Raw genomic sequence first — 57,440 nt, 5'->3', positions numbered from 1 at the left:
TCATCGAGGCTCATCAAGGGGAGCCGTCCGCGGGCGGCGGCTCCCCGAGCCACTCCCGCAGCTCCGAGGTGAGCGACCGCTGGAAGGCCGTCAGCAGGGCCTGGACCACCAGGGGCTGCATGTGCGCCGACAGCGACCGCACCGCCTGCGCGTCACGCTCCGGCACCTCCTCACGCAGCAGCCGCGACAGCTCGTGGGCGGCGGCGCGCGCATGATCGAGCAGGACGCTCCTGGCCGCGAGGATCGCCTCCTGCGACAGCGGTACGTCGAGCAGGCGGACGCCCAGCCTCAACAGCCCGAGGTCGACCCCGTACGCGTCCTGCTCACCCCGTACGACGCCCATCGCGACGAGCCGCTCCACGTCCTCCTCGCCGAGCGTCCGCCCAGCCTTTCGCGCGAGCTCCTCCCGGCTCACCGTCTCCACGGCGTCCGGCGCCCAGGAGGCGACCACGGCCCGGTGCACGGCGAGGTCGTGGGCGTCGAGACCGGGCGGCAGCCGGTCCAGGTAGCGCTCGATCGCCGCCAGCGTCAGGCCCTGCTGTTGCAGCTCCTCGATCAGCGCGAGACGCGCGAGATGCCCGGGGCCGTAGTGGCCCACCCGACGCGGACCGATGACGGGCGGGGGCAGGAGCCCCTTGGCGCTGTAGAAGCGCACCGTCCGCACCGTGATCCCCGCCCGGGCGGCCAGTTCGTCGACCGTGAGGTCCGGCTCCTCGGTCTCGATCGTCATGTGCAGCAGTATCGCTGTGCCACCGGTGCTGTGAAACCCGCGCGCTCCGCAGCAGGGCTGTCCCAGGCACCGGACCAGGAGCTGTCCCAGCTCACCCGAACCACTAAGGAGCGGGCCCGGCCCACTGTCAGTGGCACCATCTACGGTGGCGTCATGGAGATCACATATGTCCGCGGCGACGCCACCGCCCCGTCGGTGAAGGGCGTCAAGGTGATCGCCCATGTCTGCAACGACATCGGGGGATGGGGGAAGGGCTTCGTACTGGCGCTGTCACGCCGCTGGCCGGAGCCGGAGGCGGCCTACCGCGCCTGGCACCGCCAGCGCGCCGCCAACGACTTCGGCCTGGGCGCGCTCCAACTCGTCCAGGTCGAGCCGTACATATGGGTCGCCAACATGATCGGCCAGCGCGGCGTGCGCACGGGCAGCAAGGGCGTCCCGGTGCGCTACGACGCCATCGACACCGCCCTGGCCCGCCTGGCCGGCCGCGCGACAGAACTCGACGCGTCGGTGCACATGCCCCGCATAGGCTGCGGGTTGGCCGGGGGGAAGTGGTCCCGGGTCGAACCGCTCGTCTCCGGGCGGCTGGTGCAGCGGGGCGTCGCGGTGACGGTGTACGACCACGGGGAGGGGTAGTGCGGATGGGCGCCGACAAGGAGGGCGAGGACAGGGACATCGACGTCCTGGTCCTGGGCGGGGCAGGGGTGGACACCATCGTCCACGTACCGGAGCTGCCGCTCCCGTACGCCGACAGCTACATGATCGACAGCGGGATCCGCACCCGCGCCGGACAGACCGGCGACTTCGTCGCGCTGGGCCTCGCCGCCCTCGGCCTGCGCACCCACCACCTCGACTTCCTGGGCGACGATCCGGAGGGCGACCTGGTCCGCGCCCTGCACGACAAGCACGGCATCGCCCTGACCGCGGTCCCGCAGCCGGCCGGCACCAAGCGCGCGGTCAACCTGGTGAGCCCGGACGGGCGGCGGCTGTCGCTGTACGACACCAGCCGCGGGCGACCGGAGGACCGCTTCCCGCAGGACACCCTGCGGGCGCTGGCCACGGCGAGCCGGTACGTGCATGTGGCGATCACCTCCGGCTGCGCCGACGCGCTGCCGCTCCTGCGCGCGGCGGGCGCCCGCATCTCCACCGACCTGCACAACTGGGACGGCGAGAACCCGTACCACGAGGCCTTCGCCTTCGCCGCGGACATCGTCTTCCTCTCGGCCGCCGCGCTCACCGACCCCGCTGCCACGATGCGACGGATCGCCGCGCGGGGCCGTGCCGAGACGGTGGTCGTCACCGCCGGCGCCGAGGGCGCGCACCTGCTGTCCGAGGGCGAGCTGACCCATATACCGGCCGTCGTCCCTCCCGCGCCGGTGGTCGACTCCAACGGCGCGGGAGACGCCTTCGCGTCCGCGTTCCTCTATGGCCGCATCAGCGGCGAACCGCCCCTGAGATGCGCCCGGTTCGGTGTGACGGCCGGCGCGTACGCGTGCACCGTCCCGGCCACCGGAAGTGCCGCCGTCTCGCGTGACGAGCTCCTGGCGGCGGTGCCCCGGTAGCGCGGGCCGGTGGGCGCGCCGCGCGCTCAGTTCTCGTGCACGGAGTTCGTCGCCGCGATCTTCTTCCAGGACTTCGGCCGCACGGGCGTGGCCGACGACTTCGCGATCGAGGCGGTCCGCGCCGCGGGCGCCGCCGGCTTCGTCGGCTGCAGGAGCCAGGTGTCCAGCAGCGCGCCCAGCCGCTTGCCGGAGACCTGCTCGGCGTACGCCTGGAAGTCGGCGATCGTCGCGTTGCCGTACGCGTACTTCTGCGGCCAGCCCTTCAGGATCGCGAAGAACGCGTCGTCGCCGACCTCGTTGCGCAGCGCCTGCACGGCCACCGCGCCCCGGTCGTAGACGGCGATGTCGAACTGGTTCGCCGCGCCCGGGTCGCCGGGCTTCACCGTCCAGAACGCGTCGTCGGCCGGGTGCGAGGCGTACACGTAGTCCGCGAGATCCTGCGCCGTGCCCTCGCCCTCGTGCTCGGACCACAGCCACTGCGCGTACCGGGCGAAGCCCTCGTTGAGCCAGATGTCCTTCCAGCCCTTGAGGGACACCGAGTCCCCGTACCACTGGTGCGCCAACTCGTGCACCACCACGGAGGTGTTGGAGCCGTTCGCGAACTGCTTGGGGCTGTAGTAGACGCGGCTCTGCGTCTCCAGCGCGAACGAGGTGGTGGTGTTGGGGACGTACCCGCCGGCCGTGCTGAACGGGTACGGCCCGAAGTAGCCGCTCAGCCAGTCGACGATCTCGCCGGTGCGCTCCACGCTCGCCCGTGCCGCCCCGTCGTTGTCCCCGAGGTTCTTGCTGTAGGCGTTGATCACCGGCACGCCGCCCTCGGACGTGCTCGTCGTGACGTCGAACCTCCCCAGCGCCAGCGTGGCCAGATAGGTCGCCTGCGGCTTGTTCTGGCGCCAGTTGTAGCGGGTCCAGCCGAGGCGTGAAGTAGTCGACTGGAGCGTGCCGTTGGAGATGGCCTGGGTGCCGTCCGGCACGGCCACCGACACGTCGTAGGTCGCCTTGTCGAGCGGATGGTCGTTGCTCGGGAACCACCACCACGCCGACTCGGGCTCGTCCGCCGCGACCGCGCCGTCGGGCGTGCGGTGCCAGGTGGAGAAGCCGTACGCGCTCTTCGTCGACGGCACCCCGCGGTAGCGGACGACGACCGTGGCCGACGTGCCCTTGGCCAGCGGCTGCTTCGGCGTGACCACCAACTCGTGCTCGCCGGAGGTGGCGAAGGCGGCCGCGGCGCCGTTGACCCGGACCTCCTGGACGTCCAGCAGGAAGTCCAGGTCGAAGCTCGAAAGGTCCTGCGTGGTCTTTGCGAGGATCGTCGCCGTGCCCTGCAGCTCGTCCGTCGCCGGCTGGTACGTCAGCCGCAGGTCGTAGTGCGAGACGTCGTATCCGCCGTTGCCGTAGGCCGGGTAGTACGGGTCGCCGATGCCCGACGGGCCGGGGGAGTAACCCGCGGCGGACGCCGGGATCGCCAGCAGTACGGACGCGGCAGCGAGTGCGCCCGGCGCGATGAGTCTGCGGTGCACGAAAGCTCCAAGTCGTGGGGGTACGAAGGCTGTTCGCAGCCTATTCAGTCCCTGTGCCCAGAAGGTGTCCACCGCCACCCCTGTCACACGATCGCCATTCGGCCGTCATCAGCGCCCGCCTGCACCGGCGTGTTTCGGCCATCGGTGACCCACCGTCGGGGCCTGTCCCTCTCCCATCTGCCCTCTTCTGCACAGGAGTTGACCGGGGTACCGTCCGGCGCATGTCGACACGCATGCGCTTCACGATCTGGAGACCGCTCGTCACTGCCGCCATCACCCTTCTGGTGGCCGCCTTCCTCACCCCGGCCACCGCCCAGGGCGATCCGCGCGCGAGCAGGCCCGTCTACTCCTACGAGCACGCCATCCGCGAGGCCGTCTGGGTCGACACCGGACTCGACGGCGACGGCGACGGAAGGACGGACCGCGTCGCCGTCGACATCGTCCGCCCCCGCGAACTCGCCGCACAGGGGCGCAAGGTGCCGGTCATCATGGACGCCAGCCCCTACTACTCCTGCTGCGGCCGCGGCAACGAGAGCCAGCTCAAGACGTACGACACGGCCGGCAACGTCGTCCAGATGCCGCTGTTCTACGACAACTACTTCGTGCCGCGCGGCTACGCGTTCGTCGGCGTCGACCTCGCCGGCACCAACCGCTCCGACGGCTGCGTGGATGTCGGCGGGCGCTCCGACATCCAGTCCGCGAAGGCCGTCGTCGACTGGCTGAACGGGCGGGCCAAGGCCTACACCACCCGCACCGGCGCCACGACCGCCAAGGCGGGCTGGACCAACGGCAGAACCGGCATGATCGGCAAGAGCTGGGACGGCACCATAGCCAACGGCGTCGCCGCCACCGGCGTGCGAGGCCTCAAGACCATCGTCCCGATCAGCGCCATATCCTCCTGGTACGACTACTACTTCGCCCAGGGCGCCCCGCTCTACGACTCGGGCCCCGACTGGCTCTCGAACTACGTCGACAGCCCCGACGCCCGGGCCAAGTGCGCCGCGGTCCAGAAGAAGATCGTCGACGGGGCTCCGCGCACCGGCGACTGGACGCCGCTGTGGACCGAACGCGACTACGTCAAGGACGCGCGCAAGGTGAAGGCGAGCGTCTTCCTCGTCCATGGCATGCAGGACCTCAACGTCCGCACCAAGCACTTCGGTCAGTGGTGGGACGCCCTCGCGAAGAACGGCGTCGAGCGCAAGATCTGGCTCTCGCAGACCGGCCATGTCGACCCGTTCGACTTCCGCCGCTCCGCCTGGGTGGACACCCTTCACCGCTGGTTTGACCACGAACTCCTCGGCTACGACAACGGCGTCGACCGTGAGCCCATGGCCGACATCGAGCGCCACCCCGACCAGTGGGTCACCTCCGTCGTCTGGCCGCCGCGCGGCACCCGGACCGCGACCCTGCACCCGGCCACCGCGGCCCGGCCCGGCGTCGGCACGCTCGGTCTGCGCAAGGGCGCGGGCACCGCGGCCTTCACCGACGACCCACAGCTGAGCGAGACCGACTGGGCCGCACGGATCGACACCCCGACCCCCGACAAGGCCGGCTTCAGCACCGGTCCCCTCACCCGCGACCTGCGGCTGTCCGGCTCCTCGAAGGTCACCGTCACGGCCACGCCGACGACCGCGACCGCCCACCTCACGGCCGTCCTCGTCGACCTCGGCCCCGACACGATCCGTGACTACGCGGCGAGCGGCGAGGGCATCACCACCCTCACCGACCGCACCTGCTGGGGTGTGAGCACGGCGGGCGACAGCGCCTGCTTCAAGGAGACCGGGGCGAACACGGCCGACGTCGACCATACGGTCGTCAGCCGCGGCTGGGCCGACCTCGGCACCTTCGCGAACCCTGGCAAGGGCGTCCCGCTCACCCCGGGCAAGGCCTACACGATCACCCTCGACCTGGCCGCCACCGACCATGTCGTCCCGGCCGGTCACCGACTGGCGCTGATCGTCGCGGGCACCGACAGGGACCTCATCGACCCGCCCGCCGACCCCCCGACCCTCACCCTGGACCTGTCCCGCACCTCGGCGCGGGTCCCGTTCGTAGGAGGCGCCGACGCCTTCGCCCGAGCCACGTCCGCGGCGGCGGCTACGGCGGTCACGCCCGGCGCCGGTGTCCTGGACGGCGTAAGGACCCCGCGCAACGCCCAGCGGATCCCGTAGGCCCGGAGACCGGTCAGGAGGAGGCGGCCGAGAGCACCAGTTCGGCCGCCTCCTGCGCGCATCCCCACGCCACGGTCACACCCGCCCCGCCGTGCCCGTAGTGGTGCACCACCGGCCGCCCGTCCGGCAGCGCCGCCCGCTCCAGCCGTACCGCGTCCCGAACCGGCCGCAGCCCCACCCGGTGCCCGAGGATCCGCGCCCCGGCGACCTCCGGCCGAAGCGCCGCGCAGCGCCGGACGATCGCCTCGGCCACCTTCGGGTCCGGCTCCAGCGACCACGCGTCGTCCTCGGCCGTGCCGCCCAGCAGCAGCCGCCCGGGCTGCGGGAAGAGGTAGGTCGGCGAGCCGTCCGGGGCCGTGGCGACGAGCCAGGTGTCGACGCCGGGGTTCTCCACGACGACGAGCTGCCCCCGCACCGGCCGCACCGACGGATCCGCGGCCAGCTCCCGGGCGGCCAGCCCCGCGCAGTTGACCACGACGGGCGCCTCGGCCTGCGCCAGGTCGGTCACCGTGCGCTCCTCGACCCTGCCGCCCGCCCGCAGCAGCCGCTCCCGCAGCCACGGCAGATACATCGACATGTCGATCAGCGGCAGTCGCACCCGCACGCCCGGCCCGGCCCCGTACTCGCGTGCCGTGGTCCGGCGCAGCCCGGTCAGCCGACCGGCCGCCCAGGCCTCGACACGGGCCGGCTCCTGCTCCCCCATCACGCCGTCGACCAGGCGCACGCCGGTCTCCTCGGGCCGCTCGGCGAGGCTCTCGTAGATTTCCAGGGAACGCAGCGCCCAGGCCCGCGCCGACACCTTCGGTTCGATGTGGTACGGCCACCACAGCGCACCGGCGACGGCGGAGGTGGTCCGCTCGACCGGGTCGCGCGTCCAGACCCGCACCCGCAGCCCGCGCTCGGCGAGTACGACGGCCGTCGACAGCCCGATGACCCCGCCGCCGACCACGATCGCATCGCCGTTCACCCGAGTGTCCATGCCCGGACGGTAACCGACCGTGCCGACCGTCGGCGAGATCGCCGGAGAAGGGGTGCGACGGCGTCCGCGGACGACCACTAGGATCTACGACCTGATGACTGCCACTCTCGTCGCCAAGAACCTCGCCGCCGGGCACGGCGACCGCTCCCTCTTCTCCGGGCTCGACCTCGTCGTCGCCCCCGGGGACGTGATCGGGCTGGTCGGCGCCAACGGCGCGGGCAAGTCCACCCTGCTGAGGCTGCTCGCCGGGCTCACCGCGCCCGACCAGGGCGAGCTCAGGCTCTCCCCGCCGACCGCGACCGTCGGCCATCTGCCCCAGGAACCGGAGCGCCGCGCCGGTGAGAGCGTGCGGGAGTTCCTCGCCCGCCGCACCGGCGTCGCCGAGGCACAGCGCACGATGGACGAGGCCACCCAGGCCCTGGTCGACGGCGCGCCCGGCGCCGACGACGCCTATGCCACGAGCCTGGAGCGCTGGCTCGACCTGGGCGGTGCCGACCTCGACGAGCGCGCCGAGGAGGTCGCCGACTCGCTGGGCCTGGGCGTCGGCCTCGACCAGCTGATGACGTCCCTGTCCGGCGGGCAGGCCGCCCGCGCGGGCCTCGCCTCCCTCCTCCTCTCGCGCTACGACGTCTTCCTCCTCGACGAGCCGACGAACGACCTCGACCTCGACGGCCTGGAGCGCCTCGAACGCTTCGTGACCGGCCTGCGTGCCGGAACCGTCGTCGTCAGCCACGACCGCGAGTTCCTCACCCGCACGGTCACCAAGGTCCTCGAACTCGATCTCGCCCAGCAGCAGATCAACCTCTACGGCGGCGGCTACGACGCCTACCTGGAGGAACGGGACGTGGCCCGCCGGCACGCCCGCGAGGACTACGAGGAGTACGCCGACAAGAAGGCCGCGCTCCACGACCGCGCGCAGACCCAGCGCTCCTGGATGGACAAGGGCGTGAAGAACGCGCGCCGCAAGGCGGGCAACGACAACGACAAGATCGGCCGCAAGTTCCGCAGCGAGGCCAGCGAGAAGCAGGCCGCGAAGGCCCGGCAGACCCAGCGCATGATCGAACGCCTGGACGTCGTCGAGGAGCCGCGCAAGGAGTGGGAGCTGCGCATGGAGATCGCGGCCGCACCGCGCTCCGGCGCGGTGGTCGCCACCCTGCGCGAGGCCGAGGTGCGGCACGGCGACTTCCGCCTCGGGCCGGTGTCCCTGCAGATCGACTGGGCCGACCGGGTCGCGGTGACCGGCGCCAACGGCGCGGGCAAGTCGACGCTGCTGGGCGCGCTCCTCGGCCGCGTCCCGCTGGACGCGGGCCACGCGGCTCTCGGTTCGGGCGTCCTGGTCGGCGAGGTCGACCAGGCGCGGCAGCTGTTCCACGGCTCCGAGCCGCTGCTCGACACGTTCCGCGCGGCCGTTCCCGACACCGAACCGGTCGAGGTGCGCACCCTGCTGGCCAAGTTCGGCCTGAAGTCGGACCACGTGATGCGGGCGGCGGGCACTCTGTCACCCGGGGAGCGCACCCGCGCCGCCCTCGCGCTGCTCCAGGGCCGGGGCGTCAACCTCCTCGTCCTCGACGAGCCGACGAACCACCTCGACCTCCCGGCCATCGAGCAGCTGGAGTCGGCCCTCGACGCCTACGAGGGCACGTTGCTCCTGGTCACCCACGACCGGCGCATGCTGGACGCGGTCCATGTGACGCGTCGGCTGGAGGTGGCGGACGGCAAGGTGACGGAGCGATAGCCGCTGCCCGAGCCCGCCCGCTTCCCATGCCGTCGGCAACCGCTCCTCACCGGCCGTCCCGCGGGGTGGGGAGCGGAGGATTGAACGGGGACGGTGCGGCCAGGGCCCAGCGCAGGGCCGTCGCCCGGCGGATCTCGACCACGCGCTCGATGTCGAACTCGACGAGCTTCAACGCGCCGGGCAGCGCAGCGCTGCGCTGCGGATCCCAGTCGAGCCGGGCCCGGCCGGTCAGCTGGAGCGTGTGGCCCTGCTCCCAGTCCAGGAAGAGCAGCCCGCAGGACGGGTTGAGATGAAGGTTCCCCAACGTCATGTAGAAGGAGTTCCCGACGTAGTCCGGCCAGGAGAGCCGGCGGGCACCGTGGACGGTCACGAAGCCCGGCTCGCCACCGCGATGCGAGGCGTCGGCCCCGTGATCGGGGGAGTGGCTGGCGATGAAGAAGGTGTCCGCCTGTGAGATCCACCGCCGCTGACGCTCGGTGAGATCCGCGCGGACCTCGGCCATGGGCTGTCCGGGGTCCGCGGCGTCCTCCAGAGGGACCCGCTGCTGAATGTACTTGGGGCAGTTGCCGAGGACCTGCTCGGCGCGGACGTGGAGAGCACCCTCTCGCCGTTGCGCCACGCCGTTCAGCCTGATGCGGCGCACGGTGCGCGGTTCGATCGCGAGCATCCCGACGGCGCGCTCGGTGTCGAAGGCGTGCTCGAGGGGGTCGCCGGTCACCGGCACGGCGGCGACCCTGAGGTGGTGTCGGTCGACGGTGTCGGCGAAGCCGATGCCTCCTGTGACGGCGGAGGCCCACACGGCGCCCTCGGCGTCGGCCGCGCCGAGCAGGAGCAGCCGTTGCTGCCTCAGGAAGTGGGCGAACGGGGGCTGGATCACATCGTCGAACATGGGTGAGCCCCACCCCGAGTGGCCCTCGCCCGCCCTCCTCTGTACGGCCTGTTCACCCTGGTGCTGGAGCGGCTTGGTCACGCTGGCCTCCTTGTGTTCCGCGGTTCTCCCCGACCTCGACCCCGCCCGCTGCCCGCTGCCCTCGGTCCCGGCCGGTGATCGAGACGCTAGTGAGGGCGCGAGGCCTCTGGTTGTCGAATCGCGCACCGCGCATGGAGGGGACGCGTCCAGTTCGTCGAGCGACCCGGCGGCTCGGTGCGGCCGCGGTGTGCCGCATCGGCGCAGACGGGGCCGGGTGCGGACTGTACTCGTGGGGTCACAGAGGGCCATGTGGTTGATCGAGAAACTACTGGGCGCTGTAGAAAACCAGCAACAGGGTATGTTCCAATGGCTCGCGGCGGGACGGATGCAGGGGTGACACCAGCCCATCGGGGTGCGGCGGCCGCAACGGCGCGGCTGTGGTGAGGCGACGAAGCACCCCCCTGATTCCTGCTCGACAGACGGGGGTTAGTCGATGGCACATGTCGGTGTTCGGAGTTCGGCTCGGACCGTTGTCCATCTCGATGCGGACATGCAGTCCCATGGCTGCGTACAAATTGTTCGCGGACATGACGAAGAGCCTCGAGGGACCAGGGCGACGAAACGGTTCGGTGAAGTGCGGGCGCATTTCGTGGAGGGCGGCCCGCGGGAAATGATCCGACCCAGCAGACTGCTTGAACCGGGTCTGGACGGGTATTTGAGCGTATGTCGCCCGCTGGCCGGCGAGGTGCTGGTGTTCCAGGACGGACGACATGCGTCGGCCCGTGGGGCGCAGCTCGTCTGCTACGACAGTTCACGGCCTTACAAGATCATCATGCCGGAGCGGTTCCGTATGGTGATCCTGGTGCTTCCGCATCGTCTGATGGGGCTCACCGCCAAGGACACCGGGACGCTCACGGCGAGGGCATGGCACGGATCGCACGGCCTTGGGGCGCTGATGTCCGACCTGCTCGTCGGCCTTGAACAGCACGGCGAGCAGGTCGACACGGGGATCGAACTCCTGGGCGGCAGCGTGGCGGGCCTGGCCGCCGCACTGTTCGCCGAGCAGTTGCGCTCGATGGCCGAGGAGACCAGCGTGGCCAGACCGACCCTGATGCTGAGCATCCAGGCGTTCATCCGCGAGCGGCTGGCCGACCCCGAGCTCAGCCCGTCGACGGTGGCCCAGCGGCACAACGTCTCGCTCCGCTATCTGCAGAAGATATTCCACGAGCACAAAACCAGTCCCGCGCGCTGGATCCGGGACGAAAGGCTCGCTCGGTGCCGGTCCGAGCTGGCCGATCCCAGGTTCGATCACCTCTCCATCGCGGTGATCGGCGAACGCTCCGGGTTTTACGGGGCTTCCCACTTCAGCCGCCTCTTCCGGGACCGGTACGGCGTCACGCCCCGGGAATTCAGGAAAATGCGCGAGGCGGCTCTCAGCAATTGACGCACGGTGCGCGTGTTCCATGGTCCGGACCGTTGACAACAGTCATGGAAAGGTAATGCGTTGACCAGTTTTGAGTTTCCCGGAGAGTACTACGAGATCATGCGCAGGGGCTTTCGGGACCTCGCCGCCGAAACGGAGTTCCTCGCCTCCCTCGCACCGGCTGGCGCCCGCGTGCTCGATCTCGGCTGCGGAACGGGCACCAACCTTCGCGAGCTCGGTGCACGAGGCTTCTCGTGCCTGGGAGTGGACCAGAGTGCACGTTTCATCGAGTATGCGCGCAACGCCGGCGGCGAGGGCGTCGAGTACGTGCACGACAGGGCCGAGGCCTTCGCCTGCGAGGACCGGTTCGATCTCGTCTACAGCCTCTTCATGACGCTGAACTACCTGCCGCGAGCCGAGCTGCGGCCGGTTCTTCGGAAACTGCGGGACCTGCTGCGGCCCGGCGGCCATGTCGTCCTGGAATTCGGTCACCTGCTGAACTTCGTGGAGAGCTACCAGCAGCACACGGTGGCCCACCACCGCGGTGACGGGGTGCTCATCACCCGGCTCGCCCGCCAGTCGATCAACCCGCACGCGGCGAGCTGGCGGAACGAGGAGACGCTTCTCGTCCGTGAACCGGACGGCCGGGTGGCCATGTACGACAACTTCTTCGACCAGGCCGTCCTCACCGGGCCGGAGGTGCGAGAGCTGTTGGCCGACGTCGGACTGACGATAACCGCCGAGTACGGCGGTTTCCGGAAGGAGCAGGCGCCCGGCCATGGACGCGGCCCGCTGGTGATCGTGGCGACCGCGGCGGGGGAGAGCTCCAAATGACGACCCCCGACATCTCGTTCCTCGACGGCGGCCCCGCCGTCGAGCCGAACGTGGCCCACCTCGGTGAGGCGCTCGTCCGCGCGGCGCACGACGGAGGCGCCGAGGAACGCATCCGGTTCATCCGGCCGGACGGCAGCGAAACCGCAAGCACGTACCGGCATCTGCTGGACCGGGCCGCACGCATGCTCGCCGGCATCCGCGCCGCGGGCGTCCTCCCCGGCGAAACGATCATTCTCCAGGTGGGTGACGACCCGGAACTGCTGGCCGCCTTCTGGGCGTGTGTCCTGGGCGGGTTCGTCCCCATGCCCGTCAACGCCGGCGCCACCGCCGACCAGCGCGCGGCCGCTCCCGAGCTGCTGCGGCGGGTCTGGCACGGCTACGGCAGGCCGAGGGTGATCACCGGCGCCGGTCAGGAGCTGTCACCCGAGGTCACCGCCGATCCCGGCTGGGGCGGCGCATGGCTGGGAACCACGCCCGAACTGCTCTCGCACACACCGGATGTGACGTGGCATCAGGCCGATCCGGACGACCCGGCCGTGCGGCTGCTCACCTCGGGCAGCACCGGTGTGCCCAAGGCGGTGGTGCTCAGCCATCGCAACGTGCTGAGCCGGACGGCGGGCACCGTCCGGGTGAACGGGCTGAGCAGCCGGACCCGCACCTTCAACTGGATGCCCCTGGACCATGTGGGCGGTCTGGTCATGTTCCACGCCCGTGACGTCTACCTGGGCTGCCACCAGGTGCACGCCCGCTTCGCGTGGGTGCTCGACGATCCGCTGCGCTGGATCGCCGCGATGGACCGGCACCGTTCGGACACCACCTGGGCGCCCAACTTCGCCTTCGGGCTCATCAACGACCAGGCGGACCGGCTCAAGAAGCAGTCCTGGGACCTGGGTTGCCTGCGCTACATCATGAACGGCGGCGAAGCCGTCCGCAGCGCAGTGGTCCGCCGGTTCCTGGAACTGCTCGCCCCCTTCGGGCTTCCGTCGGACGCCATGTACCCGGGCTGGGGCATGTCGGAGACCTCCGCCGGAGTGGCCGACTGCGAGTTCTCCGTCGCCAACGCGGGGGACGAGCGCTATGTGCCCGTGGGGCGGCCGCAACCGGGCACCCGTCTGCGGGTGGTCGACGAGCGCAACGAGCTCGTCCCCGTCGGCGTCACCGGCAGACTCCAGGTCACCGGCGCCTCCGTGACCGCGGGTTACTACCGCAACGCCGAGCAGAACCGGCAGTCGTTCACCGCCGACGGCTGGTTCAAGTCCGGTGATCTCGCCTACATCCAGAACGGAATCCTCACGGTGACCGGCCGGGCGGACGACGTCATCCAGCTCGACGACGTCACGTACCACGGCCACGAGATCGAAGCCCGGGTGGAGGAGCTCGACGTCGTCGTGCCGTCGTACACCGTGGCCTGCCTGGTGAGCGGGCAGGACGCGGAGCGCGAAGAACTCGCGGTCTTCTTCCACCCGCGCGACGGCGTGGACGTCTGCGAGGCGGAACGTCTGGTCCGCGGCCGGGTGGCGGACGCGTTCGACGTCGACCTGGCACATGTCGTGGCGGTCACCAAGGAGGACGTCCCCAAGACCGGCATCGGCAAGCTGCGCAGGGCCCAGCTGCGGGAGCGGTTCGAGGCCTCAAGGGGTGCGGACCGGGCCGACGCCCTGGCACAGCGCTCCTGACCGGTCCCTGAAAAGGGGCGACATGCAGGCGGTGGCGCCAGGGGAGGTCCCCCTGGCGCCACCGGCCTGTTTCCGGGGCCGGTTCAGCGCCCGCCCCACCGACCGGGTTGGGCCACGGCGGGGACGGTCGCCGGGAGCTTGCGGCCCAGGAACTCCCTGACCAGCTCGGCCGTCTCCGCGCAGTGCGTCTCCAGGGGAAACGCCGGAAGCCGACCATCACACGATCGAGCTAAAACAACCTCAAGCACGCTCGTCGACGAGCAGTGCCAACCCCTCGCTGTGAGCCTGCCCCTGCCCCTGCCCCTGCCCCTGCCCTGCCGTGCCGTGTCTGCCGTGCGCTGTCGGCGGTCGTGCGCCGGCGCCCCTCGTACACGTCGTACAGGTGCCGTCCGTCCGTTCAGACTCCGGTGTGGCGGGTCCGCGCGTAATGCCGGGCCGCCTTGGCGCGGTTGCCGCACAGCGCCATGGAGCACCAGCGGCGGCCGCCGTTGCGGGAGGTGTCGAAGAAGTACCGGATGCAGTCCGGCTGATCGCACAGGCGGATCCGGTCCGCAGCCGTGGTGAGCAGACGCAGGTAGTCGCGGGCCGCGGTCCACGCCGCGCCCCAGGCCGGATCCTCGAACTCGGTCGCCTCGCCGGGCCCTTCGGCGGTCAGGGTGGGCCTGATACGGCCGTGCGCCAGGACGTCGTCGACCTGCCGGGCAGCGTCCGCGGAGCCCGGCGCGGTGACGGCGGCCGACAGCGCCTCGCGGGCGAGGAGAACCGCCCTCAGTGACGCGGTGTCAGCGGGGAAGCGGTCGGCCAGGCCATGGCCGGCCAGCCAGACGTGCAGGCCGCTGGGCGAGTCGAGCAGGTCTTCGTCGTGACCGTGCTCCTTCCAGCGGGTGTTCAGCAGGTCGAGAGCCAGGGGCTCGCCGACGAACGGACGCGGGTCGGTCTCGGTCATCGCACCATCCTCCATCCGAACCGTTCTAACCCCTCAAGCATACGTGACTGGTTGCAAGGTGAGATTCCTAACCTGTAAAGTCCGTTTCGTTGGTTAGCCGGATCGGCGTGTGCGGACGTACCAAATCGCGTGCGCGTTCACACGAGAAGCGAGAGGCCACCGTCCCTAGCGTGAGGACGGCGCGAGATCGGCCGACGGCCCCTCGACGCGCCCCGACGTCAGACGAGCACGCAGGCACAGGAGGGTTTCCATGACTGTTACCGAGACTCCGAGTCCGGCCATGGGCGGCGAACAGGCCCCTGTCTCCGCACAGGAGATCCTGGCGCGGGCGCGGGCCGCGGCCCCGCTGCTGCGCGAGCGCTCCGAGGAAATTGCACGCACCCGGCGCCTTCCGGAGGACGTCGTCCGGCTGGTGCGCGACACGGGCGTCTTCCGCATCGGAATGCCGAAGGAATGGGGCGGCCCGGAACTCACCTTCGCGCAGCAGAGCGAAGTGATCGAGGCGCTCTCCTACGGTGACTCCGCCGCCGGCTGGTGCGCCATGATCGGCATGGACACCTGGATCTACGCGGGCTACCTGGACGACCTGGTGCTCAAGGAGATGCTCGCCAACCCGGACGCGATCACCGCCGGTCTGATCTTCCCGGTCGGTCGTGCCGACCGGGTTCCCGGTGGCTACCGGGTCAACGGCCGCTGGCCGTTCGGCAGCGGTGTCACCCACGCCGACTGGGTCGTCGGCGGCTGTGTCGTCCACTCCGACGGCGAGCCGGAGCCGGGTCCGGACGGTGCGCCGGTGAACTGGCGGTTGATGCTGGCCCGTCGCGAGGAATTCGAGACGGTGGACACCTGGCACACCCACGGTCTGGCCGGCAGCGGCAGCATGGACTACCGGGCCACCGACCTGTTCGTCCCCGAAGAGCGCTCGTTCGACTTCACGAATCCGCGCGGATCCGGGCCGCTGTCCGCCCCCGACGCCTTCCTGGGCAATGTGCCCGGGGTGCCGCTGGGCGTCGCCCGCGCGGCACTGGACCATGTACGCGAGCTGGCGGCCGACCGCGTCGAACGGGCCACGGGCACCCCCTGGTCGGACAGCTACCGCGTGCAGACGGCCATCGGCCAGGCCGAGATGGAACTCTCCGCGGCCCGCTACGCGGTCTACGGCACGCTGAACGAGCTGTGGAGCCGGCTGGAGGAGGGTGTGCAGCCGACGCGCGACCAGCAGGTCTCCTCGGCGCTGGCCCGCGTCAACGCGTTCCGCACGGCCCGCTCGATCGTCTCGCGGCTCTCCGACCTCGTCGGAACGGCCTCCATCTACCAGAGCTCTCCACTGGACCGCTGGCTGCGCGACCTCCACACCATGTGCCAGCACATTCTCGCCCAGGAGCAGATCGTGCAGTCGGCAGGAGCCCATCTCCTCGGCGGCACCCCGCAGGCGCCCTTCCCTCTCGGGCTCAAGGGATAACCCGGACACGGTGACGGCGGTCGGTGCAGCGGGGCGAACGTCCCGCTCACCGGCCGCACCGCCGGCATCGGACGCAAAATGACCGGCAATTGACTAGATGAGGACAGTTCATGGCAACTTCCAGCGAAGTAGAAGTCGACGCAGTAGGTACAGGCGGAGGGAAACCGGACGGAACCAGGCCCTGGGGATTCCGCGAGTGGGGCCTGCTCGTCAGCGTCTGTGCGGCATTCTTCCTGGACGCCCTCGACAACATCATGGTCGGCATAGCGGTTCCGCCAATCCAGTCCGACCTCGGCATGAGCACCCAGTCCGTGCAGTGGGTCGTGAGTTCCTACGTCCTGGGATTCGGCGGTTTCCTGCTGCTCGGCGGACGCATGGCGGACATGCTGGGCCGGCGCCGCATGTTCCTGATGGGCGTCGCCGTCTTCGCCGTCGGATCGCTCGTCGGCGGGGTGACCAATGACGGTCTCGTCGTGATCGTCGCCCGGTTCATCATGGGCATCGGGGCCGCGTTCACCGCCCCGGCCAGCCTGTCCATCATCATCACCAACTTCGCCGAAGGCCCGCAGCGCAACCGCGCGGTCGGCATCTACACCGCCTGCGGTGCGGTCGGCTACTCCACCGGCGTCATCGTCGGCGGCGCGCTCACCGAGATCAGCTGGCGCTGGACCTTCCTGCTCCCGGTGGTCGTGGCGCTCATCGCGTTCGGCGGCGCGCTCGCACTGGTGCCGCGCGACCCCCGCACCGAGCGGAGCGGGAGCACGTTCGACGTCACCGGCGCCGTCACCGTCACCGCGGCGATGCTGCTCCTCGTCTACAGCATCGTCGAGGCGCCCGACGCGGGCTGGGCCTCCCCGCGCACGCTGGGAACGTTCGCCGCCTCGGTGGTCCTCCTCGCCGTCTTCGTGGCCGTCGAACGCCGGGCCGCCCAGCCCCTGCTGCGTCTGGGCCTGCTGCGCAACCGTGCCCTGGTGGGGGCCAGCCTGGTCGCCGCGGCGATCCTCGGCACCTACATGAGTTTCCAGTTCATCGGCGGCCTCTACCTGCAGACCCTGCGCGACTGGTCGCCGATGCAGATGGCCCTGGCCTTCCTGCCCATCGGTCTGCTCATCATGACCATCGCCCCCCGGGCCGGGAAGCTGATCTCGCGGTTCGGCGTCCAGTGGATGATCTTTGCGGGCTTCGTCGCCTACACCGCTTCGTACCTGCTCTTCCTGCGGATCGACGAGACGTCCTCGTACCTGTGGGTGATCCTGCCGAGCATCCTGCTCATCGGCGTGGCGTTCCCCTTCTCCTTCCCCGCCGCGAACGTCCAGGCGACCACGGGCGTCGACGACTCCGAGCAGGGGCTGGCGGCCGGTGTGCTGCAGACGGGCTACCAGGTGGGCGCGGCGATCGTCCTCGCCATCGTGACCGCCACGATGTCGGTCGAGGAAGGCGCGAAGGACACGACCGCGACACTGGACGGCTACCACTCCGGCCTCTACGTCGTCACCGCCATCTCCGTCCTCACCACGCTCCTCACGCTCGGCGCGGCGCTGCGTGCCTCGGCGCGACGCCGGCCGGAAAGCGCGGCGGCGATCCAGTAGGCGCACGCCGCCCGCCGTCGGACGGGCCGGAGTTCCGCCCCACCCCTTCGCGAAGAACGGGGTGGAATTCCGGCCTTCCTCGCGGAACCGAAAACCCTCAGCAGGCAGTGATCGAATCCGGCAGAGTTCACTTTCCCGGGCGGATGGGACCGCCCCGGTGAGACCTGGAGATGACCGATGGACCGTAGTGGGCTGTGCCCCTTCGTAATGGACGCCGGCGGGCGCGACATCCATGGTGAGATCGCCCGGATACGCAGCCTGGGACGCGCGGTGCAGGTGGAACTCCCGGGCGGGGTGGTGGCCTGGTCGGTCACGGACTACGACCTGGTCCGCAGTCTTCTCCTGGATCCGCGCGTCTCCAAGGACGCCTACCAGCACTGGCCTTCCTGGATCAACGGCGAGATACGCCAGGACTGGCCCCTGGCCATCTGGGTGTCCGTCCAGAACATGGTGACGGCCTACGGCGCCGACCACACCCGTCTGCGCAAGCCGGTGGCCACGGCCTTCACACAACGCCGGGTCGCCGCACTGCGCCCGCGTATCCAGCAGATCACCGACGAACTCCTCGACGCCCTGGCCGCCGAGCCGCCGGGCCGACCGCTGGACCTGCGCGAGAAGTTCGCGCATCCGCTGCCCAACCAGGTGATGTGCGAGCTCTTCGGCATTCCTGACGCATACCGCTCCGAACTGCACGGGATCATCAAAGGCTTCTTCCGTACGTCTGCGTCCGCACAGGAGGCGCAGGCCAACGGCCATGCCCTGTACGCCACGCTGTCGGACGTCCTCGCGTATAAGCGCGAGAACCCGGGGGACGACCTCACCTGCGACCTGATCGCCGTGCGGGACGAGGACGGCGCGAGTCTCACGGAGAAGGAACTGGCGGACAACCTCATCCTGCTGTTCACGGCCGGATACGAGACCACCGTCAATCTGCTCGACCACGCCGTCCACGCCCTGCTGCGCCACCCCGAACAGCTCCGCCTCGTACAGCAGGGGGACGCCGGCTGGGACGACGTCATCGAGGAGACGCTGCGCTACGAAGCCCCCGGCGCCCACTCGATCCTGCGCTACGCCGTCGAGGACCTGGACCTCGGCGACGTGGTGATCCCCAAGGGCGACGCGATCATGATCTCCTATGCCGGGGCGGGCCGGGACCCCGCACGGCACGGCGACACCGCGGACCGCTTCGACATCACCAGGCCCGGCCGCCGCGACCACGTCTCCTTCGGTCACGGCGTCCACTACTGCCTGGGCGCGCCGCTGGCCCGGCTGGAGGTGTCGATCGCCCTGCGCTCGCTGTTCGAGCGTTTTCCGGCGCTGGTTCTCGCCCGACCCGGCACGCCGGCCGAGGCGCAGGAGTCATTCATCTCCAACGGCCACCGGGAACTGCTGGTCCTCCTGGACCGCGAGACCGCTGCCGTCTGACGCCTCAGCCGGCCGGCCGCGCGGCCGGCTGAGGCCCGGACCGGGCGGCCATGGCGGCCCGATACCAGGCGGCGTACGACGCGAAGCGCTCCGGGAAACCCGGACCCGGGTCGGCGTCGACCAGCTTCCACAGGGCCGAGCTCTCGTACCAGTGGTCGACCGCGAGCAGCGACAGCCGCCGCGCCCTGGCGGGGTCGTTCCGGGCGCCGAGCAGGTCGAGCGCCCCGCCGTGGGAGACGTTCCCCTGCGGGAGCGGCAGGCGCAACGCTGCGGCCACCGTGCCGACCACGTCCCGGACCCGCACCGGGTCGGGGTGGTTCGCGTGCAGGACCCGGCCGGCCGGCAGGGCGCTCAGCCGGGCCAGGCGGGCGACGGCGTCGGCCAGATCGTCGACGGCGATCATCGAGACCCGGGCGCGGCCCTCGTCCACCCAGTGCGGGACGCGGTGCAGCATCGCCACGAGCGACGGCACCACCCAGGTGTCGCCCTCGCCGTAGACCATGTGCGGCCGCAGGACGAGGCCGCCGGCAGCGAGCACGCTCTCCTCCGCGGCGAGCCGCGTGATGCTGGTGGGGGACACCGGGGCGGGCCGCAGCAGCGACTCCGTCTCGCCCCGGTGGGGCCCGTCGCCGTAGACCGCGGCCGTGCTGAGGTGGATGATCCGCCGGACGCCGGCCCGGGCCGCTTCAAAGAGCAGCGCCCGCGTGCCTTCGACGTTGACGGCACGGCAGCGTTCCATGTCTGCGCCGACCTGTGCGGCGAGATGGACGAGCGTGTCCACTCCGTCGCAGACGCCTCGCAGCGAGCTCGCGTCGCAGAGGTCGCCGTGGACGGTCTGCGCCGCCGCCGCGCCGGCCGGCACCGTGACCTCCCGGTCATGGACCAGCAGCCGCACGAGGGCGCCGGGCGCGGCGCCCTCGGCGGTGAGGAGCCGGCGGACCACGTGAGCGCCGATGAATCCCGCTCCTCCGGTGATCAGTACGGTCGACCGGGTCATGCCGACTGCGTTCCCGCGTCGGTCAGCGAGGCGGTGAAGACGGGGTGGCCGTCCTGACGTCCGGTGACCCGGACCGACCGGCCGCCGGGAACCATGGTGGGGACGGTGTGCGCCTCGATCCAGCAGGGGGTGGCGAATTCCGCGTAACGGTGGAAGTCGATGGTGAACGACGCGGGATAGAAGGGCTCCGGCGTAAGGAGAGCCGTGGCGGCCTGGTGCGCGGCCTCCACCAGGAGCATGCCGGGATAGTGGTCGGCCGCCCGGCCGAACAGCGTGACGTTCCCGGTGTCGCCCCGCAGTTGCCAGCGCCCCGGTTCGCGGGTGGGCGCCAGCGCGACGTGCACGGGCTCCGTCCGGCCGACCAGAGCCGGCGCGACGGGTATCACCGGCGCCGCCGCCTCGGCCGGGGAGAACGCACCCCGGAGCCGCCGGTAGGCCTGCGGGGTGGAGATGCTGAGCCGGCCGCCGCCCGTGGCCACCGTGCGGGCGCCGTGCCGGACGGTCATCCGGCAGTCGGTGGCCGTCAGCCGCCGGCCACGACGCCGTATGTCGCAGCAGACGACGTCCAACCGCAACTCGCTCGCCGTGTCCGTCACGTCGAGGTGGTCGGGGTGGGACCGGTAATGGAGGTCTCTCATGAGGAAGTGGTGGTCCAGCGGGACGGCGAACTCCGTGTGGCACAGGAGGATCGCGGCCTGCCGCAGCGTCTCGACGATCAGCACCGGGGCGTGCTTGCCCTGTAAGGGGACGAAGAACTCGTGGGCGTGCGGCCAGTTCGCCGTCACCGAGAAGCGCTCGCCGTCCAGGCGCTGCCAGTCGGTCAGCAGAACGTCCTCGACGCGGGGTCTGTGCACCAGCTCCTTGGGCAACGTGCCGACTCCGCCCACCGCGTCGACGACCTGCCGACCGCAGGCCACAGGTGTCCAGCTCATGGCTCCCCCTCATGACACGAGCATGGAGAGGCCTGTCCCCCCTCGGGGAAAGATACGTCCTTAGCGGTATGGTTTCAATCAAGTTTGAGTCAGTAGAGGATGGTGCTCGTGGCCCAGCAGGAACGTGCGATCAGGACTCGGGAGCTGATCCTCGAGGCGGCGGGGGCGGTCTTCGCCGAGCGGGGATACGACGGCGCGACCATCTCCGACGTCTACTCACGGGCCGGGCTCACCAAGGGGGCGTTCTACTTCCACTTCTCCTCGAAGGAGGATCTGGCCGAGGCGATCCTCGAGGTCCAGGTGGACCGGGGGACCTATCCCATCGTCCGGCGTCCGCTGAAGCTTCAGGAGTTGGTGGACGCCGGGTTCGTCTTCGCGCACCGCCTCATGCACGACCGGATGCTCCAGGGCAGTGTCAGCCTGTCGTTGGAACGGGGAGCGCATCAACTGGACCGCCGGCGACCGTTCCTGGCCTGGATCGAGCACAATCTGGCAGGTCTGACCGAGGCGAGCGAGCAGGGAGAGCTGTACCGGAGCGTCGACCTGAACGAGACCGCCGAACTGCTCGTCGCCTCCTTCTCCGGGATCCAGCTGCTGTCCCATGTGCTCTCCGACCGCAGGGACATGGCGCAGCGGCTGTCCGTGCTCCTGATGCAGCTGCTGCCGACCGTCGCCGTCCCCGCCGTGCTCGCGCGACTGGACCTGAGCGCCGATCGCGGCGCCCGGGTACTGGCCGAGGTGGAGGCCCTGGCCGCGGCCGCCGCAGAGGCCGCCGACGGTGACGGTGACGGCAGCTCCGACTCCGACTCCGACTCCGACTCCGGTTCAGACACCGGCACCGGTACCGGCACCGAGTAGAGGGACCGACCCGCCGGGGCGCGAGCCCCAGCGCCGGTCAGAACGTGCAAGGCGGTATTTTCCTCCCGAGGCGCTCCCCGCTGCCCGCCGTGCGGCAGCCGCGAGCCTGCTCGAGGTGACAGCCGGCGGACCTCCGCCGGCTCTTTTGCGTATCGGCGACGGCCCGTCGGGGCAGGCGTGTACGGGCTAATTCCTGTGCGCGCCCCCGCAAAACCGTGACCCGGCCTCTCGGTAACGTCTCCGGCATCGAACCGGTGCGTATCTGAAATTCCCCGGAGAGGACCAGTCATGGGTGACCTGTCAGCAGCGAATCATCCGCCGGTTGCCGTGACGGACGATCTGCGTTCCGTCATGCGCAATTTCGCCTCCGGTGTGTGCGTGGTGAGTACTTTCTCCGACGCGGAATCGACTCGACGGCACAATGCTCTGACGGTCAACTCGCTGACCTCCGTGTCATTGACCCCGCCCCTGGTTTCGCTGAGCATTCGCCGTGATTCCACGTTTTTGGACGACCTGATGGAATCCCGGGTCTGGGCGCTCTCCATCCTCGACGGCGGCGCCGAAGACCTGGCCCGGATCTTCGCCCGCCCCGCGGAGGACCGGATGAAGGCCCTCGGCAGCCTGCCCGCCGAGCCGGGTCGGCAGACCGGTGCCCTGCTCCTCGACTCCGCGGCCTGGATGGAGTGCCGGTACCGGGACCACCTGGTGGCCGGCGACCACCTGCTGATCGTCGGAGAGGTCGTCGGAGCCGGCGTGAATGACTCCCGGTCCTCACTCATATTCCTGCACGGGGAATTTCACCGTATGGACCGGAACGCGATATGAGCGGACCGGAAGAGCTGCGGATGAGAGAGCATATGTCTGGAATATCGATCGGTGTGGTCGGAGGTGGTGCGTCTGCGGTCTGCCTCATCGACGCACTGGCCCAGGCACAGGGCGGACCGGGCAGCATCACGGTGTTCGAGCCGTCGCCGAATTTGTGGCGAGGCCGCGCCTATCAGGTCGACGTCGAGACCATAAAAGTGAATGCGCCGCCCGACGACATGTCCGTACGCGTGGGCGACCTCGGTCACTTCGAACGCTGGCTGGAGATTCGCGAGCGAATTGTCGAGGACTTCGACAGCGTCGACCCCTATTCCGGGGCACGCTTCGCACCGCGGACCGTCTACGGCGAATATCTGGAGCAGTCCGCCTACACGGCCCTGGGAGAGCTGCGCCGACAGGGCTGGCGGGTCGATCTCGTCGGCGCCGCGGTCACCGGGGCCCGGCGCACCGCCGACCAGGTGCTGCTGAGCACGAGCAACGGCCACGCCGGCGCCTTCGACTACGTCGTACTGTGCGTGGGCGGTGACAGCCCCAAGGACGCCTATGGACTCACCGGTGCACCGGGGTTCATCGCGGACCCGTACCCGGTGTCGCACCGCCTGCGGGACATCGGCCCGCGGGAGGACGTGGCCGTCATCGGCAGCGGCCTCACGGCCGTCGACATCGTCCTCGCCCTCGCCGCTCAGGGCCATCAGGGCCGGATCAGCCTGTTGTCCCGGCGAGGACTGCTGCCCGGGGTCCGGCAGCGCCCGGCCGCCTTCGAGCCGCGCCATCTCACGAAGGAGCGGATGCGGTCCCTCGCCGGGCGACGGAGTGAGCTGTCCCTCGCGGAGTTCGCGGACCTCGTGAAAGCCGAACTGCGCGACGCCGGCGCGGATCTCGACGCGGTGTACGCCGAGATCATGAACGCCGACCGGGAAGCGCCGGTGGACCGCCTGCGACGTCAGTTCGCCGCGGTGGGCTCCCCGGACCTGGGCCTGCGCATCCTGCAGCGCGCGGTACCCGACATCGGCCCCGACGTGTGGCCGCTGCTCAGGGAACAGGACAGGGCCGAACTCCTTGACTCCCACTACCGGACCGTCATGAGCCTGTGCTGCCCCATGCCGCCGAGCAGCGCGTCCCTGATGCTGCAACTCGTCGACGCCGGCCAACTGGACGTCCGTTGCGGCCTGCAGAAGGTCGCCGCCCGCCCCGGCGGCGGCTTCGAGACGATCACCACGGACGGGACGGCCCTGGCGGCGGACAAGGTGATCAACGCGGTCAACGCTTCCGAGGGCCGGATCCCCACCGGCGCGCTGCCGCTGGTGACCACCCTGACGCGCAGTCAGGCGGCCGTCCGCCACCCCCACGGCGGGTTGAACCTGGCCCGGGCGACCAGCCGCCTCATCGCGGACGGCACCCAGGACCCGCGCCTGTACGGACTCGGCAACATCGGCTCCGGCGCGCTCTTCTTCACGTTCGGAGTCCCGTCGCTGGTGGACCGCGGTGAGGACATCGTCGCCGCCATCCTGCGGCACGCGGGCGCCGCGAACGCTGCCCGGCCGGCGGACGTCCTGCTGCCCGCCTAGCGCATCCCCTACCGACGATCCCCCCCGTTCCCGGTCAACGCCGGCCCAGAGAGAGGGAGTCACCATGACCACGATGACCAGCCCGACCGAGACGACCACCACGACCGAGACGACCGACACGACCACCGGGACCCGTGCCGCATACCTCGCGGACACCGCGACCGGTCTGCCGATTCCCGGTGAGCCGGTCTTCGACACCCCGGAGGAGACCAGGCGGCACCGGAAGCAGCGCCTGGCCGCGGCCCTCCGGCTGTTCGGCAAGTACGGCTTCGGAGAAGGGATTTCGGGTCACATCTCCGTCCGGGACCCGGAGTATCCCGACCAGTTCTGGGTCAATCCCTTCGGCGTCTCCTTCAAGCAGGTCCGCGTCGCCGATCTGATCTGCGTGGACGCCGAAGGCCGTGTCGTCCACGGAAAGCACCGCGTCAACCCGAGCGCCTTCGTCATCCACTCCCAGATCCACGAACTCCACCCCGGGGCGACCGCGGCCGCTCACGGCCACACGGCGCACTCCCGCGCGCTCGGAGCGCTCGGCCGACTGCTGGAGCCCATCGACCAGGAATCGGCCGCCTTCTACGGGCGGCAGACCCTCTACGAAGCCTACGAAGGACCCTCCGTCTCCCTGGAGCAGGGCCGCGACATCGCGGAGCAGCTCGGGGACAACCGGGCCATTCTGCTGCGCCACCACGGCCTGATCACCGTGGGCGGCTCGCTGGACGAGGCCGTGCACTGGTTCTTCACCTACGACAGCTGCGCCCAGGTCCAGTTGCTCGCCCTCGCGGCCGGCACCCCGAAGACATTCACCCATGAACAGGCCACGGCGGCGGGCGACGGATTCGGCGACGCCCAGCTCGGCTGGTTCAGCTTCCAGCTGCTCTGGGACGAGATCGTCGCCGAGCAGCCCGATCTGCTCGACGAGTGAACGTCCGGCCGACGCCCCGGCGGATCTCGTGCCCCAGGTGGAACAGATGAAGGACACCCCATGATCTCTCCGCAGAACCCCCCGGTGCAGTCCTGGCGAGGCCTGCCCGCCGCGCAGCAGCCGACCTGGCCCGATGAGCACGCCCTCGGCGCGGTGCTCTGCGACCTCGCGGCCGCACCGCCCCTCGTCTTCGCGGGCGAATGCGACCAACTGCGCACCCGGCTGGCCTCGGTGGCACGCGGGGAGGCCTTTCTCCTCCAGGGCGGTGACTGCGCCGAATCCTTCGACGCCGTCTCCGCCGACCAGGTCCGGGACAAGATCAAGACGCTGCTGCAGATGGCGGCGGTGCTCACCTACGCCTCATCCGTGCCGGTGGTCAAGGTGGGCCGCATCGCCGGCCAGTACTCCAAGCCGCGCTCGCAGCCCACGGAGCGGCGTGAGGGGATCGAGCTCCCCGCCTACCGCGGCGACGCGGTCAACAGCCCGGAGTTCACCCCCGAGGGCCGCACCCCCGACCCCGAGCGCCTCAAGCGCATGTACCACGCCTCCGCCGCCACCCTGAACATCGTCCGGGCCTTCACCACCGGCGGCTACGCCGACCTGCGGCAGGTGCACGACTGGAACCAGGACTTCGTCGCCGGCTCTCCCGTCGGCGAGCGGTACGAGCGCCTCGCACGGGAGATCGACAAGGCACTGGCGTTCCTCAAGGCCTGCGCGGCGGAGCCGAGCGAGTTCCGCTTCACCGAGTTCTTCTCCAGCCACGAGGCGCTGCTCCTCGACTACGAGTCGGCGCTCACCCGGCAGGACTCCCGTACCGGGCAGTGGTACGACGTGTCCGCCCATCTGATCTGGATCGGGGAACGCACCCGGCAACTCGACGGTGCCCACGTCGAGTTCGCCTCACGGGTCCGCAACCCCATCGCCGTGAAGCTGGGGCCGACCGTCGGCGCGGACGAGGCGCTGGCGCTCATCGACCGGCTGGACCCGGACCGGGAACCGGGCCGGTTGTCCTTCATCACCCGGATGGGAGCGGGCCAGGTCCGTGACGTCCTTCCCGGGCTGGTGGAGAAGGTCACGGCGTCCGGCGCCCAGGTCGCCTGGATCTGCGATCCGATGCACGGCAACACGTTCACCGCCCCCAGCGGCCACAAGACACGTCGGTTCGACGACGTCCTCGACGAGGTGAAGGGCTTCTTCGAAGTCCACCGCGAACTGGGCACCCACCCGGGCGGCATCCATGTCGAGCTGACCGGCGAGGACGTCACCGAATGCGTGGGCGGCGGCGCCGAGATACGCCTGGACGACCTCGCGCAGCGCTACGAGTCCGCCTGCGATCCGCGGCTCAACCGCTACCAGTCGCTGGACCTGGCCTTCCAGGTCGCCGAGTTGTACCACCATCGCCGAGCGCCGCGAGGAGAGTGAGATGACAGTGCGCGCAGTACGGGGCGCGGTCCAGCTCGAACGGGATGACAGGGACCATCTGGTGGACAGCACCAAGAGCCTGTTGAAGGAGATGCTCGACGCCAACGGACTTCAGCAGCGGGATCTCGTCAGCGTGATCTTCACGGCGACGCCCGATCTGCACAGCCAGTTTCCCGCGGTGGCCGCACGGGAGTCGGGCATCACCGACACCCCGCTCCTGTGCGCCCAGGAGATCGACGTCGCCGGAGCACTGCCGCGCGTCGTACGTGTCCTGCTGCACGCCGAGACCGACCGGCAGAAGTGCGACCTGCGCCATGTCTACCTGGGCGGCGCCGCAGCCCTGCGCAGCGATCTCGCCGGCACCGCCGAGGAGGCCCGGTGATCCGTACGGCAGCGGTCGTGGGCACCGGCCTGATCGGCACCTCGGTGGCCCTCGCGCTCACCGGCAGAGGAGTGCACGTCCATCTGCTCGACGCGGACGAGTCGGCGGCCCGCACCGCCGCCGCGCTCGGCGCGGGCACCGTCGGCCCGCCCACCGCACCGGCGGACATCGCCGTGCTGGCCGTGCCGCCCGGCAGCGTCGGCGAGGTGCTGGCCAAGCAGCAGTCGAACGGGCTGGCCCGCAGCTACACCGACGTGGCCAGCGTCAAGACCGGGCCGGAGCGGGATGTGTTCGCCCTGGCCGACCCGTCCTGCTACATCGGCGGACACCCCATGGCGGGACGCGAGCTGTCCGGTCCGCTCGCCGCTTCCGCCACGCTGTTCGAGGGACGCTCCTGGGTGCTCACCCCCACCCCGGACACCGCCACGGAAACCCTGAACAGGGCGCTGGAAGTGGCGTCGCTGTGCGCGGCGGTTCCGGTGGTCATGCAGAGCGCCGCCCACGACCGGGCGGTCGCCCTGGTGTCCCACACCCCCCACCTCGTCGCCTCGTTGATGGCGGCGCGTCTGGAGCACATGCCGGAGGACGCCTCGCAACTCGCCGGCCAGGGCGTACGCGACGTCACCCGCATCGCCGGGGGCGACCCGCGCCTGTGGGGCGACATCCTGGACGCGAACGCCGCGGCCGTCGCCGATGTGCTGCAGGAACTCGCCGTGGACCTCACCGTGGCGGTGTCGGCGCTGCGGGGCCTGGCCACCGACGACGCCGACGAACGGGCGGAAGGCCTGATGCTCGTCGCCGACCTGCTGGGGCGTGGCAGGAAGGGCCGTGAGCGGGTGCCGGGCAAGCACGGGGAGAAGCCGTCCCACTGCACGCCCGTGCACGTACTCATCGGTGACCAGGCCGGTGAGCTGGCCCGCCTGTTGGCGACCGTGGCGGAGCTGGGCGTCAACGTCGAGGAGGTGTCGATCGACCACTCGCCAGGCGAGCGCAGCGGGCTGGTCGAACTCCTGGTGGAACCGGCCTCGGCCGTCCGGATGGCCCGCCGCCTCACGGACTACGGATGGACGGTCCAGCGGCCCCCCGGCCACCCCGGCCCCCCGGCCGTTCCCACAGCCGAACCGGCCCCGCGCACCGGCCCGCTGCCGGCCGGCCCGGCCGGTGGCCGTTCCCGGGCTCCTGCCCGCAGCTGACGAGCCGACCACCGACGACGAAGGAGAAAGCCGTGGGCGCATCGCGCCGGACGACCGCGGGCGAGCCGCACGCCGCCGGGGACACGCACGCCCCGTTGGCCGCGCGGATCCTCGGGTCGAAGAGTCTCACCAACCGGGCGTTGCTGCCGGCCGCCGCCGCGAGCGGCACGAGCGTGCTGCGGGCGCCGCTCGTCAGCGACGACACCCTCGCCTTCAGGGAGGCCCCGCGCACGCTGGGCGTCGAGGTGCGGGTCGCCCCGGCCGACGCGCGCTGCCGGCACGGATCGCCTGCCACCGCCCACGACTTCGAGGAGCAGTGAGACAGGTGTCGAGCAGGTTGCGGTGGTTGACCGCGGGCGAGTCGCACGGCCCCGCACTCGTGGCGACGTTGGAGGGCCTTCCGGCCGGGGTGCCGGTCACCACGGACATGGTGGCCGACCACCTGGCGCGACGGCGGCTGGGCTACGGGCGTGGCGCGCGGATGAGGTTCGAGCGCGACGAGGTCACCTTCCTCGGCGGTGTCCGGCACGGTCTGACGCTGGGTTCCCCGGTGGCGGTCATGGTGGGCAACACCGAGTGGCCGAAGTGGGAGCAGGTGATGGCGGCCGACCCGGTGGATACGGAGGTGCTGGCGGGGCTCGCCCGCAACGCGCCGCTGACCCGCCCGCGGCCCGGCCACGCGGACCTCGCCGGGATGCAGAAGTACGGCTTCACCGAGGCCCGGCCCGTCCTGGAACGCGCCTCGGCCCGCGAGACGGCCGCCCGGGTCGCGCTCGGCGCGGTGGCCCGGTCGTATCTGAAGGAGACGGCCGGCATCGGGATCGTCTCCCATGTGGTCGAGCTGGCCTCGGCGAAAGCCCCGTACGGGGTGTATCCGACCCCGGCGGACACGCAACGGTTGGATGCGGATCCGGTGCGGTGTCTGGATCCGGACGCGTCGAAGGCGATGGTCGCGGAGATCGACCAGGCGCACAGGGACGGTGACACGCTCGGTGGTGTGGTCGAGGTGCTGGTGTACGGGGTGCCGGTGGGGCTGGGCTCGCATGTCCACTGGGACAGGCGCCTCGACGCCCGGCTGGCCGCCGCTCTCATGGGCGTCCAGGCGATCAAGGGCGTCGAGGTCGGCGACGGGTTCGGGTTGGCGCGGATGCCGGGTTCGAAGGCGCACGACGAGATCGTCGCCGGCGAAGCGGGGATCGGACGGGCCTCGGGTCGCTCCGGCGGTACCGAGGGCGGGTTGTCGACGGGTGAGGTGCTGCGGGTGCGGGCGGCGATGAAGCCGATCGCGACCGTGCCGCGGGCGCTGCGCACGGTGGACGTGGTCACGGGTGAGGCGACGCAGGCGCACCACCAGCGCTCGGACGTGTGCGCGGTGCCGGCGGCCGGGATCGTGGCCGAGGCGATGGTCGCCCTCGTCCTGGCGGACGCGGTGGCCGAGAAGTTCGGCGGCGACTCGGTGCCCGAGACCCGCCGCAACGTCCGGTCGTACCTCGACCACCTGCACATCCGATGAGCGGGCCGCTGGTCGTCCTGGTCGGCCCGATGGGCGTCGGCAAGTCCACCGTCGGACAGCTGCTGGCCGAACGGCTGGGCGCCGGCTACCGGGACACCGACGACGACATCGTCGCCGAGCAGGGCCGCAGCATCGCGGAGATCTTCGTCGACGAAGGCGAGGAGGCCTTCCGCGCCATCGAGAAGCAGGCAGTGCACCGCGCGCTCGCCGAGCACGACGGCATCCTCGCGCTCGGCGGCGGCTCGATCCTGGACGCCGACACGCGCGCGCTGCTGGCCGGGCGCCGGGTCGTCCACCTGTCGGTCGGTGTCGAGGAAGCGCTCAGGCGCACCGGCCTGGACACACCCCGGCCCCTGCTGGCGGCCGACCCGCGCAAGCAGTGGCGGGACCTGATGAAGACCCGCCGCCACCTGTACGAGACGGTCGCCGCCGCGGTCGTGGCCACGGACGGCCGCACCCCTGAAGAGGTCACCCGAGCCGTCCTGGACGCCCTCGGGCCGAACCTGGTCCGGTCCGGCCGCCGACAAGAGCCCGGCCCGGCCGGCCCGCTCACCACGTACGGCGAATGGGCCGGCCCGTGAGCGGGCCTGTGCTCAGCGCTTGCCCTTCTTCGGGTCGACCAGGCCCGCTCGCCGCAGTGCGTCGGCCATCGCGCTGTTGGCCGGCGGGGAAGTCGCCTGGCGGGAACCGCCGCCGCTGCCGCCGCGCTGGCCGCCCTGCTGGCGCTGCTGGGGCGGACGCCCGCCGCGCTGGGGCCGGCCGCCGCCGGCGGCGGACTGGCCCTGGCCGCCCTGCGGGGCCGCCTCGTCGTCCAGCCGGAGCGTCAGCGAGATCCGCTTGCGCGGGATGTCCACGTCGAGGACCTTCACCTTGACGATGTCGCCGGGCTTGACCACGTCCCGCGGGTCCTTGACGAACGTCTTCGACAGGGCCGAGACGTGTGCCAGGCCGTCCTGGTGGACGCCGACGTCGATGAACGCCCCGAACGCCGCCACGTTCGTGACGACCCCCTCCAGGACCATCCCGGAGGACAGGTCGGAGATCTTCTCCACCCCCTCCTTGAAGGTGGCCGTCTTGAACGCGGGCCGCGGGTCACGCCCGGGCTTCTCCAGCTCCTTGAGGATGTCGCTGACGGTCGGCAGACCGAACGTCTCGTCCACGAAGTCGGTCGGCCGCAGCGAGCGCAGGACGCCCGTGTTGCCGATCAGGGACGCGACTTCCTGCCCGGAGGTCTTCACCATGCGCCGCACCACCGGGTACGCCTCGGGGTGCACGCTGGAGGAGTCCAGGGGGTCGCTGCCGCCGCGGATGCGCAGGAAGCCCGCGCACTGCTCGTAAGCCTTCGGACCGAGGCGCGCCACCTTCTTCAGCTCGGAGCGGGAGGTGAAGGGCCCGTTGGCGTCCCGGTGCGCCACGATGTTCTCGGCGAGGCCCGAGGAGATGCCGGACACGCGCGACAGCAGCGGCGCCGACGCAGTGTTGACGTCCACGCCCACGCCGTTCACGCAGTCCTCCACCACCGCGTCCAGCGAACGCGACAGCTTCACCTCGGACAGGTCGTGCTGGTACTGGCCGACGCCGATCGACTTCGGGTCGATCTTCACCAGCTCGGCGAGCGGGTCCTGGAGCCGGCGCGCGATGGACACCGCGCCGCGCAGCGACACGTCCATGTCGGGCAGCTCCTGCGAGGCGAACGCGGAGGCCGAGTACACGGAGGCGCCGGCCTCGGACACCATCACCTTGGTGAGCTTGAGCTCCGGGTGCTTGGCGATGAGTTCACCGGCGAGCTTGTCGGTCTCGCGGGACGCCGTGCCGTTGCCGATGGCGACCAGCTCGACCGCGTGGCTCTTCGCGAGCCGCGCGAGCTTGGCGATCGCCTCGTCCCACTTGTTCGCCGGGACGTGCGGGTAGATCACGTCGGTCGCCACGACCTTGCCGGTCGCGTCGACGACGGCGACCTTCACGCCCGTACGGAAACCGGGGTCCAGGCCCAGCGTCGCGCGCGTGCCGGCCGGGGCGGCGAGCAGCAGGTCGCGCAGGTTCGCGGCGAACACGTTCACCGCCTCGTCCTCGGCGGCCGTCCGCAGCCGCAGCCGCAGGTCGATGCCCAGATGGACGAGGATGCGGGTGCGCCACGCCCAACGGACCGTGTCCGTCAGCCACTTGTCGGCCGGCCGGCCCCGGTCGGCGATCCGGAACCTCGATGCGACGATCCCCTCGTACGACGAGGGGCCGGGCAGCTCGGAGGGCTCCTCGGGCTCCAGGACGAGGTCGAGGACCTCTTCCTTCTCGCCGCGCAGCATCGCCAGGATGCGGTGCGAGGGCAGCGCGGTGAACGGCTCGGCGAAGTCGAAGTAGTCGGCGAACTTCGCGCCCGCCTCCTCCTTGCCGTCGCGCACCTTGGCGGCGAGCCGGCCGCGCCCCCACATGCGCTCGCGCAGCTCGCCGATCAGGTCGGCGTCCTCCGAGAACCGCTCGGTGAGGATCGCTCGCGCGCCGTCCAGCGCGGCCTGCGGATCGGCGACGCCCTTGTCGGCGTCGACGAAGGCGGCCGCCGCCGCGAGCGGGTCGACCGTGGCGTCGCCGAGCAGGCCCTCGGCGAGCGGCTCGAGGCCCGCCTCACGCGCGATCTGGGCCTTCGTGCGCCGCTTGGGCTTGTACGGCAGGTAGATGTCCTCGAGCCGCGCCTTGGTCTCGGCGCCACGGATCTGCGCCTCCAGTGCGTCGGTGAGCTTGCCCTGCTCACGCACCGACTCCAGGATCGCCGTCCGCCGCTCCTCCAGCTCCCGCAGGTAGCGCAGCCGCTCCTCGATCGTGCGCAGCTGCGCGTCGTCGAGCATCTCGGTCGCTTCCTTGCGGTAGCGGGCGACGAAAGGCACCGTGGAGCCGCCGTCGAGCAGCTCCACGGCGGCCTTGACCTGCCGCTCCCGTACGCCGAGTTCCTCGGCGATCCTGCCTTCGATGGACCCTACTTCGATGGACCCGGGTGTCGTCACGATCCCGTACCGCCTTCTCCACTGAGGTTGCGCCGCAATTGTGGCAGGTGGCACCGACAGTCGGGGATCAGGGCGCACTCGTGGCGGGGCTGAAGGCCCGGCGGGCGTGCGCGGAGCCTTCAGGCTCCGCCGAACAGCCGGGCCAGGGCCCTGAACGGCAGCGTCACCACGGTGGCCACCGCCGAACCGGTCTGCCGCAACACGTCTGCGATCGCGCGGAACACGTATGTCCCCTTTCCACTCGGTTCCTCTCGGGCGCCCTCGGGTCTTGCTCGGGCGTCCCTCGGGCCGGGCACCCCGGGTACCGCGCGCCCAGCCGTCCAACCTTCGTGTCAGTCCGACGCGGTCCAGGTGAAGCGCGGCTCCCTGCGCTCCAGGAACGCGGCGACGCCCTCCGCGGTCTCGCCACTGCCGCGCGCCTGCGCGCTCCAGTGGGCGTCCCGGTCGGTGCGTCCGGTCGCGAACTCCTTCGCGGCGGCCTGCGTCAGCTGCGAGCGGGACACCAGGACCCGCGTGAACTCCTCGACCCGCTTCTCGAGTGCGTCCGCGGGCAGCACCTCGTCGACCAGGCCCGTGCGCAGCGCCCGCCGCGTGTCGATCAACTCGCCGGAGAACAACAGGTACTTGGCGGCGGACGGCCCCACGAGGGACACCAACCGCCGGGTGGAGGAGGCCGGGTAGACGATCCCGAGCTTCGCCGGCGTCACCCCGAACAGCGCGCCCTCCTCGGCGAATCGCAGGTCGCACGCCGCCGCGAGCTGCGTGCCGCCGCCTACGCAGTGCCCCCGGACCGCGGCCAGCGTCGGCTTGGGGAACGCGGCGACGGCGTCCTCGGCGCGTACCGCCAGTGCCGGCGCCTCGTCCGGGGCGTCCTGGAGCGTGGAGATGTCGGCGCCCGCGCAGAACGTCCCGCCCGCGCCGGTCAGCACCAGCGCCCGCACCCCGGGATCGGCGGCCAGGGTGTCCAGCAACGGGGGCAGCGCCGCCCACATCGCGGCCGTCATGGCGTTGCGTTTCGCGGGATGGTGCAGGACGACGGTGGCCACGGCGTCGGTGACGCCGTACAGCAGTTCGGGCTCCATGCCCAGGATGCTAACCACCCCGCGCGGGAGGGAGCGGCGTCGTCGCACCCGTACAACCCGAAGAGTGCGCGAAGGCGGCGCGGATACGACAGAAACGGTCCTGCGGCCGACCGGGTCATCCGCGGCCGGTCGGAAACGCTCGATAACTGCTGACTTCTGTTCAGTCATCCGGAGGGGGCCGTCCCGTTACCAACACTCGACGTGTGGTGACAATCGAGCGCGAGGGCGGCGACCGGACGATGGACGATCACGGGCGCGGGCCCGACCCACGCCCAGAGGGCGGCCCAGGCGGACCTCCCGACTCCCCGCGGGAAGCCGTGCCGCGACCGCTGCCCTACGAAGGCGTCTGGCGGTTCACCGCGGCAGCCGTGGACGCCTCCGTACCGCAGGCGCGACACGCCGTACGGGACCTGCTGTACCGCCAGGGGGTGCCCGTCTCGGACGACCTGGCCCAGGGGCTGCTGCTGATCGTCTCCGAGCTGGTGACCAACGCCGTCCGGCACGCGGCACTGCTGTCGCCCGTGCTCGCGGTGGAGATCGCCGTCGGAGCCGACTGGGTGCGGGTGGCCGTGGAGGACGACCACCCCTACCGCCCGACCGCCCTGGAGGCCGACCACGGCCGCACCGGCGGCCGGGGACTGCTACTGGTACGGGAGATCACCAGGGAGGCGGGCGGAGCGTGCGACGTCGAGCACACGGCGAGCGGCGGCAAGGTGATCTGGGCCGCCCTGCCGCTCAAACCCGTGCGTGGCCTGTGAGGGTCACCAGCCGGCCGAGGGACCCGTCAGCTCCCTGACCGCGGGCCGCGCCGCGTCCAGCACGGTCATGAACCAGGACGAGAACGTGTCCTTCGCATGCCGCTCCGCCAGCTCGGCGGGCGTCACGAAGGCCGTGTCGCCGACCTCCTCCGGGTCCGGCCGCAGCGGGGACTGCACCAGCCCCACGAACAGGTGGTTGTACTCCTGCTCCACCAGACCCGAGTCGGGGTCCGGGTGGTGGTAGCGGACCGTGCCCGCCTCGGCGAGCAGTGACGGGGAGACGCCCAGCTCCTCGAAGGTGCGCCGGGCGGCCGCCGCGAACGGCGCCTCACCGGGGTAGGGGTGACCGCAGCAGGTGTTGGACCACACGCCGGGGGAGTGGTACTTGCCGAGCGCCCGCTGCTGGAGCAGCAGCCGGCCCCGCTCGTCGAAGAGGAACACGGAGAACGCGCGGTGCAACTGCCCCGGTGGCTGATGGGCGGCGAGCTTCTCCGCGGTGCCGATCGTGACGCCGTTCTCGTCGACCAGCTCCAGCAAGATCGCTTCCGCGGTGCCGTTCGACGAGTTGTGTGTCGCGGTGGCAGGTGTGATCGGCATACCCATCCTTAGCATCGGTCCTCGCGTCCCCCAGTCTGCCGTACGCGCCCGGCACTCCCGGCGCTTCGCGCGAAAGCGCGCATGTCCCGCGCACGGCAGGGGTCCCCGTAGGTGATCTTGCCCGGCGCCCACGGCGGGGAACCGTACGGAACGCCTGTGCGGATCGCTACGGATCACCCGACGCCCATGGCGCCTGCACGCTCAGTGACAGAGCCGTGCCTCGTGCTGAGCGTGCCCGCTCGGCTCCAGCTGGAAGGTGCAGTGCTCCACGTCGAAGTGGTGGCCCAGGCAGCCCTGGAGCTCGTGCAGCAGCTTCTCGTGGCCGATCGCGTTCAGCACCTCCGAGCGCACCACCACGTGCGCCGACAGCACCGGCATCCCGGAGGTGATCGTCCAGGCGTGCAGATCGTGGACGTCCTCCACCCCGTCCAGGGCGAGGATGTGGGTGCGCACCTCCGCCATGTCGACGTCCTTGGGAGCCGACTCCAGCAGTACGTCGAGGGTCTCGCGCAGCAGCTTCACCGTCCTCGGCACGATCATCAGACCGATGACGAGCGAGGCGATCGGGTCGGCAGTCTGCCAGCCGGTGGCCAGGATCACCCCCGCCGAGATGATCACCGCGACGGAACCCAACGCGTCCGCGGCCACCTCCAGGAACGCCCCGCGCACGTTCAGGCTCTCCGCCTGCCCGCGCATCAGCAGTGTGAGCGAGACCATGTTCGCGACCAGACCGATCACGCCGAACCAGATCATCAGCCCGCCCTCGGTGGCGGCCGGCGTGAAGAACCGCTGGAGCGCCTCGTACAGGACGTAGCCGCCCACCCCGAGCAGCAGCAGACAGTTGGCGAGGGCCGCCAGGATCTCGGCGCGGGCCAGCCCGAAGGTGCGGTTCGCGCTCGGCGGCCGATTGGCGAAGTGGATGGCGAGCAGCGCCATGCCCAGGCCCAGCGCGTCCGTCGCCATGTGGGCCGCGTCCGCGATCAGCGCCAGGGAGTCGGCGAGCAGCCCGCCGACGATCTCGACCACCATGACGCCGAGCGTGATCGACAGCGCCACGCGCAGCCTGCCGCGGTACGCCGCAGCGGCCGTGCCGGTGGTCGGCCGGTGCGTGTGCGTGTGGCCGTGGTCGTGCCCAGCCCCCATGGAAGCAGCCCTTCTGTGGTCCGTCGCGGCCCGTCGTGTTCTGCCCGGGCTCACAGTGAACTACGGGTGGGGGGTATCCGGCAACGCGGCACTGAACACCGTTGTCATATGCCCTGACCTGCGGAAACGAATTGCAGGTCAGGGCGCCCTCACCTGCTGCTCAGACGTGGTGCGACCGCCGGCCCCGCCAGGCCGAACCGATCGTCTCGCGCACGTCCCGCCGGGCCCCGAAGCCCAGCTCCCGGGCCGCGAGCTCCGCCGAGGCCACCGCGCAGGGCGCGTCCCCGGGCCTGCGCCATCGGTGCCGAAGATCCGCGGGGCCTCGCCACGGGTGAGCCGGTCGAAGGCCATCGGGGCGACGTTGAAGACACCGCTGTCGGCCAGTTCCGGCGCCGCCGCCCCGGCCACGTTGAAGTAGCGCAGACAGGTCGTCGCGATGCCGTGCGCCCGCCCCCGCCGCCCGGACCAGCCACTCCCCGGCGAGCTTGGTCTCGCCGTACGGGTTGACCGGCGCGCACGGGGTGTCCTCCGTGATGAGGTCCACGCCCGGGTCGCCGTAGACGGCCGTGGGGGAGGAGGAGAGGAACCGTCGGATCCTCCCGGCCTCGGCGACCGCGTCGAGGAGGACGGCCAGAGCGCCCACGTTCTCCCGGTGGTAGCGGGTGGGTCGCGCCATGGACTCGGCGACCTGCTTGTGTGCCGCCAGGTGCACCACGCCGGTCACCTCGTGGTCGGCGAAGACCCGCCCGAGCAGGTCGCCGTCGAGCGCCGAGCCCTTCACGAGCGGCATGTCCGCCTCCAGCCGCGCGGCGGCGCCCGTGGAGAGATCGTCCAGGACGACGACGCGTTCCCCGGTGCCGGTCATCGCCCGCACCACATGTGCCCCGATGTATCCGGCTTCGCCGGTGATCGGCCACGACATGCCTGTAGACCCTGTGCGGACCGGTATCGGCACCCGGGCGCGGCGGGCAATGTCCCGGATGTCGGCTCTGTGGGGCGCGGTTTGTCGGCCGGGCCGCCGATCACCGATGATGATCTCGGCAAAGGCCGGTTCAAGACGGACTCGAGCCGGGCTCCCGGACCTCGTTGATCGTCCTTGAACGGGCGGTGAACCCGGCCTTCCCGGCATCCGATAGCCTCTGCCGACATGCCGCCCGCCTGGCGCGGCCACCGGTGCACCCGCCGGTGCGGCCAAGGGCGCCCCCATCGTGTACATGACCGGCGTGAACGCGTCGGACCCAGGGAGTGAGTTCGGTTGCCGACCGCCATCCTCACCGGCTCGCCGGTCCCCGGATCGTCGATCGAAGGCGACCTGCGGTCCCTCGGCTACGACGTGCGGACCGCCGCCGACGCCGGTGACGCCGAGACCCTCCTCGCGGCCGTCCCCGGCGACCAGCGCGTCGCCGTCGTGGACGCCCGCTTCGTGGGCCACGAGCACGCGCTGCGCCTCGGTCTCACCGACCCCCGCTTCCCGCTCGCCGCGATCCCGGGTGCCGTGACCGCGCAGCCCGACGGCCGTCAGGCCCTGACCCGCGCGATGGCCCGGGAGAACTCCGCGAGCGGCGGCACCGTCCTTGCCGTGGGCAGCCTCGCAGACCGTGTCGTCACCGCCCTCGACGCAGACGGCGTCGACGTGTACCGCCCCGAACTGGGCAGCCTGGTCGCCGAGGTTCCCGCCGACCCGCAGGCCCGCAACGAGGCACGGCAGGCCGTCGCCGCCGTCGACGACGAGGCCGTCCGCCTGAAGTCGGCCGTGAAGGCCCGCGACGGCTTCTTCACCACCTTCTGCATCAGCCCGTACTCCCGCTACCTCGCCCGCTGGTGCGCGCGCCGCGGCCTCACCCCGAACCAGGTCACCACCGCCTCGCTGATCACCGCGCTCATCGCGGCGGCCTGCGCGGCCACCGGCACCCGTGGCGGGTTCATCGCGGCCGGCGTGCTGCTCATCGCATCCTTCGTCCTGGACTGCACCGACGGCCAGCTCGCCCGCTACTCCCTGCAGTACTCCACGCTCGGCGCCTGGCTCGACGCCACCTTCGACCGCGCCAAGGAGTACGCCTACTACGCCGGCCTCGCGCTCGGCGCGGCCCGCGGCGGCGACGACGTATGGGCCCTCGCGCTCGGCGCGATGGTGCTGCAGACCTGCCGGCACGTCGTCGACTTCTCGTTCAACGAGGCCAACCACGACGCCACCGCCAACACCAGCCCCACCGCCGCCCTCTCCGACAAGCTCGACAGCGTCGGCTGGACCGTCTGGGTGCGGCGGATGATAGTCCTGCCCATCGGCGAACGATGGGCGATGATCGCCGTCCTGACCGCGGCCGCCACCCCCCGCATCACCTTCTACGCGCTGCTCATCGGCTGTGCGTTCGCGGCGACCTACACCACGGCGGGCCGTGTCCTGCGCTCCCTGACCCGCAAGGCCAGGCGCACGGACCGGGCGGCGCAGGCCCTCGCGGACCTCGCGGACAGCGGGCCCCTGACCGAACTGCTCGCCCGCACCCTGCCCGCGGGCATCCGCATTCCGGCCCCCCTCGCCGCGGCCGTCGGCGCCGGCCTGCTGGTCCTCGCGGCCGGGTTCGACGGGTCGGGCTTCTCGCTCCTCGTGGCCGTCGTGCTGTACGTCCTGCTGTCCGCCGACGCCGTCGCCCGCCCCCTCAAGGGCGCCCTCGACTGGCTGGTCCCGCCGCTCTTCCGGGCCGCCGAGTACGGCACGGTGCTGATCCTCGCGGCCCGGGCGGACGTGCAGGGGGTGCTTCCCGCGGCTTTCGGTCTGGTCGGCGCCGTCGCCTACCATCACTACGACACGGTGTACCGCATCCGCGGCAACGCCGGAGCGCCGCCGGCCTGGCTGGTGCGCGCCGTCGGGGGGCAGGAGGGGCGGACGCTGGTCGTGGTCGTGCTGGCCATGGTGCTCACCGCCTCGCAGTTCAAGGTCGCGCTCACGGTCCTCGCCGTGGCCGTCGCCGTGGTGGTGCTCGTCGAGAGCATCCGCTTCTGGGTGGCTGCCCACAAGGGCGGCGCTCCCGCCGTACACGATGAAGGAGAACCCGCATGATCGGCCTCGTGCTGGCGGCCGGCGCCGGCCGGCGTCTGCGCCCCTACACCGACACCCTGCCGAAGGCGCTGGTGCCGGTGGGGCCCGCGGGCATAGAGGGTGAGCCCACGGTGCTCGACCTGACGCTCGGCAACTTCGCCGAGATCGGTCTCACCGAGGTCGCGGTCATCGTCGGCTACCGCAAGGAGGCCGTGTACGAGCGCAAGGCGGCGCTGGAGGCGAAGTACGGCCTCAAGCTCACCCTCATCGACAACGACAAGGCCGAGGAGTGGAACAACGCCTACTCCCTGTGGTGCGGCCGGGATGCCCTCAAGGACGGCGTGATCCTCGCCAACGGCGACACCGTGCACCCGGTCTCCGTCGAGAAGACGCTGCTCGCCGCCCGCGGCCAGGGCAGGAGGATCATCCTCGCCCTCGACACCGTGAAGTCCCTGGCGGACGAGGAGATGAAGGTCGTCGTCGACGCCGAGAAGGGCATGACGAAGATCACCAAGCTGATGGACCCGGCCGAGGCCGCCGGCGAGTACATCGGCGTCACCCTCATCGAGGGCGACGCGGCCCCCGAACTGGCCGACGCGCTCAGGACCGTGTGGGAGACCGACCCCCAGCAGTTCTACGAGCACGGCTACCAGGAGCTCGTGGGCCGCGGCTTCCGCATCGACGTGGCGCCGATCGGCGACGTCAAGTGGGTCGAGATCGACAACCACGACGATCTCGCCCGTGGACGGGAGATCGCGTGCCAGTACTGACCCGGCTGATCCCCTCGCCGGTCGTCGTCGACATCCGCCCCGGCGCTCTCGACGACCTCGTCGGGGTCCTCGCCGACGAGCGCATCTCGCACTCCGGCAAGCTGGCGATCGCCGTCAGCGGCGGCTCCGGCGCCCGGCTGCGCGAGCGCCTCACCCCGGCCCTGCCCGGCGCCACCTGGTACGAGGTCGGTGGCGGCACCCTCGACGACGCCGTGCGGCTCGCCGGTGACATAAAGGCCGGTCACTACGACGCGGTCGTCGGTCTCGGCGGCGGCAAGATCATCGACTGCGCCAAGTTCGCCGCGGCCCGGGTGGGCCTCCCGCTGGTCGCCGTTCCCACCAACCTCGCGCACGACGGCCTGTGCTCGCCGGTCGCCACCCTCGACAACGACGCGGGCCGCGGCTCCTACGGAGTGCCGAACCCGATCGCGGTCGTCATCGACCTCGACGTCATCCGCGAGGCCCCGGTGCGGTACGTGCGGGCCGGCATCGGCGACGCGGTGTCGAACATCTCGGCCATCGCCGACTGGGAGCTCGCGAGCCGGGTCAAGGGAGAGAAGATCGACGGCCTCGCCGCCGCGATCGCCCGCCAGGCCGGCGAGGCGGTCCTCAGACACCCCGGCGGCATCGGGGACACCGACTTCCTCCAGGTGCTGGCCGAGGCACTGGTGCTCAGCGGCATCGCCATGTCGGTGTCGGGCGACTCCCGCCCGTCCTCCGGCGCCTGCCACGAGATCAACCACGCCTTCGACCTGCTCTTCCCCCAGCGCGCCGCCGCCCACGGCGAGCAGTGCGGACTCGGCGCGGCCTTCGCGATGTACCTGCGCGGAGCCCACGAACAGTCCGCCTCCATGGCCCAGGTGCTGCGCCGGCACGGACTGCCGGTCCTGCCGGAGGAGATCGGCTTCACGGTGGACGAGTTCGTCCGCGTCGTGGAGTTCGCCCCCGAGACCCGGCCCGGCCGCTACACGATCCTCGAACACCTCGACCTCAAGACCGAACAGATCAAGGACATCTACGCCGACTATGTCAAGGCCATCGGTAGCTGAACTCAGACCGGTCGTCCACCCTCCGGGGGTGAAGGACCGGCGCAGCGGTGAGCACTGGATGGGGCGCCTCTACATGCGTGAGGTGTCCCTGCGGGTCGACCGCTATCTGGTGAACACCAGGGTCACGCCCAACCAGCTCACGTACCTGATGACCGTCTTCGGCGTCCTCGCGGCCCCGGCGCTGCTGGTGCCGGGGATCACGGGCGCCGTGCTCGGCGTGGTGTGCGTCCAGATGTACCTGCTGCTGGACTGCGTGGACGGCGAGATCGCCCGCTGGAAGAAGCAGTACTCCCTCGGCGGGGTCTACCTGGACCGGGTCGGGGCGTATCTCACCGACGCCGCCGTCCTCGTCGGCTTCGGGCTGCGTGCCGCCGACCTGTGGGGCAGCGGCCGGATCGACTGGCTGTGGGCCTTCCTCGGCACGCTGGCCGCGCTCGGCGCGATCCTGATCAAGGCCGAGACCGACCTCGTCGGCGTCGCCCGCCACCAGGGCGGGCTGCCGCCCGTCAAGGAGTCGGCGTCCGAACCGCGCTCCTTGGGCATGGCGCTGGCCCGGCGGGCCGCCTCGGCGCTCAAGTTCCACCGGCTGATCCTCGGCATCGAGGCGTCCCTGCTGATCCTGGTCCTGGCCGTCGTCGACCAGGTCCGCGGCGACCTGTTCTTCTCCCGGCTCGGCGTCGCCGTACTGGCGGGCATCGCGCTGCTGCAGACGCTGCTGCACCTGGTGTCCATCCTCGTGTCGAGCAGGCTGAAGTGAGCGCGCCCACAACGGTCGGCGCGGTCGTCATCACCATGGGCAACCGCCCCGACGAGCTGCGCGCGCTGCTCGACTCGGTCGCCAAGCAGGACGGCGACCAGGTCCGGGTCGTCGTCGTCGGCAACGGCGCGCCCGTCCCGGACGTCCCCGAGGGCGTCCGCACGGTCGAACTGCCCGAGAACCTCGGCATCCCCGGCGGCCGCAATGTCGGCATCGAGGCCTTCGGCCCCAGTGGCCGGGACGTCGACGTCCTGCTCTTCCTGGACGACGACGGCCTCCTCGCCCACCACGACACCGCCGAGCTGTGCCGGCAGGCCTTCGACGCCGATCCGAAGCTGGGCATCATCAGCTTCCGGATCGCCGACCCGGAGACCGGGGTCACCCAGCGCCGCCACGTACCCCGGCTGCGCGCCTCCGACCCGATGCGCTCCTCCCGGGTCACCACCTTCCTCGGCGGCGCCAACGCCGTCCGCACGAAGGTCTTCGCGGAAGTCGGCGGACTCCCGGACGAGTTCTTCTACGCCCACGAGGAGACCGACCTGGCCTGGCGGGCCCTCGACGCGGGCTGGATGATCGACTACCGGTCCGACATGGTGCTGTACCACCCGACGACCGCGCCCTCGCGGCACGCGGTGTACCACCGCATGGTCGCCCGCAACCGCGTCTGGCTGGCCCGCCGCAACCTTCCCCTCCCGCTGGTCCCGGTCTACCTCGGGGTCTGGCTGCTGCTGACGCTGGCGCGCCGCCCCTCGGGCTCCGCGCTGAAGGCCTGGTTCGGCGGTTTCCGGGAAGGCTGGAGCACTCCGTGCGGACCGCGCAGGCCCATGAAGTGGCGCACGGTATGGCGGCTGACCCGGCTGGGCCGGCCCCCGGTGATCTGACAAGCTCGTCCTGAGGAACCCGGGCCGTACCAGGGGCCCGCCGGTTCATGCCAGCCGTCGAGGCTGTGCATCCCGAAGAGGAAAGTTTCCTACTTGTGAGTGAGACAACGCATGACGTCGGAGTCGCGGTGAGCGCGTCTCCGTCGCCCGACGAAGGCCTCACGGCGGCGCAGTTGGCCGCCAAGTACGGGCTGGCCGTGAGCGGGGCGCGCCCCTCCCTGCCGGAGTACGTCCGCCAGCTCTGGGGCCGACGCCACTTCATCCTGGCCTTCTCCTCGGCGAAACTGGCCGCGCAGTACAGCCAGGCCAGGCTCGGCCAGCTGTGGCAGGTGGCCACTCCGCTGCTGAACGCCGCCGTCTACTTCATGATCTTCGGCCTGCTGCTCGACGCCGGCCGGGGCATGTCGAAGGAGGTGTACATCCCCTTCCTGGTCACGGGCGTCTTCGTGTTCACCTTCACGCAGAGCTCGGTGATGAGCGGCGTCCGAGCGATCTCCGGCAACCTCGGCCTGGTGCGCGCCCTGCACTTCCCGCGCGCCTCGCTGCCGATCTCCTTCGCCCTGCAGCAGCTCCAGCAACTGCTGTACTCGATGGTCGTGCTGTTCGTGGTGGTCATCGGCTTCGGCAGCTACCCGGATGCCTCCTGGGCGTTGATCGTGCCGGTGCTGATACTGCAGTTCTGCTTCAACTCCGGCCTGGCCATGGTGTTCGCCCGGGCCGGCGCCAAGACCCCCGACCTGGCGCAGTTGATGCCGTTCGTGATGCGGACCTGGATGTACGCCTCCGGCGTGATGTTCTCCATCCCCGTCTTCCTCGCCGACAAGCCGCAGTGGGTGGCGAACATCCTGCAGTGGAACCCGGCCGCCATCTACATGGACCTGATGCGCTTCGCGCTCATCGAGGAGTACGAGGCCGAGAACCTGCCCGCCCACGTGTGGGGGGTCGCGGGCGGCTGGGCGCTGCTGCTGGCGGTCGGCGGCTTCGTGTTCTTCTGGCGGGCCGAGGAGAGGTACGGCCGTGGCTGAGCGGCTCCCCGGACCGCGCGTCCCCACCGTCATCGCCGAGGACGTCCACATCGTCTACCGCGTCAACGGCGCGGGCGGCGGCAAGGGCAGCGCCACGTCCGCGCTCAGCCGCATGGTCCAGCGGGGCTCCGGCGAGGCGACCCGGGGTGTGCGCAAGGTGCACGCGGTGCGCGGGGTGTCCTTCACCGTCCACCGGGGCGAGGCCGTCGGCCTGATCGGCTCCAACGGCTCCGGAAAGTCGACCCTGCTGCGGGCCATCGCCGGCCTGCTGCCGCCCGAGAGCGGCAAGGTCTACACCGACGGCCAGCCCTCGCTGCTGGGCGTCAACGCGGCGCTGATGAACGACCTCACCGGCGAACGCAACGTCATGCTCGGCGGCCTGGCCATGGGCATGTCCCGTGAGCAGATCAAGGCGCGCTACCAGGAGGTCGTCGACTTCTCCGGCATCAACGACAAGGGCGACTTCATCTCCCTGCCGATGCGCACCTACTCCTCCGGCATGCAGGCCCGGCTGCGCTTCTCCATCGCCGCCGCCAAGGACCACGACGTCCTGATGATCGACGAGGCGCTGGCCACCGGCGACGCGAAGTTCCGGGGCCGCTCCGAGGAACGCATCCGGGAGCTGCGGGGGCAGGCGGGCACGGTGTTCCTGGTCAGCCACAGCAACAAGTCGATCAGGGACACCTGCGACCGCGTGCTGTGGCTGGAGCGCGGCGAACTCCGCCTGGACGGCCCGACCGAAGAGGTTCTCAAGGAGTACGAGAAGTTCTCGGCCAAGTAGAGCGATGCGCCCAGGACCTGTCCGGCCAGTCAAGTCGCAGGAAAGTAGTGGTGCCTGATCAGCGCACGCGAGCGGGGTCTGGTGCGTGCAGCTGCAAGGCGGAGGAGGGCGTCGACGCGATGGGGGTCCCCCCGCTCGAGCGCACTCGAGAGCGGGGGAGTCGGCAACCGACGACAAGGCCTGCAGATGTGCGTGCCAGACCCCGCGTCTGCGGCATGATCGGCCGGACAGGTCCTGGGCCCCGCCGGAACTTCCCGGCGGGGCCCTGCGTCTGCAAAGGAAACGTCAACTCCGTGTCGCCTTAGGAATCTTGACGCCAATCGGTGTGTTGTTGTGATGTGCAGGACACCCCCGCGAACCGTGCTGCGTTGTACAACGTAAGCTGGACCGGTCCCGAAACGCGTCAAGTGGGGCGATATTGCGCAGCGCCCATGGTCGGGCCGGTGCACGGGCGGCCGGGCGGCGTGTCCGAAATAGTGTGTATTGGGTCCGCAGTGTAGAACGGGAGATGTGACGGCAATGGCTACGGAAACTCCCCAGCTCAGCGCAGGCCGTGCCGTCCCCGCGCCGGGCGGTCGACGATGACGGCGCCGGTCGCGCCACGCACCGGCGACCCGGAACGCGGCACGCTCGACAAGGCCGCGCACGAGAACTTCCCCGTGGCCCCGTTCTTCCTGCCCAGGGACTGGCGCGAGGACCTGATGGCCGTCTACGGCTTCGCCCGGCTCGTCGACGACATCGGCGACGGCGACCTCGCCCCGGGCGGCGGCGACGCCCGACTGCTCGGCGTGTCGGCCACCGAGGCCGAGAACCGGCTGCTCCTGCTGGACGCCTTCGAAGCCGATCTGCATCGTGTTTTCGTCGGATCCGTCGGATCCGCCGGATCCGACGATCCACCCCGCCACCCCCTGCTGCGCCGCCTCCAGCCGACGGTCCGCCGCCGCTCGCTCACCCCCGAGCCCTTCCTCGGCCTGATCGCCGCCAACCGGCAGGACCAGCTCGTCACCCGCTACGAGACCTACGACGACCTCCTCGCCTACTGCGAACTGTCCGCCAACCCCGTCGGCCGTCTCGTCCTCGCCGTCACCGGCACCTCGACCCCCGAACGCGTCCGCCGCTCCGACGCGATCTGCACGGCACTGCAGATCGTCGAACATCTGCAGGACGTGTCCGAGGACCTCGGCCGCGACCGCGTCTACCTGCCCGCCACGGACATGAAGCGCTTTCACGTGCGGGAAGCGGATCTCGCCGCGAAAACCGCGGGCGCGTCGGTGCGCGCTCTGGTTGCATACGAGGCGCAACGCGCCCGCGATCTCCTGAATGAAGGCGCCCCCCTGGTGGGTAGCGTCCACGGCAGGCTGAGACTGCTGCTCGCAGGGTTCGTGGCGGGGGGAAGGGCGGCGATCCGCGCGATCGCCGCCGCCGATTACGACGTACTTCCCGGCCCGCCCAAGCCCGGCAAGCTGCAGTTGCTGCGCGAGGTGGGCGTGACCCTGCGAGGAGAGGGGTGATCCGGACCGTGGAGTCGTCACCACGCGTGTCCGCGCCGGTACTCGCCGCCTACGGCTACTGCGAGACCGTCACGGGACAGCAGGCCCGTAACTTCGCGTACGGCATCAGGCTGCTGCCCACGCCCAAGCGCCGCGCGATGTCGGCGCTGTACGCCTTCTCGCGCCGCGTGGACGACATCGGCGACGGCGCGCTGGACGGGGACGTCAAGACCGCCCGGCTCGAGGACACCCGGGCGCTCCTCACCCGGGTCCGCGAGGGCGAGGTCGAGGAGGACGACACCGACCCCGTCGCGGTCGCCCTGGCGCACACGGCCCGGGCCTTCCCCATCCCGCTGGGCGGCCTGGACGAGCTGATCGACGGCGTCCTGATGGACGTGCGCGGTGAGACCTACGAGACCTGGGACGACCTGAAGGCGTACTGCCGTTGTGTGGCGGGCGCCATCGGGCGGCTCTCGCTCGGCGTGTTCGGCACCGAACCCGGGGCGCGCGGCGCCGAGCGCGCACCCGAGTACGCCGACACGCTCGGGCTCGCGCTCCAGCTCACGAACATCCTCCGGGACGTCCGCGAGGACGCGGAGGGCGGCCGGGTCTACCTGCCCGCAGACGACCTCGCCAAGTTCGGCTGCTCGGCCGGGTTCGACGGACCCAAGCCGCCGGAGGGCTCCGACTTCGCAGGTCTCGTGCACTTCGAAGTACGACGGGCCCGCGCCCTGTTCGCCGAGGGCTACCGGCTGCTCCCCCTGCTCGACCGGCGCAGCGGCGCCTGTGTCGCCGCCATGGCCGGCATCTACCGCCGGCTCCTCGACCGCATCGAGCGCGACCCCGAGGCGGTGCTGCGCGGCCGGGTCTCGCTGCCCGGACGGGAGAAGGCCTACGTCGCCGTGCGCGGCCTGTCGGGCCTGGACGCCCGGCATGTGTCGCGGCGGACCGTCAGGAGGCACACCTGATGGACGCGGCGGGCGACACAGTGGGACGCGGTGATTCCGCCGGAGAAAACCGGCAGGCAACCCTCCGGTCCGGCGCGGCGTCCCTGACTGGGACGGCCTGCGGTGCAGAGTTCACACACCATGGCCGGCCCGCACGGGAGGGTGCACGATGAACGACGAGCAGCTCGCCGACGCCTCGGAGGTTTCCGGTGCTTCGCGACGCACAGCCGTCGTCGTCGGGGGCGGGCTCGCGGGTGTCACCGCCGCACTCGCACTCGCCGACGCGGGTGTACGGGTCACCCTGCTCGAGAGCCGGCCCCGGCTCGGCGGCCTCGCCTTCTCCTTCCGGCGCGGCGACCTCACCGTCGACAACGGACAGCACGTGTACCTGCGCTGCTGCACCGCCTACCGCTGGTTCCTCGACCGCATCGAGGGCAGCGCGCTGGCGCCGCTGCAGGACCGGCTCGACGTGCCCGTCGTCGACCTCGCCAAACCCGAGGGGCGGCGGCTGGGCAGACTGCGACGCGACGCACTGCCGGTGCCCCTGCATCTGGGGCGCAGCCTCGCCACCTATCCGCACCTCTCGCTCGCCGAACGCGCCAGAGTGGGCCGGGCCGCGCTCGCGCTCAAGGGACTCGACCTCGCCGATCCGGCCCTGGACGCGCAGGACTTCGGCAGCTGGCTGACCGCGCACGGTCAGTCGGCACGCGCCGTCGAGGCCCTGTGGGACCTGGTCGGGGTCGCCACCCTCAACGCGGTCGCGGGGGACTCCTCGCTGGGGCTCGCCGCGATGGTGTTCAAGACCGGTCTGCTGTCCGAGCCGGGCGCGGCCGACATCGGCTGGGCGCACGTCCCGCTGGGCGAACTGCACGACCGGCTGGCCCGCAAGGCGCTCGAGTCCTCGGGCGTACGGATCGAGGTCCGTTCACGCGTCACCTCCCTCTCTTCTGACGAAAGCGGGGCGTGGAGCGTTCAGGTTCCGGGCGAGACGCTTCGCGCGGACACCGTCGTGCTCGCCGTCCCGCAGCGCGAGACGCACGACCTGCTCCCCGACGGAGCGCTCGACGACGCGCGGCGACTGCTGGAGATCGACACCGCGCCCATCCTCAACGTGCATGTCGTCTACGACCGCAAGGTGCTCGACAAGCCCTTCTTCGCGGCGCTCGGCACACCTGTGCAGTGGGTCTTCGACCGCACCCACGCCTCCGGCCTGCGCGAGGGCCAGTACCTCGCGCTGTCCCAGTCCGCCGCGCAGGACGAGATCGACGAACCCGTCGCCGTGCTGCGCGAGCGCTATCTGCCCGATCTGGAGCGCCTGTTGCCGGGTGCGCGAAGCGCCGAGGTGCGGGACTTCTTCGTGACCCGGGAGCGCACGGCGACGTTCGCCCCCACCCCCGGCGTCGGGCGGCTGCGTCCCGGTGCCCGCACCAAAGCCCCCGGCCTGTACCTGGCCGGAGCGTGGACCGCCACAGGGTGGCCCGCGACCATGGAGAGTGCGGTCCGCAGCGGCGTGAGCGCGGCGGACGCCGCGCTGAGCGCCCTGGGCCGGCCCCGCCCCCGCCGCCTCTTCGCGTTCGAGGAGGCGGCCTGATGCTCGATCAGCACGGCTCGGCACACCCCCGCACCCCCTCCGGTACCGCAACAAGAGGAGAAACAGTGCCCCCTGTGCCCCCGGCCACGCCGGACGCTCGTAGGACCGCGGTGGACGTGACCGCGCTCCTGGAGCGCGGCCGCACCCTGGCCACGCCGGTGCTGAGGGCGGCCGTCGACCGGCTGGCTCCGCCCATGGACACGGTCGCCGCCTACCATTTCGGCTGGATCGACGCCCAGGGCAACCCGACCGACGGCGACGGCGGCAAGGCCGTGCGCCCCGCCCTCGCCGTGCTCTCCGCCGAGGTCACCGGCGCCGCGCCCGAGGTCGGCATTCCCGGCGCGGTCGCCGTCGAACTGGTCCACAACTTCTCGCTCCTGCACGACGACCTGATGGACGGTGACGAACAGCGCCGGCACCGCGACACCGTCTGGAAGGTGCACGGCCCCGCCCAGGCCATCCTGGTCGGCGACGCCCTGTTCGCCCTCGCCAACGAGATCCTCCTCGAACTCGGCACCGTCGAGGCCGGCCGCGCGACCCGCCGTCTGACCACCGCCACCCGCGCCCTCATCGACGGCCAGGCCCAGGACATCTCCTACGAGCACCGCGACCGCGTCAGCGTCGAGGAGTGCCTGGAGATGGAGGGCAACAAGACCGGCGCCCTGCTGGCCTGCGCCAGCTCCGTCGGCGCCGTGCTCGGCGGCGCGGACGAGCGCACCGCCGACACGCTGGAGAAGTACGGCTACCACCTCGGCCTGGCCTTCCAGGCCGTCGACGACCTCCTCGGCATCTGGGGCGACCCGGTGTCCACCGGCAAGCAGACCTGGAGCGATCTGCGCCAGCGCAAGAAGTCCCTGCCGGTGGTGGCCGCGCTCGCCGCGGGCGGCCCCGCCTCCGAGCGGCTCGGCGAGATCCTCGCCGCCGACGCCAAGAGTAGCGACTTCGCGAACTTCTCCGAGGAGGAGTTCGCGGACCGCGCCGCGCTCATCGAGGAGGCCGGCGGCCGCGAGTGGACCGCCGAGGAGGCACGCCGTCAGCACACCGTAGCCCTGGACGCCCTGAACGCCGTGGACATGCCCGAGCAGGTGCGGGCCCGGTTCACGGCGCTCGCCGACTTCGTCGTCGTACGAAAGAGATGATCACTATCGGTCGAATAGCCCTCGCGTAGTCGCCGGCCGGTGTGCGAGGAGTCAGAGCACCGGCCGACGGCGGACCCACAGCAGACGCAACGACATGCACACTGCACGAAGGGGAAGCCATGACAGCGACGACCGACGGAAGCACCGGGGCTCTCCCGCCCCGCGCTGCCGCGGCCAGCGAAACCGACATCACCATCCCCGTGGCGGCCGGGGTACAAGAAGCCGCCGCACGCGCGATGCGGCGCGCCACCGACTTCCTGCTCGCCCGGCAGGACGCCGAGGGCTGGTGGAAGGGCGACCTCGAGACGAACGTCACCATGGACGCCGAGGATCTGCTGCTCCGTCAGTTCCTGGGCATCCGCGACGAGGCCACCACGCAGGCCGCCGCCCTCTTCGTGCGCGGCGAGCAGCGCGAGGACGGCACCTGGGCCACCTTCTACGGCGGCCCGCCCGACCTCTCCGCCACCGTCGAGGCCTACGTCGCACTGCGCCTGGCCGGGGACGCGCCCGAGGCGCCCCACATGACGCAGGCCTCCGCGTGGATCCGCGACCAGGGCGGCATCGCCGCCGCCCGCGTCTTCACCCGGATCTGGCTGGCTCTGTTCGGCTGGTGGAAGTGGGAGGACCTGCCCGAACTCCCGCCGGAGCTCCTGTACTTCCCCAAGTGGTTCCCGCTGAGCATCTACAACTTCGGCTGCTGGGCCCGGCAGACGATCGTGCCGCTCACCGTCGTGTCCGCGAAGCGCCCGGTGCGCCCGGCGCCGTTCCCGCTCGATGAACTGCACACCGACCCGGCGAACCCCAACCCGCCCAAACCCCTTGCTCCGGTGAACAGTTGGGACGGCCTCTTCCAGCGGCTCGACAAGGTGGTGCGCGGTTACCGGTCGGTCGCGGTGCGCAGGCTGCGCAAGTCCGCCCTGAACTCCGCCGCCCGCTGGATCATCGAACGCCAGGAGAACGACGGCTGCTGGGGCGGGATCCAGCCGCCCGCCGTCTACTCGATCATCGCCCTGCACCTGCTCGGCTACGACCTCGAACACCCGGTGATGCGGGCCGGGTTGGCGTCGCTCGACCGGTACACCGTGTGGCGCGAGGACGGCGCCCGGATGATCGAGGCCTGTCAGTCGCCGGTGTGGGACACCTGTCTGGCGACCATCGCGCTCGCCGACGCAGGGCTGCCCGCCGACCATCCGCAACTGGTCAAGGCCGCCGACTGGATGCTCGGCGAGCAGGTGGTGCGCCCCGGCGACTGGTCGGTACGCCGTCCCCAACTGCCGCCGGGCGGCTGGGCGTTCGAGTTCCACAACGACAACTACCCCGACATCGACGACACCGCCGAGGTAGTTCTCGCGCTGCGCCGGGTCAAGCACCACGACCCGCAGCGGATGGACCGGGCCATCGCGCGCGGGGTGCGCTGGAACCTCGGCATGCAGTCACGGAACGGCGCTTGGGGCGCCTTCGACGTCGACAACACCAGCCCGTTCCCCAACCGGCTGCCGTTCTGCGACTTCGGCGAGGTCATCGACCCGCCGTCCGCGGACGTCACCGCGCACGTCGTCGAGATGCTGGCGGTGGAGGGGCTCTCGCACGATCCGCGCACCCGGCGCGGCATCGAGTGGCTGCTGGCCGAACAGGAGCCGGACGGTTCGTGGTTCGGGCGCTGGGGCGTCAACTACATCTACGGGACGGGGTCCGTGGTGCCCGCCCTCACCGCGGCGGGCCTGCCTACCAGGCACCTCGCGATCCGGCGGGCGGTGGCCTGGCTGGAGCGGGTGCAGAACGACGACGGCGGCTGGGGCGAGGACCTGCGCTCCTACCAGGACCCCACCCGCTTCAGCGCCCGGGGCGCCTCGACGGCCTCCCAGACGGCGTGGGCGCTGATGGCGCTGCTGGCCGCGGGCGAGAAGGACGCCAAGAGCGTCGAGCGGGGCATCGCCTGGCTGGCGCAGACCCAGCGGGAGGACGGCTCCTGGGACGAGCCGTACTTCACCGGAACCGGCTTCCCGTGGGACTTCTCCATCAACTACCACCTCTACCGGCAGGTCTTCCCGCTGACCGCACTCGGCCGGTACGTGCACGGCGAGCCGTTCAGCAAGAAGCCCGGCGACTGGTCGGCCGCCGCCGAGGCCGAGGGGAGCTGAATGCGCGCACAGCCCGTCCCCGCCCCGCTGCTGATCGCCTGCGCGCTCGGCATCGAGCACCTCGCGCTGCGCATGGGCGACCGCAGCGGGGCCGACGGGCCGGTCACCGTCCTGCGGACGGGCATGGGGCCGAAGGCGGCGGAGCGTTCCGTCACCCGGGTCCTGGCCGACCCGGTGCTCGAGGGGGCGGCGGTGCTCGCCACGGGTTTCTGCGCCGGGCTCGCTCCCGGGATGCACCCCGGTGACCTGGTCGTCGCGGAGGAGACCCGCGACCCGCGCGGCAGCGTCCCCTGCGTCGGCACCGAACTGCTCGTCAAGGAGCTCGTGCGCACCCTGCCTGGGCGCACCGTCCACACCGGCCCCGTCATCGGCTCCGACCACGTCGTGCGCGGTCACGAACGGGGCGATCTGCTCGCCACCGGCGCAATCGCGGTCGACATGGAGTCGGCGGCGACGCTTCTGAGCGCCGTGCGTGCCCAGCCGCGCCCGGTTGCGGCCGTCCGGGTGGTCGTGGACGCTCCAGAACATGAACTCGTCCGAATCGGCACGGTGCGCGGTGGAATATCAGCTTTCCGTGTTCTTCGTTCAGTCCTGCCTGCTTTTTTCGAATGGCACCGTAATGTTCTGCTCCCCCGGAGGTGAGCCACATGGCCATGCCGCTGCGCCAGTCCATCAAGGTCGCTACATACCTGGCCGAACAGAAGCTCCGTAAGCGGGACAAGTTCCCGCTCATCGTCGAACTGGAGCCCCTCTTCGCCTGCAACCTCAAGTGCGAGGGCTGCGGCAAGATCCAGCATCCGGCGGGAGTGCTCAAGCAGCGCATGCCGGTCGCCCAGGCCGTGGGCGCGGTGCTGGAGTCCGGTGCGCCGATGGTGTCCATCGCGGGCGGCGAGCCCCTGATGCACCCTCAGATCGACGAGATCGTGCGGCAGTTGGTGGCCAGGAGGAAGTACGTCTTCCTCTGCACCAACGCCATGCTGCTGCGCAAGAAGATGGACAAGTTCACGCCCTCCCCGTACTTCGCCTTCGCCGTGCACATCGACGGGCTGCGCGAGCGGCACGACGAGTCCGTGGCGAAGGAGGGCGTCTTCGACGAGGCCGTGGCGGCCATCAAGGAGGCCAAGCGGCGCGGCTTCCGGGTCACCACCAACTCGACCTTCTTCAACACCGACACCCCGCAGACCATCATCGAGGTGCTCAACTTCCTCAACGACGACCTCAAGGTCGACGAGATGATGATCTCGCCCGCCTACGCCTACGAGAAGGCGCCCGACCAGGAGCACTTCCTGGGTGTGGAGCAGACCCGCGAGCTGTTCAAGAAGGCCTTCTCGGGTGGCAACCGCCGTCGCTGGCGGCTCAACCACTCCCCGCTCTTCCTGGACTTCCTGGAGGGCAAGGTCGACTTCCCGTGCACCGCGTGGGCGATCCCGAACTACTCGCTCTTCGGCTGGCAGCGGCCCTGCTACCTGATGAGCGACGGGTACGTGCCGACGTACCGCGAACTCATCGAGGACACCGACTGGGACAAGTACGGCCGCGGCAAGGATCCGCGCTGCGCCAACTGCATGGCGCACTGCGGCTACGAGCCCACCGCCGTCCTCGCCACCATGGGCTCCCTCAAGGAGTCCCTGCGTGCCATGCGCGAGACCGTCAACGGAAACCGGGACTGACGGCCGTGACCGCCGTTTCCCTGGGCGTCCCCGAGATGCCGGTCCGGCCCCTGGCGGCGCGACGCGAGTCGCGGCGGATCCAGGTCGGACCGGTGGCTGTCGGGGGCGGGGCCCCGGTGTCGGTGCAGTCGATGACGACGACGCGTACGTCGGACATCGGCGCCACCCTGCAGCAGATCGCGGAACTCACCGCGTCCGGCTGTCAGATCGTCCGCGTCGCCTGTCCCACGCAGGACGACGCGGACGCGCTCGCGACCATCGCCCGCAAGTCGCAGATCCCGGTGATCGCGGACATCCACTTCCAGCCGAAGTACGTGTTCTCGGCGATCGAGGCGGGCTGTGCGGCCGTACGCGTCAATCCCGGCAACATCAAGCAGTTCGACGACAAGGTGCGGGAGATCGCGCGGGCCGCGAGGGACCACGGCACGCCGATCCGGATCGGGGTCAACGCCGGGTCGCTGGACCGACGGCTGCTGCAGAAGTACGGCAAGGCCACCCCGGAAGCCCTGGTCGAGTCGGCGCTGTGGGAGGCGTCCCTCTTCGAGGAGCACGACTTCCGCGACATCAAGATCTCGGTCAAGCACAACGACCCGGTCGTGATGATCGAGGCCTACCGGCAGCTCGCCGCCCAGTGCGACTACCCGCTGCACCTGGGCGTCACCGAGGCGGGCCCGGCCTTCCAGGGCACGATCAAGTCGGCGGTGGCCTTCGGCGCGCTGCTGTCGCAGGGCATCGGCGACACGATCCGGGTGTCGCTGAGCGCGCCGCCGGCCGAGGAGGTCAAGGTCGGCATCCAGATCCTGGAGTCCCTGAACCTCAGGCAGCGGCGGCTGGAGATCGTCTCCTGCCCGTCCTGCGGGCGCGCCCAGGTCGACGTGTACAAGCTGGCCGAGGAGGTCACCGCGGGCCTCACGGGCATGGAGGTCCCGCTGCGCGTCGCCGTCATGGGCTGTGTGGTCAACGGCCCCGGCGAGGCCCGCGAGGCCGACCTCGGCGTCGCCTCCGGCAACGGCAAGGGGCAGATCTTCGTGAAGGGGCGGGTCATCAAGACCGTGCCCGAGTCGAAGATCGTTCAGACCCTCATCGAGGAGGCGATGAAGATCGCCGAGCAGATGGAAGAGGACGGCGTGTCGGGGGAGCCGGCCGTCACCGTGAGTTGAACAGCACGGACCGAAGGGGGCCCGACGTGACGATCCTGGAGAACATCCGGCAACCACGCGACCTGAAGGCGCTGTCCGAGGCGGAACTCGGTGAACTGTCCGAAGAGATAAGGGAGTTCCTGGTGCACGCGGTCGCCAGGACCGGCGGACACCTCGGGCCCAACCTGGGCGTGGTGGAGCTGAGCATCGCCCTGCACCGGGTCTTCGAGTCGCCGGTCGACCGCATCCTGTGGGACACCGGCCACCAGAGCTACGTCCACAAGCTTCTGACAGGGCGTCAGGACTTCTCCAAGCTACGCGGCAAGGGCGGCCTGTCCGGCTATCCCTCCCGTGAGGAGTCCGAGCACGACGTCATCGAGAACTCTCACGCCTCGACCGCGCTCGGCTGGGCCGACGGGCTGGCCAAGGCCCGTCAGGTGCAGGGCGAGAAGGGGCATGTCGTCGCGGTCATCGGCGACGGCGCGCTCACCGGCGGCATGGCCTGGGAGGCGCTGAACAACATCGCCGCCGCCAAGGACCGGCCGCTGATCATCGTCGTCAACGACAACGAACGTTCCTACGCGCCGACCATCGGCGGGCTCGCCAACCATCTGGCGACCCTGCGCACGACCGACGGCTACGAGAAGATGCTGGCCTGGGGGAAGGACGTCCTGCTGCGCACCCCGGTGGTCGGTCACACGGTCTACGAGTCGCTGCACGGCGCGAAGAAGGGCTTCAAGGACGCCTTCGCGCCCCAGGGCATGTTCGAGGACCTCGGCCTGAAGTACGTCGGCCCGATCGACGGGCACGACATCAAGGCCGTCGAGTCCGCGCTGCGCCGGGCCAAGCGCTTCCACGGGCCGGTGCTGGTGCACTGCCTCACCGAGAAGGGGCGGGGCTATGAGCCCGCGCTGGCGCACGAGGAGGACCACTTCCACACCGTCGGCGTGATGGACCCGCTGACCTGCGCACCGCTCAGCCCCTCCAGCGGGCCGTCCTGGACGTCCGTGTTCGGCGACGAGATCCTGGCGATCGGCGAGGAACGGGACGACGTCGTGGCGATCACGGCGGCCATGCTGCACCCGGTGGGGCTCGGCCGGTTCGCCGAACGCTTCCCGGAGCGGGTGTGGGACGTCGGCATAGCCGAGCAGCACGCGGCCGTGAGCGCGGCCGGTCTGGCGACCGGGGGCCTGCACCCGGTTGTCGCCGTCTACGCCACGTTCCTCAACCGGGCCTTCGACCAGCTGCTGATGGACGTGGCACTGCACCGCTGCGGGGTGACGTTCGTGCTGGACCGGGCCGGGGTCACCGGCGTCGACGGCGCCTCCCACAACGGCATGTGGGACATGTCCGTGCTCCAGGTCGTCCCGGGACTGCGCATCGCGGCCCCGCGCGACGCCGAGCAACTGCGCGCGCAGTTGCGGGAGGCGGTCGCGGTGGACGACGCGCCGACGCTGGTCCGCTTCCCGAAGGAGTCGGTCGGGCCCGAGATCCCCGCGGTCGGCCGGGTGGGCGGCATGGACGTGTTGCACCGGGGCGAACGCCCGGAGGTGCTCCTCGTGGCCGTCGGCGTCATGGCGCCGGTGTGCCTGCAGGCCGCCGAGCTGTTGGCGGCCCGGGGCGTCAACTGCACCGTCGTCGACCCGCGTTGGGTCAAACCCGTCGACCCGGCGCTGCCCGGCCTCGCCGCCGAACACCGCCTGGTGGCCGTCGTCGAGGACAACAGCCGTGCCGCCGGCGTCGGTTCGGCCGTCGCGCTGACCCTCGGGGACGCCGAAGTCGACGTGCCCGTACGGCGTTTCGGGATCCCCGACCAGTTCCTCGCGCACGCCAAGCGAGGTGAGGTGCTCGCCGACATCGGCCTCACCCCCGTCGAGGTCGCCGGCCGGATCGGCGCGAGCCTGGCCGTCCGGGACGTCAGGTCCGCCGACGGTCCGCTCGCCGGCGCAGTCAAGGAGAAAGCTGAATGACCACCGAGTTCGACCTCGGCGCCCTCCTGGCCGAGCGCGGAGCCGAGCGCTACGAGCTGCACGGCAGGTACCTCAACCACCAACTGCCGCGCATGCTGCACACCATCGGCTTCGACAAGGTCTACGAGCGCGGCGAGGGCGCGTACTTCTGGGACGCGGACGGGAACGACTACCTGGACATGCTCGCCGGGTTCGGCGTGATGGGCCTGGGCCGCCACCACCCCGTCGTCCGCAAGGCCCTGCACGACGTCCTGGACGCCCAGCTCGCCGACCTCACCCGCTTCGACTGCCAGCCGCTGCCCGGACTGCTGGCCGAGAAGCTCCTCGCACACAGCCCGCACCTGGACCGGGTGTTCTTCGGCAACAGCGGCACCGAGGCGGTGGAGACCGCGCTGAAGTTCGCCCGGTACGCGACCGGCAGACCGAGGGTCCTGTACTGCGACCATGCCTTCCACGGACTCACCACGGGCTCGCTGTCGGTGAACGGCGAGGACGGCTTCCGGGACGGGTTCGCGCCCCTGCTGCCCGACACGGCCGTCCCGCTCGGCGATCTCGACGCGCTGGCACGGGAGTTGCACAAGGGCGACGTCGCCGCCCTGATCGTCGAACCGATCCAGGGCAAGGGGGTGCACGAGACGCCGCCCGGCTATCTCCGGGCCGCCCAGGAGCTGCTGCACAAGCACAAGGCGCTGCTCATCGCCGACGAGGTGCAGACCGGCCTCGGCCGGACCGGCGACTTCTACGCCCACCAGCACGAGGAGGGCGTGGAGCCGGACCTGGTGTGCGTGGCCAAGGCGCTGTCCGGCGGGTATGTGCCGGTGGGCGCCACCCTCGGCAAGGACTGGATCTTCAAGAAGGTCTACTCGTCGATGGACCGGGTGCTGGTGCACTCGGCGAGCTTCGGCT

Annotated in this window: 51 protein-coding genes and 1 pseudogene (1 of these 52 running past the window's edge); 39 read left to right on the top strand and 13 right to left on the bottom strand. The window is 71.0% G+C overall.

What is annotated here, in order from left to right; all coding sequences use genetic code 11:
* Window positions 1–13 precede the first annotated feature (13 nt).
* On the bottom strand, window positions 14–730 hold the full coding sequence (locus ACIBTS_RS03160) for a MerR family transcriptional regulator (RefSeq protein ID WP_399316152.1): 717 nt from the start codon (window positions 728–730) through the stop codon (window positions 14–16).
* A gap of 153 nt (window positions 731–883) precedes the next feature.
* On the opposite strand from ACIBTS_RS03160, the gene ACIBTS_RS03155 reads away from it, so the two are divergent.
* Complete coding sequence (locus tag ACIBTS_RS03155; protein ID WP_399316150.1) at window positions 884–1,363, top strand: macro domain-containing protein; 480 nt, start codon at window positions 884–886, stop codon at window positions 1,361–1,363.
* Between the two features lie 5 nt (window positions 1,364–1,368).
* Window positions 1,369–2,289, top strand: a complete 921-nt coding sequence (locus tag ACIBTS_RS03150) for an adenosine kinase (RefSeq protein WP_399316148.1) — start codon at window positions 1,369–1,371, stop codon at window positions 2,287–2,289.
* 26 nt (window positions 2,290–2,315) lie between these two features.
* Here the strand turns inward: ACIBTS_RS03150 and ACIBTS_RS03145 are convergent, their stop codons facing one another.
* Window positions 2,316–3,809 (bottom strand): M1 family metallopeptidase, encoded by a 1,494-nt coding sequence (locus tag ACIBTS_RS03145; RefSeq protein ID WP_399316146.1) that lies wholly within the window; start codon window positions 3,807–3,809, stop codon window positions 2,316–2,318.
* Window positions 3,810–4,030: 221 nt separating this feature from the next.
* Between ACIBTS_RS03145 and ACIBTS_RS03140 the strand changes: the two genes are divergently transcribed.
* Window positions 4,031–5,980 (top strand): Xaa-Pro dipeptidyl-peptidase, encoded by a 1,950-nt coding sequence (locus ACIBTS_RS03140; RefSeq protein ID WP_399316144.1) that lies wholly within the window; start codon window positions 4,031–4,033, stop codon window positions 5,978–5,980.
* A 13-nt stretch (window positions 5,981–5,993) separates the two neighbouring features.
* Here the strand turns inward: ACIBTS_RS03140 and ACIBTS_RS03135 are convergent, their stop codons facing one another.
* A complete protein-coding gene (locus ACIBTS_RS03135; RefSeq protein WP_399316142.1) occupies window positions 5,994–6,959 on the bottom strand; it encodes an FAD-dependent oxidoreductase in 966 nt (321 codons plus the stop codon).
* 94 nt (window positions 6,960–7,053) lie between these two features.
* Between ACIBTS_RS03135 and ACIBTS_RS03130 the strand changes: the two genes are divergently transcribed.
* A complete protein-coding gene (locus ACIBTS_RS03130; protein ID WP_399316140.1) occupies window positions 7,054–8,694 on the top strand; it encodes an ABC-F family ATP-binding cassette domain-containing protein in 1,641 nt (546 codons plus the stop codon).
* A gap of 46 nt (window positions 8,695–8,740) precedes the next feature.
* Here ACIBTS_RS03130 and ACIBTS_RS03125 read toward each other — a convergent pair whose 3' ends face one another.
* Entirely contained in the window at window positions 8,741–9,664 is a 924-nt protein-coding gene (locus tag ACIBTS_RS03125; protein WP_399316138.1) for a pyridoxamine 5'-phosphate oxidase family protein, read from the bottom strand.
* A 433-nt stretch (window positions 9,665–10,097) separates the two neighbouring features.
* On the opposite strand from ACIBTS_RS03125, the gene ACIBTS_RS03120 reads away from it, so the two are divergent.
* Genes ACIBTS_RS03120 through ACIBTS_RS03110 form a run of 3 tightly spaced genes read left to right on the top strand, consistent with a single transcriptional unit; the run spans window position 10,098 to window position 13,537 of the window.
* The gene (locus ACIBTS_RS03120) at window positions 10,098–11,048 is read left to right on the top strand and encodes a helix-turn-helix domain-containing protein (protein ID WP_399316136.1); all 951 of its coding nucleotides are present in this window, start codon (window positions 10,098–10,100) and stop codon (window positions 11,046–11,048) included.
* Window positions 11,049–11,108: 60 nt separating this feature from the next.
* Window positions 11,109–11,861, top strand: coding sequence for a class I SAM-dependent methyltransferase (locus tag ACIBTS_RS03115; protein ID WP_319673090.1), 753 nt, complete (start codon window positions 11,109–11,111; stop codon window positions 11,859–11,861).
* Entirely contained in the window at window positions 11,858–13,537 is a 1,680-nt protein-coding gene (locus ACIBTS_RS03110; protein WP_399316133.1) for an AMP-binding protein, read from the top strand. The genes ACIBTS_RS03115 and ACIBTS_RS03110 overlap by 4 nt, the downstream gene beginning before the upstream one ends.
* A 397-nt stretch (window positions 13,538–13,934) precedes the next feature.
* On the opposite strand, the gene ACIBTS_RS03105 is transcribed toward ACIBTS_RS03110, so the two are convergent.
* On the bottom strand, window positions 13,935–14,483 hold the full coding sequence (locus ACIBTS_RS03105; RefSeq protein WP_099935482.1) for a CGNR zinc finger domain-containing protein: 549 nt from the start codon (window positions 14,481–14,483) through the stop codon (window positions 13,935–13,937).
* A 250-nt stretch (window positions 14,484–14,733) separates the two neighbouring features.
* Here ACIBTS_RS03105 and ACIBTS_RS03100 point away from each other — a divergent pair, with 250 nt between their 5' ends.
* The 3 genes from ACIBTS_RS03100 (at window position 14,734) to ACIBTS_RS03090 (ending at window position 18,959) form a co-directional block, all read left to right on the top strand.
* The gene (locus tag ACIBTS_RS03100; protein ID WP_399316131.1) at window positions 14,734–15,945 is read left to right on the top strand and encodes an acyl-CoA dehydrogenase family protein; all 1,212 of its coding nucleotides are present in this window, start codon (window positions 14,734–14,736) and stop codon (window positions 15,943–15,945) included.
* Between the two features lie 110 nt (window positions 15,946–16,055).
* Complete coding sequence (locus ACIBTS_RS03095; protein WP_399316128.1) at window positions 16,056–17,534, top strand: MFS transporter; 1,479 nt, start codon at window positions 16,056–16,058, stop codon at window positions 17,532–17,534.
* A 177-nt stretch (window positions 17,535–17,711) separates the two neighbouring features.
* Window positions 17,712–18,959 (top strand): cytochrome P450, encoded by a 1,248-nt coding sequence (locus ACIBTS_RS03090; protein WP_399316126.1) that lies wholly within the window; start codon window positions 17,712–17,714, stop codon window positions 18,957–18,959.
* Window positions 18,960–18,963: 4 nt separating this feature from the next.
* Here the strand turns inward: ACIBTS_RS03090 and ACIBTS_RS03085 are convergent, their stop codons facing one another.
* Together ACIBTS_RS03085 and ACIBTS_RS03080 are read right to left on the bottom strand one after the other, a co-directional pair.
* A complete protein-coding gene (locus tag ACIBTS_RS03085) occupies window positions 18,964–19,956 on the bottom strand; it encodes an NAD-dependent epimerase/dehydratase family protein (protein WP_399316124.1) in 993 nt (330 codons plus the stop codon).
* Window positions 19,953–20,888: a ScbA/BarX family gamma-butyrolactone biosynthesis protein gene (locus ACIBTS_RS03080; RefSeq protein WP_399316122.1), complete on the bottom strand. Its 936-nt coding sequence runs from the start codon at window positions 20,886–20,888 to the stop codon at window positions 19,953–19,955. The genes ACIBTS_RS03085 and ACIBTS_RS03080 overlap by 4 nt, the downstream gene beginning before the upstream one ends.
* A gap of 108 nt (window positions 20,889–20,996) precedes the next feature.
* Between ACIBTS_RS03080 and ACIBTS_RS03075 the strand changes: the two genes are divergently transcribed.
* The 10 genes from ACIBTS_RS03075 to ACIBTS_RS03030 all read left to right on the top strand — a co-directional run bounded on the left by ACIBTS_RS03075 (window position 20,997) and on the right by ACIBTS_RS03030 (window position 30,152).
* Window positions 20,997–21,746: a ScbR family autoregulator-binding transcription factor gene (locus ACIBTS_RS03075; protein WP_399316120.1), complete on the top strand. Its 750-nt coding sequence runs from the start codon at window positions 20,997–20,999 to the stop codon at window positions 21,744–21,746.
* A 288-nt stretch (window positions 21,747–22,034) separates the two neighbouring features.
* Window positions 22,035–22,571 carry a flavin reductase family protein gene (locus tag ACIBTS_RS03070; protein WP_399316117.1) on the top strand — a complete coding sequence of 179 codons (537 nt, stop codon included), beginning with the start codon at window positions 22,035–22,037 and terminating at the stop codon, window positions 22,569–22,571.
* A gap of 32 nt (window positions 22,572–22,603) precedes the next feature.
* Entirely contained in the window at window positions 22,604–24,139 is a 1,536-nt protein-coding gene (locus ACIBTS_RS03065; protein ID WP_399316115.1) for an FAD/NAD(P)-binding protein, read from the top strand.
* A 64-nt stretch (window positions 24,140–24,203) separates the two neighbouring features.
* Window positions 24,204–25,061 (top strand): class II aldolase/adducin family protein, encoded by an 858-nt coding sequence (locus tag ACIBTS_RS03060; RefSeq protein WP_319673079.1) that lies wholly within the window; start codon window positions 24,204–24,206, stop codon window positions 25,059–25,061.
* Between the two features lie 60 nt (window positions 25,062–25,121).
* Window positions 25,122–26,483: a class II 3-deoxy-7-phosphoheptulonate synthase gene (locus tag ACIBTS_RS03055; protein ID WP_399316113.1), complete on the top strand. Its 1,362-nt coding sequence runs from the start codon at window positions 25,122–25,124 to the stop codon at window positions 26,481–26,483.
* A 1-nt stretch (window position 26,484) separates the two neighbouring features.
* Window positions 26,485–26,865: a chorismate mutase gene (aroH, locus tag ACIBTS_RS03050; protein ID WP_399316111.1), complete on the top strand. Its 381-nt coding sequence runs from the start codon at window positions 26,485–26,487 to the stop codon at window positions 26,863–26,865.
* Window positions 26,865–28,058 (top strand): prephenate dehydrogenase, encoded by a 1,194-nt coding sequence (locus ACIBTS_RS03045; RefSeq protein ID WP_399316604.1) that lies wholly within the window; start codon window positions 26,865–26,867, stop codon window positions 28,056–28,058. Before aroH ends, ACIBTS_RS03045 begins: the two co-directional genes overlap by 1 nt.
* Before the next feature lie 32 nt (window positions 28,059–28,090).
* Window positions 28,091–28,378 (top strand): hypothetical protein, encoded by a 288-nt coding sequence (locus tag ACIBTS_RS03040; protein ID WP_399316109.1) that lies wholly within the window; start codon window positions 28,091–28,093, stop codon window positions 28,376–28,378.
* 5 nt (window positions 28,379–28,383) lie between these two features.
* A complete protein-coding gene (gene aroC, locus ACIBTS_RS03035) occupies window positions 28,384–29,571 on the top strand; it encodes a chorismate synthase (protein WP_319672478.1) in 1,188 nt (395 codons plus the stop codon).
* Window positions 29,568–30,152, top strand: a complete 585-nt coding sequence (locus ACIBTS_RS03030; RefSeq protein WP_399316106.1) for a shikimate kinase — start codon at window positions 29,568–29,570, stop codon at window positions 30,150–30,152. Before aroC ends, ACIBTS_RS03030 begins: the two co-directional genes overlap by 4 nt.
* A 12-nt stretch (window positions 30,153–30,164) precedes the next feature.
* Here ACIBTS_RS03030 and ACIBTS_RS03025 read toward each other — a convergent pair whose 3' ends face one another.
* The 3 genes from ACIBTS_RS03025 to ACIBTS_RS03015 form a co-directional block, all read right to left on the bottom strand.
* On the bottom strand, window positions 30,165–32,567 hold the full coding sequence (locus ACIBTS_RS03025) for a Tex family protein (protein WP_399316104.1): 2,403 nt from the start codon (window positions 32,565–32,567) through the stop codon (window positions 30,165–30,167).
* 119 nt (window positions 32,568–32,686) lie between these two features.
* A complete protein-coding gene (locus tag ACIBTS_RS03020) occupies window positions 32,687–32,791 on the bottom strand; it encodes an LPFR motif small protein (protein ID WP_319672481.1) in 105 nt (34 codons plus the stop codon).
* Window positions 32,792–32,899: 108 nt separating this feature from the next.
* Window positions 32,900–33,649: an enoyl-CoA hydratase/isomerase family protein gene (locus ACIBTS_RS03015; protein WP_399316102.1), complete on the bottom strand. Its 750-nt coding sequence runs from the start codon at window positions 33,647–33,649 to the stop codon at window positions 32,900–32,902.
* Between the two features lie 239 nt (window positions 33,650–33,888).
* Between ACIBTS_RS03015 and ACIBTS_RS03010 the strand changes: the two genes are divergently transcribed.
* Window positions 33,889–34,407 (top strand): ATP-binding protein, encoded by a 519-nt coding sequence (locus ACIBTS_RS03010; RefSeq protein ID WP_319333276.1) that lies wholly within the window; start codon window positions 33,889–33,891, stop codon window positions 34,405–34,407.
* Between the two features lie 3 nt (window positions 34,408–34,410).
* Here the strand turns inward: ACIBTS_RS03010 and idi are convergent, their stop codons facing one another.
* From idi to ACIBTS_RS02995, 3 genes and pseudogenes are all read right to left on the bottom strand, one after another.
* Window positions 34,411–35,004: an isopentenyl-diphosphate Delta-isomerase gene (gene idi / locus ACIBTS_RS03005; protein WP_319332263.1), complete on the bottom strand. Its 594-nt coding sequence runs from the start codon at window positions 35,002–35,004 to the stop codon at window positions 34,411–34,413.
* A gap of 201 nt (window positions 35,005–35,205) precedes the next feature.
* Window positions 35,206–36,147: a cation diffusion facilitator family transporter gene (locus ACIBTS_RS03000; RefSeq protein ID WP_399316098.1), complete on the bottom strand. Its 942-nt coding sequence runs from the start codon at window positions 36,145–36,147 to the stop codon at window positions 35,206–35,208.
* Between the two features lie 160 nt (window positions 36,148–36,307).
* Window positions 36,308–37,069, bottom strand: a pseudogene (locus tag ACIBTS_RS02995) (NAD-dependent epimerase/dehydratase family protein).
* A gap of 333 nt (window positions 37,070–37,402) precedes the next feature.
* Between ACIBTS_RS02995 and ACIBTS_RS02990 the strand changes: the two are divergent.
* The 18 genes from ACIBTS_RS02990 to ACIBTS_RS02905 all read left to right on the top strand — a co-directional run.
* Window positions 37,403–39,205, top strand: coding sequence for a DUF5941 domain-containing protein (locus ACIBTS_RS02990; protein ID WP_399316096.1), 1,803 nt, complete (start codon window positions 37,403–37,405; stop codon window positions 39,203–39,205).
* Window positions 39,202–39,954 carry a sugar phosphate nucleotidyltransferase gene (locus ACIBTS_RS02985; protein ID WP_399316094.1) on the top strand — a complete coding sequence of 251 codons (753 nt, stop codon included), beginning with the start codon at window positions 39,202–39,204 and terminating at the stop codon, window positions 39,952–39,954. Before ACIBTS_RS02990 ends, ACIBTS_RS02985 begins: the two co-directional genes overlap by 4 nt.
* Window positions 39,942–41,003 carry an iron-containing alcohol dehydrogenase family protein gene (locus ACIBTS_RS02980; protein WP_399316091.1) on the top strand — a complete coding sequence of 354 codons (1,062 nt, stop codon included), beginning with the start codon at window positions 39,942–39,944 and terminating at the stop codon, window positions 41,001–41,003. The genes ACIBTS_RS02985 and ACIBTS_RS02980 overlap by 13 nt, the downstream gene beginning before the upstream one ends.
* The gene (locus ACIBTS_RS02975) at window positions 40,981–41,760 is read left to right on the top strand and encodes a CDP-alcohol phosphatidyltransferase family protein (protein WP_399316089.1); all 780 of its coding nucleotides are present in this window, start codon (window positions 40,981–40,983) and stop codon (window positions 41,758–41,760) included. Before ACIBTS_RS02980 ends, ACIBTS_RS02975 begins: the two co-directional genes overlap by 23 nt.
* A 35-nt stretch (window positions 41,761–41,795) precedes the next feature.
* Window positions 41,796–42,641 (top strand): glycosyltransferase family 2 protein, encoded by an 846-nt coding sequence (locus ACIBTS_RS02970; protein WP_399316603.1) that lies wholly within the window; start codon window positions 41,796–41,798, stop codon window positions 42,639–42,641.
* Between the two features lie 95 nt (window positions 42,642–42,736).
* The gene (locus ACIBTS_RS02965) at window positions 42,737–43,666 is read left to right on the top strand and encodes an ABC transporter permease (protein ID WP_319672487.1); all 930 of its coding nucleotides are present in this window, start codon (window positions 42,737–42,739) and stop codon (window positions 43,664–43,666) included.
* Window positions 43,659–44,447 carry an ABC transporter ATP-binding protein gene (locus ACIBTS_RS02960; RefSeq protein WP_399316086.1) on the top strand — a complete coding sequence of 263 codons (789 nt, stop codon included), beginning with the start codon at window positions 43,659–43,661 and terminating at the stop codon, window positions 44,445–44,447. The genes ACIBTS_RS02965 and ACIBTS_RS02960 overlap by 8 nt, the downstream gene beginning before the upstream one ends.
* A 581-nt stretch (window positions 44,448–45,028) precedes the next feature.
* A complete protein-coding gene (hpnC, locus tag ACIBTS_RS02955; protein ID WP_399316083.1) occupies window positions 45,029–45,958 on the top strand; it encodes a squalene synthase HpnC in 930 nt (309 codons plus the stop codon).
* Window positions 45,955–46,905 (top strand): presqualene diphosphate synthase HpnD, encoded by a 951-nt coding sequence (hpnD, locus tag ACIBTS_RS02950; protein WP_399316081.1) that lies wholly within the window; start codon window positions 45,955–45,957, stop codon window positions 46,903–46,905. The genes hpnC and hpnD overlap by 4 nt, the downstream gene beginning before the upstream one ends.
* A complete protein-coding gene (locus tag ACIBTS_RS02945) occupies window positions 46,905–47,057 on the top strand; it encodes a DUF6380 family protein (RefSeq protein ID WP_399316079.1) in 153 nt (50 codons plus the stop codon). Before hpnD ends, ACIBTS_RS02945 begins: the two co-directional genes overlap by 1 nt.
* Entirely contained in the window at window positions 47,054–48,475 is a 1,422-nt protein-coding gene (gene hpnE / locus ACIBTS_RS02940; RefSeq protein WP_399316077.1) for a hydroxysqualene dehydroxylase HpnE, read from the top strand. Before ACIBTS_RS02945 ends, hpnE begins: the two co-directional genes overlap by 4 nt.
* Before the next feature lie 74 nt (window positions 48,476–48,549).
* Window positions 48,550–49,614: a polyprenyl synthetase family protein gene (locus tag ACIBTS_RS02935; RefSeq protein ID WP_399316601.1), complete on the top strand. Its 1,065-nt coding sequence runs from the start codon at window positions 48,550–48,552 to the stop codon at window positions 49,612–49,614.
* Between the two features lie 119 nt (window positions 49,615–49,733).
* Window positions 49,734–51,755, top strand: a complete 2,022-nt coding sequence (shc, locus tag ACIBTS_RS02930; protein ID WP_399316075.1) for a squalene--hopene cyclase — start codon at window positions 49,734–49,736, stop codon at window positions 51,753–51,755.
* Window positions 51,756–52,397: a 1-hydroxy-2-methyl-2-butenyl 4-diphosphate reductase gene (locus ACIBTS_RS02925; RefSeq protein WP_399316072.1), complete on the top strand. Its 642-nt coding sequence runs from the start codon at window positions 51,756–51,758 to the stop codon at window positions 52,395–52,397.
* Window positions 52,398–52,402: 5 nt separating this feature from the next.
* Window positions 52,403–53,425 carry an adenosyl-hopene transferase HpnH gene (hpnH, locus tag ACIBTS_RS02920; protein ID WP_319672494.1) on the top strand — a complete coding sequence of 341 codons (1,023 nt, stop codon included), beginning with the start codon at window positions 52,403–52,405 and terminating at the stop codon, window positions 53,423–53,425.
* A 5-nt stretch (window positions 53,426–53,430) separates the two neighbouring features.
* Window positions 53,431–54,585, top strand: a complete 1,155-nt coding sequence (gene ispG, locus ACIBTS_RS02915) for a flavodoxin-dependent (E)-4-hydroxy-3-methylbut-2-enyl-diphosphate synthase (RefSeq protein WP_399316069.1) — start codon at window positions 53,431–53,433, stop codon at window positions 54,583–54,585.
* A 26-nt stretch (window positions 54,586–54,611) separates the two neighbouring features.
* Entirely contained in the window at window positions 54,612–56,534 is a 1,923-nt protein-coding gene (gene dxs, locus ACIBTS_RS02910; RefSeq protein ID WP_399316067.1) for a 1-deoxy-D-xylulose-5-phosphate synthase, read from the top strand.
* Window positions 56,531–57,440: the 5' portion of an aspartate aminotransferase family protein gene (locus ACIBTS_RS02905; RefSeq protein WP_399316064.1), read on the top strand. 476 nt of this gene lie beyond the right edge of the window; the window shows 910 of its 1,386 coding nt (coding positions 1–910); its start codon is at window positions 56,531–56,533; its stop codon lies off the right edge, out of view. The genes dxs and ACIBTS_RS02905 overlap by 4 nt, the downstream gene beginning before the upstream one ends.

It is taken from the genome of Streptomyces sp. NPDC050121 (assembly GCF_044460385.1).
GTDB classification, from domain to species: Bacteria; Actinomycetota; Actinomycetes; order Streptomycetales; family Streptomycetaceae; genus Streptomyces; species Streptomyces soliscabiei.
The sequence above is the reverse complement of the archived record's forward strand: the minus strand, read 5'-3'. Positions and strand labels throughout refer to the sequence as shown.

Coding starts and splice junctions, on each gene's coding strand:
- ACIBTS_RS03160 (WP_399316152.1), bottom strand. CDS start 730: ATGACGATCGAGACCGAGGAGCCGGACCTCACGGTCGACGAACTGGCC.
- ACIBTS_RS03155 (WP_399316150.1), top strand. CDS start 884: ATGGAGATCACATATGTCCGCGGCGACGCCACCGCCCCGTCGGTGAAG.
- ACIBTS_RS03150 (WP_399316148.1), top strand. CDS start 1,369: ATGGGCGCCGACAAGGAGGGCGAGGACAGGGACATCGACGTCCTGGTC.
- ACIBTS_RS03140 (WP_399316144.1), top strand. CDS start 4,031: ATGTCGACACGCATGCGCTTCACGATCTGGAGACCGCTCGTCACTGCC.
- ACIBTS_RS03135 (WP_399316142.1), bottom strand. CDS start 6,959: ATGGACACTCGGGTGAACGGCGATGCGATCGTGGTCGGCGGCGGGGTC.
- ACIBTS_RS03130 (WP_399316140.1), top strand. CDS start 7,054: ATGACTGCCACTCTCGTCGCCAAGAACCTCGCCGCCGGGCACGGCGAC.
- ACIBTS_RS03120 (WP_399316136.1), top strand. CDS start 10,098: ATGGCACATGTCGGTGTTCGGAGTTCGGCTCGGACCGTTGTCCATCTC.
- ACIBTS_RS03110 (WP_399316133.1), top strand. CDS start 11,858: ATGACGACCCCCGACATCTCGTTCCTCGACGGCGGCCCCGCCGTCGAG.
- ACIBTS_RS03105 (WP_099935482.1), bottom strand. CDS start 14,483: ATGACCGAGACCGACCCGCGTCCGTTCGTCGGCGAGCCCCTGGCTCTC.
- ACIBTS_RS03100 (WP_399316131.1), top strand. CDS start 14,734: ATGACTGTTACCGAGACTCCGAGTCCGGCCATGGGCGGCGAACAGGCC.
- ACIBTS_RS03095 (WP_399316128.1), top strand. CDS start 16,056: ATGGCAACTTCCAGCGAAGTAGAAGTCGACGCAGTAGGTACAGGCGGA.
- ACIBTS_RS03090 (WP_399316126.1), top strand. CDS start 17,712: ATGGACCGTAGTGGGCTGTGCCCCTTCGTAATGGACGCCGGCGGGCGC.
- ACIBTS_RS03085 (WP_399316124.1), bottom strand. CDS start 19,956: ATGACCCGGTCGACCGTACTGATCACCGGAGGAGCGGGATTCATCGGC.
- ACIBTS_RS03080 (WP_399316122.1), bottom strand. CDS start 20,888: ATGAGCTGGACACCTGTGGCCTGCGGTCGGCAGGTCGTCGACGCGGTG.
- ACIBTS_RS03070 (WP_399316117.1), top strand. CDS start 22,035: ATGGGTGACCTGTCAGCAGCGAATCATCCGCCGGTTGCCGTGACGGAC.
- ACIBTS_RS03065 (WP_399316115.1), top strand. CDS start 22,604: ATGTCTGGAATATCGATCGGTGTGGTCGGAGGTGGTGCGTCTGCGGTC.
- ACIBTS_RS03060 (WP_319673079.1), top strand. CDS start 24,204: ATGACCACGATGACCAGCCCGACCGAGACGACCACCACGACCGAGACG.
- ACIBTS_RS03055 (WP_399316113.1), top strand. CDS start 25,122: ATGATCTCTCCGCAGAACCCCCCGGTGCAGTCCTGGCGAGGCCTGCCC.
- aroH (WP_399316111.1), top strand. CDS start 26,485: ATGACAGTGCGCGCAGTACGGGGCGCGGTCCAGCTCGAACGGGATGAC.
- ACIBTS_RS03030 (WP_399316106.1), top strand. CDS start 29,568: ATGAGCGGGCCGCTGGTCGTCCTGGTCGGCCCGATGGGCGTCGGCAAG.
- ACIBTS_RS03015 (WP_399316102.1), bottom strand. CDS start 33,649: ATGGAGCCCGAACTGCTGTACGGCGTCACCGACGCCGTGGCCACCGTC.
- ACIBTS_RS03010 (WP_319333276.1), top strand. CDS start 33,889: ATGGACGATCACGGGCGCGGGCCCGACCCACGCCCAGAGGGCGGCCCA.
- idi (WP_319332263.1), bottom strand. CDS start 35,004: ATGCCGATCACACCTGCCACCGCGACACACAACTCGTCGAACGGCACC.
- ACIBTS_RS03000 (WP_399316098.1), bottom strand. CDS start 36,147: ATGGGGGCTGGGCACGACCACGGCCACACGCACACGCACCGGCCGACC.
- ACIBTS_RS02985 (WP_399316094.1), top strand. CDS start 39,202: ATGATCGGCCTCGTGCTGGCGGCCGGCGCCGGCCGGCGTCTGCGCCCC.
- ACIBTS_RS02975 (WP_399316089.1), top strand. CDS start 40,981: ATGTCAAGGCCATCGGTAGCTGAACTCAGACCGGTCGTCCACCCTCCG.
- ACIBTS_RS02970 (WP_399316603.1), top strand. CDS start 41,796: ATGGGCAACCGCCCCGACGAGCTGCGCGCGCTGCTCGACTCGGTCGCC.
- hpnC (WP_399316083.1), top strand. CDS start 45,029: ATGACGGCGCCGGTCGCGCCACGCACCGGCGACCCGGAACGCGGCACG.
- ACIBTS_RS02945 (WP_399316079.1), top strand. CDS start 46,905: ATGGACGCGGCGGGCGACACAGTGGGACGCGGTGATTCCGCCGGAGAA.
- hpnE (WP_399316077.1), top strand. CDS start 47,054: ATGAACGACGAGCAGCTCGCCGACGCCTCGGAGGTTTCCGGTGCTTCG.
- shc (WP_399316075.1), top strand. CDS start 49,734: ATGACAGCGACGACCGACGGAAGCACCGGGGCTCTCCCGCCCCGCGCT.
- ACIBTS_RS02925 (WP_399316072.1), top strand. CDS start 51,756: ATGCGCGCACAGCCCGTCCCCGCCCCGCTGCTGATCGCCTGCGCGCTC.
- hpnH (WP_319672494.1), top strand. CDS start 52,403: ATGGCCATGCCGCTGCGCCAGTCCATCAAGGTCGCTACATACCTGGCC.